The sequence below is a fragment of the Maribacter aquivivus genome, assembly GCF_900142175.1.
In the GTDB taxonomy this organism is placed as follows: domain Bacteria; phylum Bacteroidota; class Bacteroidia; order Flavobacteriales; family Flavobacteriaceae; genus Maribacter; species Maribacter aquivivus.
Genome location: NZ_FQZX01000001.1, coordinates 1672469 through 1730139 on the forward strand (window position 1 = coordinate 1672469; position 57671 = coordinate 1730139).

A 57671-nucleotide genomic window follows, 5' to 3' on the forward strand; every position below is an offset into this window, starting at 1 on the left:
TTATCTAAAACGCATTTATCTGAACTGCCGATAATCTGCGCAGCTAAAATTCCTGCATTTTTAGCTCCGTTCAGCGCAACTGTTGCTACTGGTACGCCACCTGGCATTTGAAGTATAGATAAGATAGAGTCCCAGCCATCAATAGAATTACTACTTTTTACAGGAACTCCAATTACTGGTAATGGAGACATAGACGCTACCATACCTGGTAAGTGAGCAGCGCCACCGGCACCTGCTATGATTACTGCATAGCCTTTTGTGTGTGCATTTTTACTGAAATCGAATAATTTTTCTGGTGTTCTGTGGGCAGATACAATATCAACATCTACCTCTATATCAAAACCTCTTAAAATATCTATGGCTTCCTGCATTACGGGCATGTCACTTGTACTTCCCATTACTACGGCTACTTTACTCATGTTTTTTATTTTGAAATCACTTGAATTGTTGACTTTACTTTTTCGGCAATAGCTCTTGCTTTTTCCAAATTACTATTGACTATGGTTACATGTCCCATTTTTCTGAACGGTCTTGTTTGTGCTTTGCCATAAATATGAGGCGTTACTCCTTCCATCGCTAAAATTTCTGCTATATTTTTATAAACGACATCACCTGTATGGCCTTCTGCACCTACTAAATTTACCATGACACCTGCTACTTTGCTATCGGTGTTTCCTAAAGGTAAACCTAGAATACTGCGAATGTGTTGTTCAAATTGATTGGTGTAGCTGGCTTCAATACTGTAGTGCCCACTGTTATGTGGTCTTGGTGCTACTTCGTTTACCAATATTTTATCATCTTCGGTTTGGAACATTTCAACAGCCAGCAATCCTGTAAGTCCTATTTTATCTGCAACTTTTAATGCTAATGCTCTTGCCTTTTCAGCTACTTTATCATCAATACGTGCAGGGCAAATTACATATTCCACTTGGTTGGCTTCTGGATGAAATTCCATCTCTACCACTGGATATGTTTTAATTTCTCCTTCAGAATTTCTAGAGACAATTACAGCTAATTCGTTTTTAAACGGAATCATAACCTCTGTAATACATTCACCTGTAGGTAAGCCCTTTAAATCTGCTAAACTTCTAACGACTTTTACTCCTTGTCCGTCATAACCAAACTGTGCAACCTTCCAAACAAACGGAAATTGTAATCCTCCGTTTTCAATGCTATCCTCAATTTCACTTAGGTATGCAAAACGCTGAAAATCTGCAGTAGGTATTTCATTGTCAACGTAAAACAATTTCTGTTTTGCCTTATTTTGAATAATACGCAATGCGTTAGGTTGTGGGTATACTTTTACTCCTTCATCTTCTAATTTCTCTAAAGCATCAAGATTTACGTTTTCTATCTCTATGGTTAGCACATCTACGTCTTTACCAAAATTGTATACCGTATTAAAATCTAATAGACTGCCTTGTACAAATTCATTACACGACATTCTACTTGGTGCTTCAGAAGAAGCATCTAGAACTTTGGTGTAAATATCCCATTTTCGTGTTTCGTACAACATCATTTTACCTAGTTGACCACCACCTAAAATGCCTAATTTAAAATCTGAAGAAAAATAATCCATATAATTGTTGCTTTGGGCAGTTGAAAAAACGCCTTAAGTACTACAAAAATACGGTTAAATCTTAGAAACCAATTCCTTTCTAATCAAAAACACAAGGCAATACCTTATCTTTGCAAACCTTGATAATTTATGAAAATTGATACAAATTCACGACAAGTTTTTTAAACCTTATCTCAGCGAATCTGAAATTTTGCAGGCTGTAAAAACGGTTGCAGATAAAATTGCCGAAGATTATAAAGATGAGACGCCCATTTTTGTAGGCGTGTTGAATGGATCTTTTATGTTCGTTTCAGATTTAATGAAGGCCTATGAACACCCTTGCGAAGTTTCGTTTGTAAGACTTAGTTCTTACCAAGGCTTAACATCTACGGGTATTGTAGAGACATTGTTAGATGTGCCAGAAAATATTGAAGGGCGTAGTGTTATTATTTTAGAAGATATTATTGATACAGGACGTACCTTGCAGAAACTGGTGCATTTATTTTCAAAAACTAAGGTTAAAGAATTTAAAATAGCCAGTCTTTTTTATAAGCCAGATGTATATAGGGGAGAATACGCTATCGACTATTTTGGTTTGGCAATACCTGACAATTTTATTGTTGGTTATGGTCTAGATTATAAAGAACAAGGACGAAATTTAAAAGAAGTATACCAATTAAACCAGAAACATATGATTAATCTTGTACTCTTTGGTAAGCCAGGAGCCGGCAAGGGCACACAAGCACAATTTCTAAAAGAAAAATATAATTTAAAGCATATTTCTACCGGAGATGTTTTTAGATTTAATATCAAAAACGGAACGGAGTTGGGCACTTTGGCCAAGTCATATATTGATAAAGGAGAGCTAGTGCCAGATGAGGTGACAATTAAAATGTTGCAAGAAGAAGTGGAGAAGAACGCTGATGCTGACGGATTCATTTTTGACGGTTTTCCAAGAACTGCTGCACAAGCTGAAGCTCTTGATAATTTCTTAGAATCTAAAGATATGGGCATCAATGCAACCATCGCTTTAGAGGCAAATGATGAAATTTTAATTGATCGTCTTTTAGAAAGAGGTAAGGTTAGTGGTAGAACAGATGACCAAGATGTAGCTAAAATTAGAAATCGTTTTGATGAGTACAATGCAAAAACTACTCCTGTAAAAGAATTTTACGAGGCTCAAGGTAAGTTTCATAGCGTAAACGGTATTGGCTCAATAGCTGATATTACCGAACGCCTAACGAAAGTGATCGAAGGCTTAAAATAATATAGAATCTCTTTTATCAACCATAAGGTTTGATGAAGATTTTTGAACTGAAAGAATAACAATGACCGAAGGTAATTTTGTAGACTACGTAAAAGTGGGTTTGACTTCTGGTAAAGGAGGCAAGGGATCTGTGCATTTGCACCGTGAAAAATTTATTACCAAAGGTGGTCCTGATGGTGGTGATGGTGGTCGTGGCGGACATATAATTGTCCGAGGTAACGAGAACCTTTGGACCTTAATTAATTTTAAATACACAAAACATTTTAAAGCTGGGCATGGTGCACACGGTAGTAAAAGCCGTAGTACTGGTGCAGATGGTGAAGATGTGTATTTAGATGTGCCGTTGGGTACAGTTGTAAAAGATTTTGAAACCAAAGATGTCCTTTTTGAAATCACCGAACATGGCGAAGAACGCATTCTGCTTCAAGGCGGTATGGGAGGTCGTGGTAACTGGCATTTTAGAACATCTACAAACCAAACACCTAGATATGCCCAACCGGGTATGGATGGCTTAGAAGGTGAATTTTTGTTAGAACTTAAAGTTCTTGCTGATGTAGGTCTAGTAGGTTTCCCTAATGCTGGTAAGTCTACTTTATTATCTGTAATAACTTCGGCAAAACCAAAAATTGCAGATTACGAATTTACTACCCTAAAACCTAACTTAGGTATTGTAGAATATCGCGACTTTAAGAGTTTTGTAATGGCAGATATTCCTGGTATTATAGAAGGTGCTGCAGAAGGTAAAGGTTTAGGTCATTACTTTTTAAGACATATTGAACGTAATGCGAATTTATTATTCTTGATTCCTGCCGATAGCAAAGATATCAGTAAAGAATACGAGATATTGCTTGATGAGCTACGTCGTTACAATCCTGAGTTGTTAGATAAGGAACGTCTGATCTGTATTTCTAAAAGTGATATGCTAGATGAAGAATTGATGGATGAAATGAGAGAAGAGCTCAATAAAGACTTAAGCGGTACTCCGTTTATGTTTATATCATCTGTAGCGCAAATGGGTATCGTAGAATTGAAAGATAAGCTCTGGGCAATGCTTAACTCTTAATCGAATACCTTCCCAAAAACATATATTACTCTTTTATTTTCTTTAAATTTAAGAAAATGCAATATCATGAGAATCCTTTTTTTTAGTGTTGTACTACTAGTTTTAACTTCTTGCGGGTCAGCTAGGGTTAATTATGATTATGATGATCAGACTGATTTTACATCGTATGCCACCTATAACTATTTTGGTGATATGGAAACTGGTCTAAGCGAATTGGACGAGAAAAGGTTAATGGATGCTATGGATGCTACTTTAGGCGAAAAAGGATTTATGTTCGCTGAAGAACCAGATATGTTCATTAATATTAAGAGTACTGTCTTTAAAGCACAATCTGCGAACAACGTAGGTGTTGGTCTTGGTGGTGGTAATGGTGGTATTGGCGGCGGTGTTTCAATTGGTATTCCTGTTGGCGGTTCAAAAATGACCAGAGAACTACAAATAGATTTTGTTGATTCTAATAAAGATATGTTGATTTGGCAAGCCGTTAGCGAAAGTCCTTTTCGTGAAGGAGATACGCCTCAAGAAAAATCTGAGAAATTACAAGCTGTAGTCGATAAGATATTCAGCAAGTATCCACCAGAATAGTCCTATTTTACCTTAATTACATACGTAGTAATCAACTGGTCTTCGACTGAAATATGAACGTCGTACAGCCCTTTCTTTTCAAAATTTTGGACTAAGCTAATTTCACCTTCTTTCTTTATAATATTTGGATTTCCATTTTTTTGACTCCCACCTTTGTTCAGCAATAGCTGTGTATTTCCAATAAATTCTTTAGGTACTTGTAGCGTAAAGGTTACCGATGCTCCTTTTTGAATAGTATTATGCATTGCAACTGGGGCAATAGGAATTATTGGTGCTAAAAAAGCTTCTTTGTAAATGACTGGTCCCGCAATAAAAGCATCTAGATTTCCTTTTTTTATAGGTTGATTTTCTACTTTTTGTATTGGAAAATGATTTTTTGCAAATAATTCAGCATCCGCAAGAAAATATCCATCGAAATAATCTTGCTGAAAAAACGGAGTGCCGTTAACAACAATAGTTTCTCCTGCAGACCAAGTAGCATCACACAGATACCATTTTTCATTAATCTTGATTTTGTTCCAAGAATGGTTGGGTGCACTATCTTCTTCTAATAGTAGGGTAGGTGTGCGCCCGTAACCATCAATAATATCACAATTAAATCCTGCAAGAGTTGCCATTTCTTTCACTAAGTATGCATACCCAGTACAGGCAGTTTTTTGATCTTCTAACAAACTTTTAAATACTTTAGGTGTAATGCTTGTATTCCAATCTAAAAAGGCTTGCCGGTCTTTCGCAAACCTTTTTCTCTTGGTGCTTATTTTTACATAAGAAGAATAATCATTGGCTATGTTTGTGCTGACCCAAGTGTATATAGCTCTAAATTTTTCGACATCAGTTTCTAATAATGTGGTTAAATTATGAGTAAGTACGGGTAAATTTCTTAGGCTAGCATCTTTATAATAATCAGCTATGCTATCTGCTTTTTTAAAATCGATATGATTAAAATCTGAGCGTTGGGCAAAGCTCATTAATGAAAATAAGAGCGTTGTAAGGAATATAAATTTTCTCATTATTTAAAAATATCTCCAATCTTCTGAAAAATATTTCTTTTGCTAGAATAAGCGCCGCCAATTACAACCTCGCCCATTAACTCAACATCATAGGTGTCGAACGTAACATTGATATCTATATTAGCACTACCGTTTGCTGGGACTTTGTACGTTTTGGTTTCATAACCTATAAAGCTAAGTACTAGAATGTCATTTTCTACTAGCTGTTGTGGGAATTCAAATTTACCGTCAAAATCTGTCTGTGTTCCTATTGTAGTTCCTTTCAAGACCACATTTACACCAGGTAATGGTTCATTTGCTTCATCTACTATGGTACCTGTTACGGTGTGTTTTTCCTGAACAATTTCAACATATGAAATATCACCCATAATATCTGTGGAAACCACTTCAATAGGTGGTTCTATACTGGCGGTTTCTTGACCTTTAACTTCAGTAGCGCAAAGAGCCAATAAAGAAAAACTCATCATTGCTATTCCCTTGTGTAACATAGAATTATTCATAGTTTGTAGCGAGTTGGTTTCATATGTTTTTAGTTGTGAGGCTTTGAACATTCCGCAGGTTTTCTTATTTCCATGGCTTAAATAATTTATAAGCTCATTATCTGAGAAGTTGGTAAAGTCGATAACTTCTTTTTCACAGCTTTGGCAAAAACCTCCTTTTTCGGTTTTACTAAAATTACTAAATTTTTCTTTGCATGGTTCTTTTACGTCAATTGTTAATGTGCTTTTCATAATTCGGTTTTTTATTAGTACACCTCTAAAGTATAAGGAACACTGATGTTATAAAATGTAAAATGAGTGTAATGTCACTTTCAATGAGTCACCGCGATTTTAAACTTGTTTTAAGATTTTGAATTACTTTTTCTGATGTAATTAGGTAGTCTTCAAATGTTAATGTTGGTATTTGAGAGTGTAAAAAAAACGTATTGAAAGTAAAATCCTGTTATTTTTGTAACAAAACTCAAAACGTGCGTCATATAGACTGACACGTTAAAAACTAACTCACACAAAATGAAAAAGATTTATTTTCTTGCTGCCGGTTTGGTAGCCTTAGCTTCTTGTAAAGAGGAAGCGAAACCTACTGCTGAAGTAGAAACAATACCAGGTATCGTTCTATCGAACATGGATACTACTCAAAACCCTAAGTCAGATTTTTATAACTACGTAAACGGAAACTGGATGAAGTTTACCGAGATACCAGATGATAGAACTAGCTGGGGCGGTTTCAGTGTACTTCGTAAATCTACAGATGACGACGTATTAAAAATATTGGCTACTGCGAAAGAAAGTGGAAATTATGCTGCAGATACCGATCAAGCGAAAGCTTTGGCAATTTTTGATACTAAGTTAGATTCTGCTGCTAGAAACAAGGCGGGTATTACTCCGTTAGCTTCGGCATTTGAGGCAATTGCTTCGGTAAAGAATTTAAAAGATTTACAAACCGTATTGGCAACCAATGCTGCTGTATCTTCTCCGTTCTTAAATATTGGTGCAGGTGCAGATTTAAATAACAGTAGTATGAACGCTGTGTATTTAGGTGCTAACGGATTAGGATTGCCTGATCGTGATTTCTATTTAGAAGAAGATGAGAAGTCTGTTGAAATTCGTGAAGAGTACAAGAAGCACGTATCTAAAATGTTACAGAAGTTAGGTGATTCTGAAGCTGATGCAACGAAAGCTGCCGATAAAATTTTAGCTCTAGAAACGCAATTGGCAGAACCTCGTTTAAATAAAGTAGAACGTAGAGATGCTAGAAACTACAATAACCCTAGAACTATTGCTGAGGTAGATAAAATGATGTCTACTATAGACATGAAGAAACTTATTTCTGATTTAGGTATTACTAAAAAGTTCGATACACTTTTGGTTACGCAATTAAGATATACAGAAGCTTTAGACAAGTTCTTAAAAACGACGCCAATTGAAGATATTAAAACATTGGTAAGATGGGATACTTTTAATAGTGCTGCCGGTAAATTAACAACTGATATTGAAACTGCAGATTGGGAATTTTATAGCAAATACCTTAGAGGTGCAAAAGAACAACGTGCTGCAGATGAGCGTGCATTAGCAACTGTAAACGGTACTGTTGGTGAAGCTTTAGGTCAATTGTATGTTGATGCAAAGTTTCCGCCAGAAGCAAAGGCAAATGCTGAGTTGATGATTGCAAATGTAATCGAGGCTTTTAAAGAACGTATTTCTGTTTTAGATTGGATGAGCGATTCTACAAAAACAAAAGCAATTGAGAAATTAGATAAATTCACCGTGAAGATTGCTTACCCAGATAAATGGGAAGATTATTCTACTATGGAAGTTTCTGCTGATAAGTCGTATTTCGAGAATATGACCGCTGTTAATAAATGGGGAGAGTTAAAGAACTATTCAGAAATTGGAGAGCCTGTTGATAAAACAGAATGGGGAATGTCTCCACAGACTGTAAATGCATACTTCAATCCGTTGAATAACGAGATTGTTTTTCCTGCTGCTATCTTACAACCACCTTTCTATAACTATACTGCTGATGAAGCTGTAAATTATGGTGGAATAGGTGCTGTTATTGGACATGAAATTTCTCATGCTTTTGATGATAGTGGTTCTCGTTTCGATTCTGATGGAAATTTGAAGAACTGGTGGACAGATGCTGATTTAGCTGCATTTACTGAAAGAGCTGATGCTTTAGCGGTACAGTATGATAGTGTTATGGTATTGCCAGAAGTTTATGTAAACGGTAAATTCACTTTAGGTGAGAACATAGGTGATTTAGGCGGATTGCTAGGTGCTTATGACGGACTTCAAAAATACTACGCAGAAAATGGTCGTCCTGAAGATATTGATGGCTTTACTGCAGAGCAACGTTTCTTTATGTCTTGGGCTACAGTTTGGAGAACTAAGAGTAGAGATGAGGCTTTAAGAACTCAGATCAAAACTGATCCACACTCTCCAGGTATGGTTAGAGCAACGCAACCCTTATTAAACATTCAAGAATTTTACGATGCCTTTGATATTAAAGAAGGTGATGCTATGTATTTAGCTCCTGAAAAAAGAGTTAGTATTTGGTAGATTATTTTTTATTAAAAGACGAAAAGGGCGCTACATAGTAGCGCCCTTTTTTTGTGTTTTAACTCGTCTTTGCGAGGAGCTTTTCGCGACGTGGCGATTTGTTTGTTTTCAGTGGTTGTTGAGTTTTTAGTCAGCCCATAATAAGATTACTTCACTTTGTTCGTAATGACGTTAGTTTTCAACCGAAACTCTTACTCCTTCACTATGACTACTAAATTCTGGTGCATACATACTTTGTATGGTGGTAATACCATTACTGAAATCTCCAGCATTATTTACGCGTACATCATATTCAAACACATAAACCCCTTTTGGTAAATAGTCAAAGAAGAAATTGGTACTTGCATCTTTGGTGCTTTCGTAATACCCTAAGCCGTCTTGCCACTTATATCTTGAAATTACGTTTACGGGCTCAAACCCTGCTGCACGCATATCTTTCATGTGTATGAATTCCATATCACGGTCGGATCTCAGTTCAATTCTAATCTTAACCAAGTCACCTACTTTTAACGTAGTGTTGCCGGTCACTTCAGAAATTACCTCGCCAGAATCTGTATTCTTTTTCAAGAATATTTTCTTCTTTAATTTCAACGGAGTCTCGGCGCTTGTAATTTTATCTAAGTCCTCAAAATATTGCCAGTACAAAGCTCCCCAAGCAATTCCGTTGCCTTTTTTGCTAATTTGTACTTCACCCATTTTAGGTTGAATTTCAGCAGTGTTCCAAAAAGTTTTAAAGTAGCCTGTTCCTGCTTCCACTTTTACATTTTCTAATTTAGACGGGTCAATCTCTTTACCGCCAATTAAAATTTCGACTGCATCTGTAACCGATAACCATTCACTGCCTTGTAGTAATAATGCATATACTGCTTCAGTTGTTGCTTTAGTGGTACTCCATTGATTGGTCTGCTTATTTTTAAGTAACCATATTTTAAGATTATCAACCGTTTCAATATCCGCAGGGCGAATTTCAGAAAATGCTTCAATCAGTAAAGCTTGTGTTTCTATAGGTGCCTGATACCAAAACCATGAGTTGGTATTACTTTTCCAGTACATGCCCAATTCATCATTAGTAATGCTATTTTCTTCTAATGCACGTAGAATTTTAGTAGATGTTTTTGCGTCATCTATTCTATGCAATATTAAAGCAAGCATTCCCTGTGCATATAAACCTCTTTTGGTCCAATATTTCTGCGCTTGTTTTATATAATAGGAAGTTATCTCATCTACTTTCTTAGAAGTTTTAATATCCTTAAAAAAGCTGCGCATGTATAAATAATGTACCTGATTTGCACTTAAGTGATCATCGTTAATATTAGAGGTATGTTTTTTCATTTGCTCATACTCTTTAACAAACTCAGCATCTAAATATGAAATTGCGTCTTCTATCATATTAGATTGTTTGCTGTCCACAGGCGAAGTAACCAAATGATTCAAATGACCCATACCCGAAATTATATGTTGGGTAATGTATCTGTTATCGGGACCACCATTGAACCAAGACCAAGCTCCACTTGAATTCTGATTTTGAGCAAGCTTGTTTAAAGCTGATTGTTGCTCGTTCTTCATCTTGTTTAAATTGAACAATAAACCGATTCTTTTCTTTTGTTGGGTTTCAGATTGTGCATCGCGTAACCAAGGTGTTTCTTGAATTAATAAGGATTTTAATTCCTCATTCTTTTCTAGATTGCTTAGTAAGGCATCTGAATTTGCCCATTGGTTAAACACCTCACGAATTCTTGGGTTGCTATTTGCAATATGGCTAGCCAATGAATTTGCGTAATACCTTGAGAATGTCTGCTCGTTACAATCATACGGGTATTCCATTAAATACGGCAATGCCTGTACTGCGTACCAAGCTGGGTTAGATGTCATTTCTAAAGTCAGCTTATGGTGTTTCAGCGTGGTCGATGAGGTGTTGCTTAGCTTGTCTAAAGTAAACGTCTTGGTTTGGTTACTGCGAATCCACATTGGTAATGATTCAGTTACCAATGTTCTGTTTGATAATACAGGCAACATGTTTTGTTCCCCATCAGAGAAATCAGCTGCTTTTGCAATGATTTTATATTGAACCGATTGCAACCCTACCGGAATATTCAATCTCCATGATACTTGGGTATTCCCCATAGCATCAACTTCAAAAGAGTTTGTCTCTAGTGTATTAGAAGCCGCTAACAATTGTTTTGAAATATCTGCACCTATTACCGCATCTGTCAATTCTAATTTTGCCTGACCAGAGAGTAGTTTTTCTGTTAGGTTAGAAATTTTAGTACTAATTATTATCTCATCACCCTCACGTAAAAATCGTGGTGCATTTGGCGTCACCATCAATTCTTTTTGGGTCACCGTAGTTAAGTTGGTAATAGTACTTTCCAATTCTTTGGTATGTGCCAAAAGTTGCAAATTCCAACGGGTTAATGCCTCAGGTGTGGTGAAATTGAACGAAACATTTCCTTCTTTATCTGTCTGTAATGTTGGAAAGAAAAAAGCGGTTTCTTGGAGATTTTTTCGAATGCTAACTGATCCAAAATCTTGGTTCTCTTTTTCAGGTTCTGTTGTTGATTCGGTAATTTCAACACCTGCGACTCTGCCTTCTAATTTACTTTCTTTTTCAATAGTACCATAGCCAACAACGACAGTTGCATCTAATGCAGCATCGTCTTCCATCATGCTGTTTGCAATTGGTGCGGCAGATCTTTTGTACAGGGGCCTTTGTTCATAGAAGTCTCCGTATGAATGAAAATCTAACCCGAATGAATCGAAAGAATCAAATCTTAGACTTGGGTAGCTCATGTCTTCATAATTCGAAAATGTATAGAAGCTGCTGGTCGAAAAGCTGTTATGAGCGTTCGTTCTAATTCGTGAATAGTAATTTGGTCTATGAAATGGATAAAAGCTCCAAGAATGAGCTCTAAATTGATCTAAAGAGGCATCATACATACTTGCTAATAACTCAGCACTTACTTTTTCACCTTTCGGACCTTTGATCTTAAAAGACCAAGTTTCATCAACACCCGGAGCTATTTTGTCTCTAAAGGTCGTTGTCTCTATTTGTAAATCGCTAGAAGGGTAGGGAACAAGAATATTATGAGTGTTCCATTCAAAATAATTAGCAAATGCATAACTGTAAGTGATTACAAATCCGCCTAAATCATTTTCGGTAACAGGTACAGATATTGTTTTTGAATTGTTGTTCAACGTAATTAACTTTTCGTCAACTACGGTATTACTCTTTTCGACTCTTACATAAACATTCAGATCCTTAGCACTTGAAAGAAATGTTATTTGTGCTTTGTCTCCTACTTTATATTGAGCTTTATCTGTTTTTATATGAAACAATTGGTTGTCGGCTAATGTTTGCTCGTTACCAGTAAATGTAATATTAGCGATATCTTTTACGGCTTGCCCAAATTTATCTTTTGAGTTTAATTCTAACCTGTATTTGCCAGATTCCCAATTCTTGGTTTTACCGAAATTGATTTCCTTAGAATTATGAGTGTTGAAGTTAGATTGCCAAACCATTTTACCTTTTTTCCAATTGGCAGAATTGTCTTCGTCTTCAAAAGCGTCATGCGGATAAAGTTTCAAGAATTCATCTTTTGAAAAACCTTGGTAATCTGGAGCAGCCCATTGTCTGGGTCGTATTACGTTTTCAGGTGCTTGTAATTTGTATAATTTTACTTCGCCTGTTGCAGGTACAAATTCTCCGTTTAAATTTCTGCTGGTAATAGTAAAGCCTGTGTCCTTTAGGGTCTTATCAATAGATTCTGGAAGAACTAAATTCACATTTAACGCATGATAACCAACTGCAACATTCGTAACTGTGCTTCTAGTTTCTCCATTAATATCGGTTACATCTGCTGTAATTTCATAATTAAATGTTGGCAGGTTTTCTTTCTCTATACTATTATCGGGTATCGCTTTAAACTTTATTTTATAATTACCTGCTGCATCTGTAACGGTCTCGCCTTGTTCAATTTCTTGAGAAGAGCCATTAAAATGGGGTCTGAACCAATAATACCATCTGGGTAAATTCACAACTCTTTTTACGCGGTAAACTACCTTTGCATCTGAGATGGAACTACCTGCGTATGCTGTTGCTTTACCTATTACCGTTATACTATCATTGACTTTATAAGTGTCCGTAACTGGTTCGAAATTTGTTTCAAATTTAGGTCGTTTGTACTCTTCAACTGAAATACTGGTATATCCGTTCAAACGATTTTCATTTGAGGAAACGCGAATAGAAAACTGACCTGTGAGTCCGGAATTTGGTAGTATAAATTCACCCGAAATAGAACCATAGTCATTGGTGGTCAACGCGAGAGTTTCTATTTCTTGCCCGTTAACATCTGCCAATGTAACTTTAATTTTGGCGTTTTCTAAAACTTTAGAGATTCCTTTTTCTTGGCTGATGGCTATACCCTTAAAAAATAATGGCTGACCTGGTCTGTATATACTTCTGTCCGTAAAAAGAAAGCACGAATAGTTAATTCGTTCTTCATTTTGTGCATACCCTCTGTTTACGTAGTACTCGCCAAAATATGCAGTTTCGCTGTCCTTTTTAGCGGTTATAGAAACGTCGTTCCAACTTTCTTCGTTTTTTTCGATAGTGATGTTACCATGTTTATCTGTAGTATATGTTTTACGGTTTATTGGTTCTTTATAGTTTTTTCGATACCCTAAAATAACTTCTGCACCAGCAATAGGTTTGCCATTATTGCGATCGATTACTTGGTAGAACTGATGAGTTAAGTTTTGCGTTTCTATTACTGCTAAATTGGTTACTTGAACAGTGGTGAAGCTAAATGAATTTACTTTTTCATCTCCAGATTCTGCCACTATCACATAATTTCCATTTTCTAAAGCAGGTATGGAGATTTCAGTACTATGCGTTTGATAATCGTTTTCTGTTTTTAAAGATGCCGACCAAGTTTTAGCAACAGACAGTTTTTTTATATAGTCTTGTTTCTTATTGTCTTGATATAATTCTTCAAGCTCTTTTAATTGTTTCTGGGTAATTTGGTAAGCCATTAACGACAGACGCTCCATATTTTTATAACTAACCAATAGTCTGCTTACCGTGTTGGTTGGTATGTGCTTTTCTGAAGTCAGTTGAATAGTGGTGTTTTGAATTTCAGATTTTAATACCATGCATTTTTGTGCACCTAAACTTTTAGGGAATCTTGCAATTACATCATCGCAAAGTGCAATGGCTTCTTTTAACTTCCATTGGTGTTCTTCATTCGTTTTAGGGGAATAAGTGAGTCCGGATTTTTGGTACTGAAGTGCAATTTCAAAGGTGTATAAGCTAGATAGCGGGCTGTGCTTTATGTTTTCCGCTGAATTCTGCAAAACCTCAAGAAATAGATTGTCTTTATTTTCGAAGGTGGCATTTTCATGAATAAAGCGTAATCGCTCTATATCTACCAATACCAACGGATTCATATCTGGATTGCCAAAATGGAATGATACTAGTTGTTGGTAAATTTCAAGTGCTCTAGATTGTAATGACAGGTTTTGACCATTAACAAAATTTAAAAAGCTAGCAGAGTATGCCTCGCATAAAATTGCTTCGATGTCAATTTCAAATATATCTGCAGGTTTGTTGATGCTATTTTCGCTAGTCGTGTAAAATTGTAAAGCGGTATGTGCGAGAACGTCAAATAATGTAGGTCTGTATTTTTTGCTTTCTTCATTCTTTACTAAAATCTCATTAAAATCTGAAATAGGAAGTTGCTGAGTAGTGCTAGCATTTTCTAAAGATGTAGTAAAATGATAATCTATTTCTTTAAAAATCGTATCTAAATCCCAGGTTCTAAAATCTACCGAATCAATCTTAACAGCTGTCTTGGTTCTATTATTAAATTTATATCTGTTTTGTTTGTAGTATTGCCAGTATAATTTTGCTAAATGATTATGTAGTATTTGTTTAGTAGGTTCGGCAGCAATTGCTATTTCTGATTTGAAATCATTAACGATAGTTAATTTAGCATCTTCTTCGAGTATGTTAATTAAGCCAGATTTATAAATAAGTGCCTTTATAGTCTGTACCTCATTCTTCTCGTTTTTCGCTTTTTTAAAGATAGCTTCAGTTTGTTTTAATGCCGATTTATTCAAGTTTTCCATCTTTAAATCAAGAACCTTATCCCATAGTGAATCATAAGAATTGTGCTCTTGTGCATTACCAAATTGTGTGGACATAAATACGATTAGAATTAAATATAGCTTTTTCATCATAGTAAAATTACAATACAAAACTGTGCCAAGGTAATTTTATATGCAATGAAAAATGAGTGAAACGTACTTTTCGTTTAGGTAGGTAAGCTTGCTAGAAGTTTTGGTGGTGATTGCAAAAGAATGATGCACTGTAATTTACCAAAATAGTAATTGATAGTTTATCAATTCTAATAATTACATATCCATTGACCTGTAGATGCTCTAAATTATTTATTACTACTATACTTAGTGTTAAAGAATTAATTGGCAGATTGATGCACTTGAAAACCATCAAAATAATTACCAGCTTGTAGCGATACCGTTAAGGTTCTTTCTGAACCTGTATTATTTTGCGTCATAGAGACATGTATCTCTTTCGTATTTTTTCTTTCAATGCTAAAGTCTTCCGTTTCAATTAAAAAATCTTCTTGTGTAGTATCAGTATCAGAAATATCATAATCTGAATCATCATAAAGTAGTATTCCGGCAATCCACCAAGAAGTACCTTTTGTAGTAATGAGAACTTTATTTGCTTCGGCAGAAATAGTTATGTTTTTTTCAGAAAGATGTATGTTATCATCCCATTCACCATCAATGGCGGATTTATCGCATGAAATAGCACTTAAAATTATAAAAAGTAAAAAGGCAACATGTGTAAAACGTTTCATTATAACATCGTTTCTATATCATTATCAAGGCAGATCTATAAAATACTTTTCAGTCAACGGTTCGTCTTGCCAAAAGGCAAGGTCAAAAGTCCAGTAGGGTTTGTCTTCATATAACAGATGGTAATTACCCCAAGTATATTGAAAAGCATAGGTTTCTTGTTTTTCTTTACTATACACTGTGCCAAAAAGATAAGCGCTAGATGTGCCGCTAACACTATTGGTATGTATTTCTATTTTATCTATTTGTACCGCTGTGCCAATTGGTATTTCGGCAAGTGTCTCTAGATTAGAGTTCATACCAAAGCCATTACCATCTTCTAAGTGATAGCTGTAGTCTTCATATCTAGGTAAGTCATAATTTAAAATTAGGGTAGGTCTTTTTGTAGTTAATTGCTGGCTTAAGATTTCTGAAAATGGTTTCTCAGTAGCTACATCTCTGTATTTAGGTCTAGTAAGTATATAGAATAGTAAGGTAACCGAGCCAATGACCAGGACTAAAAATATTCCGCAACCCATTGCTATTTTTTTCATATGATATTTAAATATTCAACAGCTGTTTTTTGGCTGGTTTTAATTTAAGGGGTTATATCTGATTTTATAGTATTCAATTATAAGTACTTATTTCCACTTTTATATTAATGCTAGCCCTTCTTTTTTAATCCCATTAAAGTATTCTCGATTTTTAAATTCTATGTTCCGAGAATTCGTTCTTGTTATGTTCGTTAAGAGACATAGTTTATTAAAATCGTGCGAGAAGTCCGCTTTCGTGTGCCGCTTCAACTTCTTCTGGCGTAGCTTTGTTATCTCCGTTAGTATCAACTAAGTCGAAGAATTTATCCAATCCAATTTTACGATAACTTCGTCCTTCTTCATTCGCATAAGCAACAACCTCTTCTCTAGTAACCACACAGTCTCCATTGGCATCAGTACCATTAAAACTATGATTGGGTTTAACTTTAGCGAACTCTGTATCACTCAGTTTTCCATCTTTATCCGTATCAAATAGGTTAAAGAAGTTGAGTATAGTTACTCTTCTATATTCTCCCTCCTCCATGAAAGCCTCTAGCTCTTCTCGCAAAACTGTTCCATCTCTATTTAGGTCAGCATTGTCCATTGGTCCATGCTCACTACTACCCGAAGGGCCTTCTTTTAAAGCTTCGCATGGAGTACGTTTGTCTTCACGTCTAGGAGGTCTTGGTGGTCTATTCTCACTGTCTGACATAGTTTCTTGTTCGGTAGCTTTGCTTTCAGCTTTCTTGTTGTTTTCACCACAACTCATGAACAAAGTAATACTTAAAGCGATTAAAATCTTCTTTACTATTTTCATATTTTATTTTTTATACTTCTAGTCAGGTTATATAAATTTTGTGAACTTGCTCTAGTATTAAAGCTAATGTCACGGCTATGGCAAGTAGGGCAGGCAAGGAAACTTTTTGTTTTATTTTTTCTTTTTTTGTCCCAAAGCGAAATCCTAAAGATTTCGGGACCTCATAAATATACTCAAACCTTTCGTTTAAGCCTGAAGACCGTATTGTTTATAGGTTGTGTTGTACGCAGGCTTTTTAGTCTGCTGAGTACCATTCTTTTTCCACCTTGTTATAATGATAGTCATAGCCATAATAAGATTTAAACCCTATAGAATAATTTTCATTTTCATAGAGTTCATAAATGTACTTTGTCCCAATACTTGTTCTTTCTGGCAAATCAACATTTGCTTCATTTTTAAGCTCAGTTAATGATTTAGGATAAGAACCATTTATCTCTCTATAAGCCTCAACTATTTCAACTATAGCAACTCCATTATGTTTTGAATTCTCACTTTGCCATTCTCTAATTGGATTTGAAACCAACCAAATAAAAAGTAACTGAATAAGCGATATAATAAAATAGTATTTAAATTTTGTTGATTGCTTTATGTCAATGAGAATTGATATTACAAGACCTATTAATAATACAATCAATAAAAAGATTAAATAAAAAAACAGTCCAAATCCAAATTCCCAAACAAAGGAAAAATTCCAGACATATAACACTAAAAACAGAAAGGATAAAATGCCAAAAAGTACTAGAGTAAACTTTTTTGGGTCTGAAATATTTTTCAATTGGTTTTATTTTTCAGCTTGGGTACAACGTTAAATGTAAACGTCCGTGCGTGGAAAAAGTCAGCGACTTTCGGTATAGCACAAGGCGTTACACTTTTAATATTTTTAAATTATCAGTTAAAATAATAAAATTTGTGACGCCGACTTTGCAAATACAAAACTTCCTTAGCCCAAAGCACTAAGAAGCATTGCGTTTACATAGTGTTGTAAGTAGTTTTATATTAACTTTTGATATTCTTTAATTTCATTAATCACTTCTTCAATTGATTTTCCAAATTCCGCTTCAGGAATTACGATTGGACTTCCAAATTTTTTAGTATTTGTATTCATAAGGTTTCGTATGGGATAACTCTTTGTGTTGAGAAATAAATCAATATTATTTAACTCTACAATTAAACAATTTCCTCTTGATAATTTTCCTTTAGAGAAGTCATCAATAAACTTCCATTCAACTATTCCCATTCCATTAGTTCTTATATTAATTCCACTTCTATTTATAATGATAGAATTAGAACGAAATATAGAATCATACAATCCCCATATAGAAATTATTAAAAAGAAAGCAGGAAATAAAGAATATAAAGTGTGCTTTTCAGCATTTAGGAGAATATATAACGAAATAACACCAAAAACAGAAGATAGAACAATAGACTTTATCCTTGTATTAGCATCTTTTTTATATTTAATAGAATCTTTTTTCATTATTTTGAATCAACGCTAGAATTTTGGCAATTACTTACACCTTGTTGTGCGTTCGTTTTTTTATTCGGTTAACAATTTCAAATCCCAAATATTCTTTCAGTTTTGGAAATTTGTATCTGTAATATTCATTCCAATAACTTATCATTCTACTTTATGTCTGTTGCCAATACATAGGGTTTTCATCTCTAAATTCAGCGCAAAAGTCCAGAGTGTTTTCATTTACTTTTTGTCAATAATCGGAAGTAGTTCATAGATGTATTCTCCAATTAATTGAATTAGAAAAGGAACTGTCCATTTTTCTAAATTATCCGATAATAAATTCAGCCTTTCTTCTCTTATATGTCCATTATGATGTCTCAAATAAATACAATTTAAGATGTCTTTTTGTTTGTCCGTCAGAGTCTTTTCTAATTCTGGATTTGGCTCGTCAAAGTAAAGTCTGTATGGAATTGTCAAAGTTTCATTGTCAAGTACTACATCCAACTCATTTTCGTGAATCAGATTGTCAACCTGGTGAATTGTTCCGTCAAAGGGTTTTACTTTATTATTGTCAAATGGAATGATTTTTAAAACTGCATTTAAATCCGAATACAGTTTTTTCGGGAAAGATTTGGTAAGTCTTTCCTTATATTCAGATTTTATATTTCGCTTAAATATCTTTAGCATTTCGGTTTTCTCAAATGACGCACAACACAGTACCTAAGCGTAGTGCGGTAGTAAGGAAACTTTTCGTTTCCGTCCGCGCACGAAGCTAAAGCTTATTGTTTAGTTTTATTTTTTCTTGTCTAAAGCTAAATCCTTAAGATTTAGCGACTTTATAAATATACACAGACCTTTCGGTTTTGCCCTAAAGTCCGCATTACGTTTAGGCTGTGTTAGCCATAGTTTTTATTTCCGGAATATTACTTTGTGAATCCTTAACTCAATTTTTGTCCCACCGATTCCAGTCTTTTCCATAAAGTGCATTCCCATCGGTTTTCCAATATCCACTTTCTCTATTCTCGATAAGTAATAATCTGCGTCTCTTTCAGAAAATTTTGCTAGTGATTTTAATTTTAAATCTCGAACCATTTTGGCAAAATCCCTTCCATTAATTGGCTCGATTTCTTTAACGACTCCAATTTCAGTTGGCAATTCCGTTTCTGTTCCATTAAAGAAATGCATACTTTTTCTAACTCGTTTTTTTGGTTTAAAACCATAAGGAGCAGGAATTAACAATTCTCTATCTTTTGTGTAATTGTTATGTGAATATTCAGAATCGGAGAAAAGTGCTTTAGTGTAAATTTTATTCTCAGATTGCTTATAAAGTAATGAGGTTTTAAATGGATTTTTTGAATCTAATTCTTTGTTTTCAGGTTCAATTTCTAAATCGCAATCTTCAGGTAAATTGTATGTTACTTCGCAATCACAAAATCCACCGTTCGATTCCAGAATATCAATCAAGTCATCTTTGTCAATTCCATTGTTTTCAGCCCATTCAAATGTATTTCTCAATGAGTGGTCGCATCCATTCTTTTCAATCCGTTTCTCAATGAAAACGCACAATTCTGTCACTTGTTTTTCGGTAAGAATGGTCATTTATTAAATTATGGCTAACGGTTGAGCTATGAACAGTACGGGAGCAAACTGGCGTTTGCTTTCCGCCACGCACATAGCGAAATCTTTTTGTTTTGATTATTTTTTCCTGTCCAAAGCAAAATCCCAAAGATTTTGCGGACTTTATAAAAATACACAAACCCTGCGACTAAGCCCGAAGCCCGTATTGTTTATAGGTTGTGTAGCCAGTTTTATTTATTTTTCAATAATTCAGTTTCCAAATTGTCTTTTGCTTCGGAATAACCCATTCCTTTCGTTATTGGATTTCCGTCAGAATCCAAAATCACAAAATATGGCTGAACATTGGATTTAAAATTCTCCTTTTGATAATCAGACCATTTTTTTCCAACTTTTTTATCGTCAACATATAACCAAACATTGATATAGTCATTTTGCATTGTTTGGAATAGGGTCTCATTTTTCATTATCAAGTCCGATTCTATTTTCCGTCCGTTAATTACTGCGTAACCAGTAAAATATAAGAGTATAGGCTTTTTTTCAGTTTGTGCTTTTTCAATTCCATAATCCAAGTCCTTTAAAATTCGTAGCTCAGAATTCAGATGTTCTTCTTGTTTTTTTCCTTTTTCTATTGCGTTTTGAATATCAGATTCAGTTGGGAATTCAATTTTATGATTCGGATTTTTACAGTTTAAAAAAGTAAAAATTATTAAATTAAGTAAGAATAGTTTTTTCATTTGAACAATGTATCTCAAATTGGCTACAACGGTCAGGCTATGCGCAGTGTGGGTTTTGATTTACAATTCCCAATGCGCCACTACTCGTAGCCAAATCTTTTTGTTTTGATTTATTTTTTCTGTCCAAAGCAAAATCCCAAAGATTTTGCGACCTCATAAAAATACGCAAACCCAGCGAATAATCACCTTAGCCCACATTACGTATAGGCATTGTTACCCAACGTTTTTTCCGCCCGAGTTAGCTTTTTATTAGAATGGCAAGTCCATTAACACAACAGTTGCGTTTGAGTAAGGTCCATCTGCGCAAACTTGCTTAGAAGGCTTTTTTTGGTTTATAGTTGGTAGCTAATTACACCGAGAATGATTAGAATAAAGTCTATCAAAACAGCTTTTTTTAAGTTCAGCTTAGAGGTTATGATTTTATACCCAATGATAATTCCGACAAGTGCTAAAACATTATGAAGAATCAATATCCAATCGGCTATGCGAAAAGTCGGGTAATAATCGGTAATATGATAACGATATAATAAATAAATACTAAGCCAGAACCAAAAGAGATTAATAAGAATAATGAATAGACCGATTATTTTATGCTTCTTTAAGAAGACTAGGCATGAAACGGAGGTTAAAATCAGAATCAGAATTGTACCGTAAATAACTAAGTCCATCCACAATCTAACATTCTCTATTTCTGGGACAGTTTTATTTAATATTGACCCTGCAGAGAAAAAAAGTATTAGCGACAACACAAGAAAAATAATTGAATGATTTATAATAATTTTTCTTTTGGTCATTTGTTCAAAATGTTGGGTAAATAAGAAATAAACGTACCTAGGTACGTTTATTTCTTATTTACCCGTAATTTAATCAAATCTTCTAAAGTATCAATGAATACGGTTGCTTAGTGGTGTTTGCCCGTATAATATGTGTATAATATATGTTTGTAAACGACTAAATTTTATTATTACTTGGTCATCTAAAGAGATTTTAGAAGTCCGCCATCAATAGGAATATTTGTTCCAGTTATATAAGCTGCATTATCAGATGCCAAGAAGGCTGCTAAAAAACCATATTCTTCTGGGTTACCTATACGTTTCAATGCCACTCTAGATTCCATATCTTTTCGTACTTGGCTTTGTTCTACACCTAATTGCTCTGCTTTTTTTGCATTAAGTTGCGTAATACGGTCCGTATCAAAATAACCGGTGAGTATGCTATTTACTGTAATGTTGTGTTTGCCAACATCTGTAGCCAAAGTTTTTGCCCACGTTACTACGGCAGCCCTAATAGAATTTGAGAGCGCTAAGTACGATAGTGGTTCTTTCACTGAAACTGAGGCAACATTTATAACTCTACCCCAATTCTTTTGCATCATAGACTGTAGTGCCAATTCTGTTGTATAGACCACGGTTTTAAACAAGAGATCAAAAGCTTCTTGGTAATCATCTACTTTTTTTTCCAATGCACTACCAGCAGATGGCCCTTGTGTATTATTTATCAAAATGTCTACTGTATTTTTTTCGAAAAAATTGCTAATTACGCTTTTGTAATCCTTAAAATTATTGAAATCTACTGCAAGATATTGGTGCTGCTGTCCTTGGTTTGTAGGCAATTCATTTACTATGTTATGTAACTTCTCTTCACTGTGCGACATTAGGGTTACACTAGCGCCACTTGCCGCTAATTGTTGTGCTATGGCTTTACCAATACCACCACTACTACCACCAACTAATGCTTTTTTATTTTTTAACGATATGTTCATTTCTTATTTTTTAGATTGGGTAACTGAGCGTAGTCAAAGTAAACAACCAATAACTAACGATACTCTTCTCGTGTAGGACTAAATACATCTAACAATTTACAAGCGGTCAAGGCAATACCACTATGTTTTAGATGCGGTGCAATTATTACAATATCACCTGGTCCGTACACTTTTGTGGTTCCATCTAAAGTGAATTCAAAATCACCTTCCATAACATGCATAATCTGCTCGTTCATGTGAGAATGTTCAGGTACTGTGGCACCTTTTTCTACATCCCAAAATGCCATACTCATGTTTTCAGAATGTACCAATTTGCCATGTAAACCGGGCATAATTTCTTTTGAGGGTATGGTAGATAGATTCAAGTTCATTGATTGTTTATTTTTAAACTAAAGATACTCGAATCTATCGCAATTGTAAAGTAGTTGTGCTCAAAGTGCACTTTTAAATTTAGTTTTTGGTAGGTGAATTGTCAATATAATCCCACCCAATAACTACAAATTCGCAACGTCGGTTCCACTCATGGTCTTCTTCTGAACAGGCTTCTTCTGTTGCACAAACTACAATTGGTTTTGACTCTCCGTATCCTTTTGAAACCACTCTGCCAGATTCAATTCCGTTTTTAATTAAGAAGTCTTTGGCAGAATCTGCACGTTTTTGAGATAGGTCTTTGTTATACCCTTTATTACCGCGAATATCTGTATGTGTGCCAATTTCTATAATCATACCTGGGTTCTTTTTCATGATATCGATTACGGTCTGCAATCGTTCGCGCGACTCTCTTCTTAGGTACCAAAGGCTATAGTCGAAATGTATTTCTTCGGTCTGTATAACGGTGCGATCTGCATCTTTTACAAGTGCATTTTCTGTCTGTATGGCATCTTCTATTTTCTTTGCCAATGCTTTTTCTGCCTTTGCTTTTTCAGCTATGCGCTGTTGAGTTAAACGTGCTGCTTCTTCAATACCTTGTTTTTCTGCTAACAGTGCCGCTTTTTTAGCTGCCTCTAACTTTTTAGCAGCTATCTGTTCTGTACGTAGCTTTTCGGCTTTTTGCTTTTCTTGTAATGCAAGTGCTGCTGTTTTTTGTTTTTCTAGGATGGAATATAGGTCCATAGAAGCATCATGTTCGGTATTTCTTTCTTTTGTACTGCGGATGTTCTTGGCATTACCTTCATAACCGTCTTTTTCTGCTTTTACTTCGTAGGATGCTTCACAGACAATGTCAAAATCAAACGCGCCATTTTCTTTGGTAATGCATGTTGATATTACCTCGTTTTCTGCATTTAGTAATGTCACTTTTGCAAAGGCTAATGGTAGGGTAGTGGTACGATCTGTTATAATACCGGTAATAAATTGTTCACAATCTTCAATTGATAACTCTTTGGTTACGCTAAAACTATAGATATCATCACTTCCCTTGCCAGATGGTCTGTTACTTGCAAAATAACCCGATGCATTATCAGTATTTAATACATACGAGAAATCATCATAACCACTGTTTACAGGTAACCCTAAATTATCTGGATGCTGAAAAGTGCCATTCTTATTTTTAGAAACAAAGACATCTAAAAGTCCGAAGCCTGGGTGTCCGTTCGATGAAAAATAAAGAGAATTATCCGAAGATATAAAAGGGAATTGCTCCTTCTTGTCTGTATTAATTACACTACCTAAATTAACAGGAGTGCTAAACGTATTATCAGTTTGTAAGCTTGTTTCATAAATGTCAAAAGAACCGAATCCGCCAGGTCTATCCGAAGAAAAATATAATTTTGTACCATCGGCATTTAAAGCGGGGTGCTCATTAGAATACTCATCGCTATTGAATGAGAGCTCGGTAATATTCTTCCATTCGCCATCAACTAAACTAGCGCTGTAAATTTTTAAATTAGATACCTTTTGATCATCGGTTTTACGCTTACCATGGTTATAGTTGTTACGGGTAAAGTACATGTTGTTTCCGTTGGGTGAAACCGTAAAAGAGCCTTCGTGCAGTTTTGTATTAATAGTATTCGATAAGCTAACGCTAATACTATCGCCCAGTTGTTCTTGATCTATTGGGTGTGTGTAAATATCTAGATACTGCTGATTGTTCCACCGGTATGTTTTCGAAGCTGATTTTTTATGTGCTGCAGTGTACCAAATGGCATCACCAACGTGCATTGCCCCAAATTCTGATGTAGTCGTGTTCAGGTTACTGTTAACAATTGCGAAACGATCACCAATTGCTTTTACATTTTCTAGGTATATACTTTCTTCTTTCAATTGTTGCAATAGCGCCGTATTACCTTCTTTGGTGTAATAATCAAAAAATACCTGTGCGGCTTCATCATATTCACCAATGGCTTTTAAAGACTGGTTTAGCTTAAAATAATATTGCTCATCTACCGTATCGCCATAATTAGAAATAAGGTAGCGATACCAACGTGCCGAAGCATTTAGATCAAAAGTATGGTAATAGCTATCTGCCAAGTTTTTTACGACCAGACTGCTTTTGTTGCTAGGTAATGCCGCTTCATACAAAGCAATGGCATCTGCATAATATTTCTTTTCAAATAGGTCGTTGGCACGTATTAAGTCTTGTGACCAGACAGATTGAAAAATTCCTAAAAATAGGATGATATAAATATGTAAGTTTTTCATTTTAGTAGAATCTAGGAGATTTATCATAGCCTTTTTTGAGTCCCCAAAGGTCTAGGTTGAACAGCACGAAAATTTCATGTGATCCATTATTGAATGCGCCTAAATTAGACAAGGTGTAATCATAAGCATAGCCTATTCGTACAGAAGGTATAACCGCAATATTGAACATGGCATTTACAGAATCATCTAACCTATACGATATACCACCTTCAAAACGATTATTGAATAAGGCGTTGAAAGATACATCTGCAGTAATCGGTGCACCCGATACCATTTTGGTTAATACAGATGGCTTTAGTTTCAGATTCGGATTAATGTCAAATACGTAACCTGCCATACCAAAAAGGTGAATAGCTTCTGAGCCAATACGGTTTAGACCATCTCTATTTTCTAAATGTTTAGAGGTCAATAAATTTGGAATGGACAAACCTGCGTAAAATTTATCGCGATTATAAAATGCACCAATACCCACATTTGGGAAGGTGTTATTCATATTCTCATTAAAAGCAGGGTCATCTTGAACCTCTGGTAGTCTGAATCCGTTAAAATTGGTCTCGAACGTGGTGATACCTCCTTTTAGACCTAAACTCAAATTACTTTGTTCATCTAGCTTAAGTATATAGGCGAAATCGACATAAATGTTGTTTTCTTTCAAAGAACCATCACCAATATCATCTGATATAATAGATGCCCCCATTTCAATTTTTTCTGATAATGGAGTATGGGCAAAAAAGGTCAGCGTTTTTGGTGCACCCACGGCATTTTCCCATTGGGTTCTGTATAGCGTACCAAAATTAAGCATGCCAGGTTCATTGGTCGTGTAAGCAGGGTTGACCACATTCATGTTATACATATACTGTGTATACTGCGGGTCTTGCTGTGCCTGTGTTTTTAAAAAGAACAAAAGCATAACTATGCAGATGCCCCAAGTGGTGTTTGTTATTTTCTTGTGCATGGGTTATCTGTTTAAGTATAAACGACCTTGAATAGGTTCTGAATTGCCTTTATTATAATTGATGATGTAGAAATAGACTCCGTTTGGCGCCGTAGATGATCCATTTCGACCATCCCAAGCGGGATTAGTTTTGTCACCTTTAAATAACGTTGTGCCGTATCGGTTCAAAATCTCTAAAGTGAAATTTGGGAATATGGTTTCTATATTAGGAATGAAAAATGTATCGTTTCTACCATCTGCATTTGGTGAAAATCCGTCGGGTATGAAAAAGTCATAATTTTTAGGATCACAGTTGCTGAAATCTACAGTTACAGGAACACGCGTTGCAGAAGAACATCCGGTAACGGAATTATAATTTTCAGCATAGTACGTAGTATCTGTTACTAAAGGGATATCGTCTGTAAGTGCCGTACCGCCAGTTTCTGTTATAAACCAGAATACTTCATTTTCTGTTTCGTTTTCTAAAGTCCGTAATGCTACAACCGTAGGATCATCTAAACCACAAACAGATAATACATCTGAAGAAATGGCTGTTGGTGCTACGGTTATTACGGTCGGCGTAATTTCTAATCGTTCAGTGCTTGTACAACCTCCATTGTTGGTAGCGGCAAAATAAGTTTGACCATCTACTAGAATTGTAGCATTGTCTAAAGCAGTACCGCCAGAGAGCGCACTAAACCATGAAACCGAACTGCCTGCACTTACATTTACATTAATATTCGACAACGTCGGATTCGTTTCTGCACAGAATAACGGAGTACTATTATCACTCGTAGGCGCATCAGGGTTACTAAAATTGACCGTTATTTGAACACGTGTGGTTCCCTCACAATTAGTAAGTGGGTCGCTATTGGTTACAAAATACTCTTCACCGTCTATCAGAACAGTAGAAATCGGTAGAATATTAGTGTCTGTATCAGTATCGTAAAATAAGATATCGCCTTCTGCGGTAACATTAATATCCATCAATGTTGGTGCTTCACTAAAATCACTCAAACAAAAAGTTTGGTTGGCATTGGCTACGGGAGCTTCTGGCACTCCGCCTCTTGAGAAATTTTCGCTCTCTTCAAACTCAAAATCTAATCGGCAGGGTGTAGTATCATTTTGAATGCTTCGTACACTAGCGGTATAATTACCAATAGGTAAAGCATCTACATCTATTTGATATGCAGCAGTACCACCTGTGAAATTTATAGTATTGGTAGTTAGCACGGTATTTGAACCTAATTCTGTAACATCATAAGTAATAATATAGGTGCCATCTGGCAGTATAGGTGCATCAACAAGCACATCTATCTGTGTAGCATCGCAATTGTTGTCTATAATCAAATCTAGCTGAATAGCATCTGGTAACGGGGTTACGATAAAAATATCTGCTAGAGGACAATTGGTTGGAAATGTATTTAAGATGGCAGGTCTAATTTCATATTCTCCACCTACTAAAAAATTGCTTCCGGGTACAGTAAGCGTAGCATTACCACTAATAAATTCTAGATCAAATGAATCAGATGTTTCTGTACTGCTATCTGGTCTTGTTAATACATATTGGGTAGTAAAAGTACCGTTGGCAAAATTACCGCTGGTGTCAAGTATTTCTGTTATTTGTACGGTGGCATCGTTCTGCACACAAATATCTTCAATATCTGCCTGTGAACTGGCTACCAAAAAGGTGGTTGGTGGTACAATAACTGTTGGGCAAACATCTCTTATAGGGCTAACGCTAGTAATACCCACTACTTCAAGAGTAACCGTTTCATTTAGTGGTACTAATGTTGGGTCTACAATAAAATGACCGTCTCCGTCTATTAGAGATGTACTTGCCACGCCAGAAGATCCGTTAATTGTGTATGAAATTAAAAATGCGCCATTGTGCAATAGCGTATCATCATATTCTAGTTCAACCACATAATCTTCTTCAATACAAATATCTTCAGCAGTAATGTCTCCATCTAAAACAGGTAAAATATCGATGTTGACCGTAACCTCTCTTTTTTCGCAAACAGGGTGGGTAGGGAAAACAGTATATACAAATGAAAAGGTACCGTAACCGAAAGTGTCGTACAATTCTTGAATATTAATGATCGAATCATTTAAATCACTCAACTGACCGGTAGCATCTTCTGACCATGTTCCGTTTGGATCTTCACCTAATAGTTGGTCGTTTAGGTCAAAATTAGTGTACGCTGAAAAATCATCGTTGGCACAAAACGTGACACTTGTGGGTCTACCAGGGTTTGGTGGTGGATGTACTTCTAGAACTACGGTAGCTGTTCTACCTGCACAAGTGTTTACATCAGGTACGGTATAAGTGAAAATGTATATACCTGTACCTGCAGCTTGGGCATTAAAAATATTCTCTTCTAAGAAACCGGTAATAGTACTTGGGTCTTCTTCCCAGAGACCATTGAAATCTTGAACTTTACCATCTACATTACTGCCTAGAAAGCCATGTAGATTTACACTATTGTCATCTCCACAGGCATTTGCACTACCATCTATATTATCTTCACCTGGGTAACCACCCAAGTTAATATTTACAGTCGCAGTTTCATTACAATCAGTATTGGTGTATACAAATGAATGTGTACCGTAGTTATTAATACGCCAAAGATCTACAATTCCAGTGCTTTGGTTTAATGCGTAAAAATTTTCTGGGTTTGTGGTAGACCAGGTGCCGCCTGCAGTAGGGGAGCCACCTAATCTTGGAAATAGGGCAAAATTGCGATTTGCAACATCTGAGTCTTTTTCGCAAATCTCAATACTTGCATCATTACCTGCACATTGTGCTTCGGCTAAGTTTGATAAACCGAGAAAAAAAAGCACCAAGGCAAAGAACCTAAAGTTTAATTTATTCATTAATAGGGGATTGGTTGTTGAATATATGAATATGGTTTAAAGGTATTTACGTCAACATTTGTAGGAAATTATATGTTGTGAAAACATCAATATGTAGGGTGAATACTACCAAACGTGATAAAAAGTGTTAAAAATTAACGTATTTCATCGATGAGATTGTCTCTTTTAGAAGGATTTTCTAGGCTCTAGTTTTGTGTGGATTCCATAATAATACATGCACAATACGTATCTTTGCCACCTAAAATTTAGGAATGCGAATACATTTTATTGCAATAGGAGGAAGTGCCATGCACAATTTAGCGTTGGCTCTAGAACACAAAGGATATGTTATTACAGGTAGTGACGATGTCATTTTTGAACCTTCTAAATCTAGATTAGCAGCAAAAGGATTACTACCCGAAGAGTTTGGTTGGTTTTCTGATAAAATTACTAGTGATCTAGATGCTATTGTATTAGGTATGCATGCCAAAGCTGATAATCCAGAATTGCTGAAGGCTCAAGAACTAGGGATTACAATTTATTCTTATCCTGAGTTTTTATATGAGCAATCTAAAAATAAAACCCGAGTAGTTATTGGTGGTAGCCATGGTAAAACAACCATTACTTCAATGATACTTCATGTGCTTAACTTTCATGATATAGAGGTAGATTACATGGTAGGTGCACAGTTAGATGGTTTTGATAGAATGGTGCATTTGACAGAAGATAATGATTTTATCGTGCTAGAAGGCGATGAGTATTTGTCTTCACCAATAGATCGCAGACCTAAATTTCATTTATACCAACCTAATATTGCTTTGTTAAGTGGTATAGCTTGGGATCACATCAACGTATTCCCCACTTTTGAGAATTACGTAGAGCAGTTTAAAATTTTCGTTGATAGTATTGTAAACGGTGGTTCTATAACATATAATATAGAAGACGAAACAGTAAAGGAGATTGTTGAGGCCTCAGAAAATGCCATTAGAAAATTACCGTATACAACACCTGAATATAGTGTTGAAGACGGAGAAACGCTGTTGGAAACGAATGAAGGACCAATGCCTATTGAAGTTTTTGGGAAGCATAATCTAAGCAATTTGGCAGGTGCAAAGTGGATTTGCCAAAATATGGGTGTTGATGAAGATGATTTCTATGAAGCTATTGCTACATTTAAAGGAGCGTCTAAACGATTAGAAAAAATAGCTGAAGGTAATTCAAGTATTGCGTATAAAGATTTTGCACACTCCCCTAGTAAAGTTGCTGCTACTACAAAAGCGGTGAAAGAGCAATACCCAAATAGAAAACTGATCGCTTGCTTAGAGTTACACACGTACAGTAGTTTTAATCCTGAATTTTTAAAGGAATACAAAGGAGCTTTAGATGCTGCCGACGAGGCGGTTATTTTCTTCTTGCCAGAATCTGTAGCCATTAAGAAGTTAGAAGCGGTAACCCCCGAACAAATTTCAGAAGCCTTTCAAAGAAAAGACTTAAAGATTTTTACCGATGCAAAATCTTTTCATGAGTTTATAGAAAATAAAGAGTATAAAAATGCTACATTATTATTAATGAGCTCTGGTAATTATGGAGGGCTAAATTTGGAAAAATTGAAAAACTCAATTGTAAATAATTAAAAATCAAGCAATTTAATAATCTAGTTTTCGTTTGGTCTACACTAACCAATAGTTTTAAATTGTGAAAAAATTAAACATTTTAGTATTATCCTTCATTTTTTTAGGTGCTGTTTCGTGTAGAGATACCGAAAAAGAGCAAGAACAATTAGACGCAACCCTTAATAAAATTGAGGCTGTTGAACAAGATTTAGAGAAAACTTCTGAAGAAGTAGAAAGTAAAGTAAAAGAAGTTGAATCTGCTCTAACGGAATTAGATAGCATTTAAAAAAAAGATATGAAAGTTATTATAAAAAATATAGGGTTGGTGTTATTCTTTTTTACACTAACAACTGCTGCAGGTTATTCTCAGGGAAATTCTGAAGGAAAAGCCAAGGGTAAGGAAAAAAAGGAAAAAATTCAAAAGTCTGTTGAAGATGAAGCGGAGTCCCAAAAAGGCAAAGCCAAGGAAATGAAGCAGAAGGGGCAAGATAAAATAAAGGATAAGGCCAAAGGCAAAAAGGAAGATATTAAGGAGTCTGTTGAAAATGAAGTGGAACGCCAAAAGGGCAAAGCTGAGGAAATGAAACAGAAAGGTCAGGACAAGGTCAAAAAGGCTAAAAAAGAAAAAGGTCTTGAAGATGATGATGACTACATGAAAAATGATGATGATTTTGATGTAGAAGATGAAGCAGAAAAGAAAGAAAAAAAGGTTAAAAAAGAGAAATCTAATAACGGCAAAGCTTACGGTAGAGATAAAGGCGATATGAGTGGTGAAGAGTTTGGTAAATATCGAGCTTCAATAGCCCAAGAGCAGGTAGAGGAAACCGAAAAGGAACTTACTGAGAAAGAAGAAGTTCTTAAAAAAGGTAGAGAAAAGGTGAAAAATGCTAAAGAAAAAGTAGCGAAGGAAAGAGAAGTTAAAGGTGCTGACGAGGAAGTTATTAAGCAAAAGGAAGAAAAGATTTCTAATGCAGAGAAAAAGCTAGACGAGTTAGAAGAGGTAATTAAACGCAACAAAGAAAAAGTAAAACAAAAAGCAGAAGAAATTAAAAAAATTTCTGAACCTATTCAATAACTTTTTCTGAAGAATATTAAAATAAAAGCCCCTGCATCTTTTGCAGGGGCTTTTTCTTTTGCTTTAGTTTAATATTAAGTGAAAAATACTAAGCCTTTTTGAATTTGATTTTTCCAACAACCAACAACTAAATTACACTCCAAATTGTTTTAAGTGATGGTCTAAATGTTTGTACTGCACTTGACCCCATTGCTCTTTAGTAAATGGACCAAAAGCTGGATGCGGATACCATTCTTCGCGATCACGTACCGCATAAAAATCGTCCACTAAAGTTTTTAGTATTTCATGTTCAACAGAGAAGTCTTTGGCTTCTTTAGCTTTTAGTTGAGGTGCGGTAGGTAAATTCTTTCTCCACGGTTTATCATTGTATAAAGATTTTTTAAAGAACGTTTTTACGAACCAATTCCCTTTAGAAGTATTGGGTGTATTCTTAATAGCTAATTTCAAAGGGTATTGGCAATGCCAAACCATTTGGCCAACGGTCATTTTTCCCCAACCTTTCTCAGAGGTTTCAGAAAGTTGCTCTATTCTACCTTTAATTTCTTGGTATGCCTCTTCGTTTAAAATCGATTTCATGGTTGGTTTTTTAATTGATGCATAAATTTACCATAAAATAATTTGTTCTGTATCTTTAGCCAATGCACGATAAACCAACTTCCTTATCTATTAAAAATTGGTCAGATGATGATAAGCCAAGAGAAAAGCTAGTTCACAAAGGTCGTTCTGTATTGTCTGATGCTGAATTGATTGCCATTTTAATAGGTTCGGGTAGTAGGTCAGAAAGTGCGGTTGAACTGTCTAAACGTATATTGGCATCTGTAGATAACAACCTCAATGAATTAGGTAGACTTTCTATAAAACAGCTGATGGCCTTTAAAGGTATTGGCGAAGCAAAAGCAGTAAGTATTGCAGCAGCTTTAGAAGTAGGTAGAAGAAGACGGGGAGAAGATGCCGCTAAAATTAAAAAAATAGGAAGCAGTAAAGATGTTTACGAAATTTTACAACCCCTTTTGGGCGATTTGGAACATGAAGAATTCTGGATTCTATTTCTCAATAACTCCAACAAAGTATTGCATAAAGCACAGTTAAGTAAGGGTGGTATCACTGGTACTTTAGTAGATGTGCGTATAGTCATGAAACAAGCTTTAGAGCTAGGCGCAGTGGCAATTATACTAGCTCATAATCACCCTTCAGGTACACTAAGACCTAGTGCAGCAGATAAACAGATTACCCAGAAGATAAAAGTTGCTAGTGAAACTTTAGATATTAAAGTGTTGGATCATTTGATCATTACCCAAAAAAGTTACTATAGCTTTGCAGATGAAAAAATTCTATAGATGTTATTGATTTATACACATAAAATCACACCACGTCTTACCTATATCATGAGGCATATCTTCGTGAATATATTAGGTGTTGAACTTGATTTTACTACTAAAGTAGAGGAGTTTATAAAACATACCGGACCCAAAATAACGTATACAAAACAACCACTGCAGAATGAATTTTTTGTTCGTGGTAACGAGTTGCTTTTTGAGCAGGGTATTAACGATATTGAATTAAATATTGCAGTGTGGGAAGATATACCTTGTTTTTTTCAAGCAGGGGAGCGTAGTAACCTACCGTTTGATATTTTTGCCGCTAGTTTCTTTCTACTTTCAAGATATGAAGAGTACTTACCCCATGTAAAGGATATTCACGGTAGATTTTCACCCAAAGATAGTATCGCCTTTCAAAATGGATTCCTTCAGAAACCCGTTGTAGATATTTGGGCTCTTAAATTATTAGATGCATTAAAAGAACGTTTTCCAGATTTGGAATATAAGAATAAGTCTTATGATTTTATATCTGTAATTGATGTAGCAACTTCTCACTGCTATGCGAATAGGGGTGTAATTCGTGGCTTGGCGGGAATGCTAATGGACATAGGTACATTTAAGCTTAAAAGAGTTTATGATCGTATAGCGGTAGCTTTAAATAGACAGAAAGATCCTTATGATAATTATGCAGAATTAATTGCCCTGCACAAGAAGTATAATGTAAAGTGTAATTTCTTTTTTCAGTATGCGGATTACTCAAAGTACGATAAGAACGTATCTACCAACAGTATTAAATTTAAGTCGCTAATAAAATATGTAGCTGATTATGTGCCAGTATCATTGGCAGCAAGCTATAGTTCATTTTCTGACCTAGAACTCTTAAAGAAAGAAAAAGCCAATTTAGAGGTGGTCATCAATAGACCTGTAAACAATTGTAAAATGCGATATAATAGGGTAGATGTGCCGCAAACCTATCGTAATCTCATTGCGGCAGAGTTTACCAATGATTACACTATGGGGTATACCTTTGAACTTGGTTTTAGGGCAGGTACCTGTACGCCATTTCAGTTTTACGATATTCCGTTAGAAGTAAAGCAGCCTATAAAAGTGCATCCGTTTGCTATTCATGATATATCGCTTTCAAAAATTAAGAAAGATCAAGAAGTATTACGTCAAGTGCAATTGATCACTAATGAAGTTAGTAAAGTTAATGGTACGCTAATAACTATGTTCTCTAATGAAGTCTTAGGTAACAATGAAGATAGAGATTGGATGAATGTGTACACCGAAGTAATAAAACAACAACATGTTTGAAGATAAAGTAACAGATGTATTTTTTGATTTAGATCATACCTTGTGGGATTTTGATAAAAACTCGGCGCTGACCTTTGAAAAAATATTCAACGATCATAAAGTTGGAGTAGAACTACAAGATTTTCTAGAGGTGTATGTACCAGCAAACTTGAAGTTTTGGAAATTGTTTAGAGAAGAAAAAATAACAAAAACCGAATTGCGGTATCAGCGACTTAAATCGGTTTTTGATACTATGGGGCATCCTGCTACAGATGATCTCATCCATTTATTATCCGAAGAATATATTAATCATTTATCCTCATTTAATACCCTTTTTCCTAATGCTATTGAGGTGTTAGATTATTTGCAACCCAAGTATAAACTGCACATCATTACCAACGGTTTTCAAGAAGTTCAAGGTAAGAAGCTTAGAAACTCAGGTATTCATAGCTATTTTGATCAGATTATTGATTCTGAAATGGCAGGAGCTAAGAAGCCGAATCCGGTTATCTTTAATTTGGCTTTAAATAGAGCTGGTGTAGTGCCAGAAAAGTCAATAATGATTGGTGATAGCTTAGAGGCAGATATCTTGGGTGCGAAATCTTTAGGTTTTCATACCATACACTTTAATGCCCATAAAGAGGAAACTCATGATGTGGCACCGATAATTTATGATTTGCAAGAAATAAAATCCCTTTTATAGAGTTACTATTACTATAGACAACTATCTATATGTATTAAACTTTGAAGAGGTGATGAAAGAGGTGCGTTTTCTATTATTGGCTTTGGTGGGTCTTCTACTGGTAACGTCTTGTTCAGAAGAGCAAGATTTTGATCAGATAGACGATTTAACCGTTACCCCAAGTTATGAGGCTAGCATCTTCTATGTAAAAGCTCAAGAAACCTTGATTAATAGAGTAGAGGGTCTAAACTTTTATACCCAAGAATTTAATTTTGATGCTTTTGAAGAACCTTTTTTTGCAGAAAGGGTATTGTCTGGTGTCATAACTTATGAGTTAGAGAATACTACCAGTAAGCCTATTGAAATTAGACTTGAATTTTTAGATGAAGCTGAAAATGTTTTAGATACAGAAGTTTTTAGTATGGATGCAGCACCTACGGCAATACTACTGCGTGAAGTGGCGTATGGGACTTCAGGTAAAAGCCTCGATATTATAAAAGCAACCTCAGAAATAAAGCTAACAGCTATAAACTTAGGTGACAATAGCAGCTCTTCAAGTTTGCCGGATCCTGCAATCGTGCTTCGTTCTAGCGCACAATTTACTTTAGACATACGATGAGATTATGCCATTGCTTTTTTATAGCTGGCGTATTGCTTACTTTGAGTTTAAAAGCTCAGAATAAGCAAATTCTTTATGACTTTAATGAAATACCACAATCACTATCTGTAAACCCTGGTGTAGAATCTGATTTTAAATGGTACGCAGGTGTACCATTATTATCTGGTATTTCTGCTTACGGGGGTTCTAACGCTATTTCTATACATGATATTTTCGCCAATGACGGGGTAGATATCAATATAAAATTTAGAGAGCGGGCTTTAGAAGTACTTACACCTAAAGATGAGTTAAGTACTACGATACAAATGGAATATTTGAGTGGCGGATTCAGAAGTGAGAATCCGAATATATTCTACTCCTTTGGTGGGTATCTTGAGTTTGATAATATAGGCTACTGGCCTCAAGATATTGCATATCTCTTGTACGACGGTAATGCAGATCAATTGGGTAGAAGCTACGATTTGGGCGATTTAAAAGTTCGTGGTTCTCTAGTGAATGTTTTTCATTTCGGTATCAATAAAAAAATAGACCGCAGTTTAACTATTGGTGCTAGAGGTAAATTGTATTCGGCAATTGCAGATTATAGCTCTTCAACTAACAATGGGCATTTACGTAATGTAGAGGGTCAGAATAATAGAATTGCAACGAATTTAAATGCTGATTTACTCTTGCGAACATCTGGTCTTCGTGCTTTGAGAGACGCAAATAATTCTGAAACTTTAGGTAATGAAATCATTAGCCGTGCCCTTTTTGGTGGTGATCTTGGTTTAGGTCTAGATCTTGGTTTTACCTATCATTTGTCTGAACGTACTACGGTAACTGGTAGTTTATTAGATGTAGGATTTATCTATCATTCTGGTGATACAAAAAGTTATAGTCTAAAAGGGAACACAACAGTTGAAGGTATTGAAATAGATATTTTGGATAATTTTGCGAGTCTTGATAGAGATTTTTGGCAAGATTTGGTAGATGAGGTAGAGGGTGCCGTACCGTTTGAAACAGATACCCAAAGCTATGTTTCGTTTAGACCTACAAAAATGTACGCATCAATTAGAAATGATTTTGGTGAGCCTGTAGGTAACGGTGGATCGCAAAGTTGCGATTGTACAGCCGGATCTTCTGGAGGTGGCGAATTGCGTACCAAGTACCGAAATTCTGTAGGTGGGCAACTTTATATGATCAACCGACCAAGAGGACCGCAAATGGCACTGACTGGTTTTTATACTCGTAGAATAGGTAATGTTTTAGCACTTAAAGGAACATATACCATAGATAAATTCAGTTCTACCAATGTAGGTTTGGGAATGAACCTGCAAGCCGGACCTGTCAACTTTTACGTTATGGCAGATAACTTATTATCTTATAATAATATAGCGGCTACGAACTACGCTTCATTTCAATTTGGATTGAATATTATTTCTTGGGGTCGCAACAAGTAGCATATCTTCTTCGCTGCTTTTTATTTTTTTGGCATGCTTTTTTCATATATTACCGTGAATTTAAAATTTACAACGTTTTGAAAATAGTTATCGCCTTAGTATTCACTTTTATTGGATTTTCTTCATTCGCACAAACTAATTTAGATGATTATAAATATATCATCGTACCTAAAAAGTTTGATGCTTTTAAAAATATGAACGAGCACCAAACAAGTACGTTGGTAAAACATCTTTTTACCGGTAAAGGTTTTGTTGCAGTATATGACGATCAATTGCCCGAAGATTTGAAATTTAATAGATGTTTGGGGGTTGTTGCAGATTTGCAAGATGATAGTAGTATGTTTTCAACCAAAACCATTATTAATCTAGTAGACTGTAATGATAAGATTGTATTTAGTACCATGCAGGGTATTAGTAAGGAAAAGCAATACAAAGAAGCCTACAGCGAAGCAATTAGAGAATCTATGCGCTCATTTAATGGAATGAACTACACTTACAGTGCTAAAAGCGAAAAAGATGAGCCTGTGACCGTTAATTTTAAAAATGACGTTAAAAAGTTAGACGAATCTAAGGCTGCTGCAATTTTAAAAGCAGAAAAAGTAAAGGAAGAGGAGATAACAACCAAAAATACAGAGGTAATTTCTGAGGAAACCGAGCAAACTCAATACTATAATGATCGTACTCCTGTAACATCTAATATTAAGAAAACAGCACCTGCAACACCTGTTTTAAAAAATGTAGAAGTTAACAAGACAATGAAACAAGATATTTGGTATGCTCAGGAAACCGATAATGGATATCAGTTGGTAGATAGTTCGCCTAAGGTTAGAATGAATTTATTAAAAAGCTCGACTGACAATGTTTTTATGGCAAAAACCGATACTAAAAATGGTATGGTGTACCAAAAAGATGGTAACTGGGTTTTTGAATATTATGAAAATGATAAATTGGTTCAAGAAGAACTGAATATCAAATTCTAAAAGTCATATTTTGCCTTCCATCTATTTTTTATAAAATCGCTAAGTGCTTTTTCTCTTGCATTGTTTCCTGGTTTGTAGAAGGTAGTTCCGGTAATTTCATCGGGTAGAAATTCGGCATTTACAAAGTTGTTTTGGTAATCATGGGCATATTTATATTCTTGTCCGTAACCTAAATCTTTCATCAATTTGGTAGGTGCATTTCTCAACGGTAATGGTACAGTAAGGTTTCCGGTTTGTTTTACGGCTTGTTGGGCTTTACCTATCGCCATATAACTTGCGTTGCTTTTTGCTGAGGTTGCTAAGTAAATTGCACACTGACTTAATACTATGCGCGCTTCTGGGTAACCAATAGCGGTAACTGCTTGAAAGGTGGTATTTGCCATGACCAATGCAGTTGGATTGGCCAAACCAATATCTTCAGATGCTGAAATAAGCATTCTACGTGCAATGAATTTTACATCTTCACCGCCTTCTATCATTCGAGCCAACCAATACACAGCGCCGTTAGGGTCACTTCCTCTAATAGATTTTATAAAAGCCGATATAATATCATAATGTTGCTCACCTGTTTTATCATATAGCACCGTATTCTTCTGAACTTTAGATAATACCAATTCGTTGGTGATGACGATATTGTCGCTTGCTTCAGAATTGACCACAAGCTCAAAAATATTCAGTAATTTTCTGCCATCACCTCCAGATAAACGTAACAAGGCTTCCGTTTCTTTAAGTTCAATTTTTTTAGACTTTAACAATGTGTCTTTCTCCATTGCCCTTTTTATCAGGTTTTCTAAATCATCTTTTCCGAAGGCATTTAAAACATATACCTGACAACGAGAAAGTAATGCAGGTATAACCTCAAAACTTGGGTTTTCTGTGGTAGCACCAATTAACGTAACCCATCCTTTTTCAACAGCTGCTAAAAGAGAATCTTGTTGAGATTTGCTGAACCGGTGTATTTCGTCAATAAATAGAATGGGATTTTTAGCGGTGAACAATCCGCCAGCTTGCTTCGCTTTATCGATAACTTCTCTAATATCTTTTACGCCACTATTAATAGCACTTAAAATATAGAAGGGTCTTTTACTCTGTTCTGCAATAATGTTTGCTAAGGTAGTTTTACCTGTGCCTGGAGGTCCCCAAAGTATTAATGACGGAATGATACCCTTTTTAATTTGATGTGTTAGCGAGCCCTTTTCACCCACCAAATGGTGTTGACTAATATACTCGTCTAATGTTTTGGGTCGTACGCGTTCTGCTAAAGGTTCATTCATAGTACAAAAGTATACTAAACTTAAATGAGATTAAAAAAGTTGTGTGCCAATTGATTGTTAAGTAAGGTTTGGAATGACAATATGACCAATTTGTAAACGTTGGTAGTATAATTGTTATTCTAAAACAAAATTAAGCTCATGTCTGAAATGGGACATTATAAATTTTCAAACAAAGTAATTGCTATTCCGCTATTAGCAATGATTTTGATATGGGGCGTATATTGGTTAGAATTGGCTTTAGGGGTGAATTTCAATGAATTTGGCGTGAAGCCCAGAACAATACTCGGCTTGCGTGGTGTTGTATTGAGTCCTTTTATTCATGGGTCTTTGGAGCACTTATATAACAATACTATTTCCTTAGCAATTCTACTAGCTGCTTTATGGTATTTTTATAAAGATGTGGCGTGGAAAGTAATTTTATACGGAATACTATTATCAGGATTTTTAACATGGATGATTGGGCGTACATCTTACCACATTGGTGTAAGCGGACTCATATATGTCCTAGCCAGCTTTATTTTTTTCAAGGGGATATTTAGTTCTTATTTTAGATTGGTGGCACTCTCGTTAATAGTTGTTTTTATTTACGGAAGTATGCTTTGGTACATATTCCCAGTAAAAGAAGGAATGTCTTGGGAAGGACATTTAGGAGGTTTCTTAACCGGATTGTTTCTAGCTAAAGTCGTTAAAGCCCGCATACCACCAACCAAAAAATATGAATGGGAAAAGGAAGGCTTTAAAGAGGAAGACGACCTATTCTTGCAACATTTTGATGAAAACGGAAACTTTAGAGAATTACCCATAGAAGAAGATATCGATGAAGAAAGTAGTTTTAAAATTAACTACATCTTTAAAGAAAATTCCGAAAATGAATCTAAAATATAATGTTGAATTACAAACGTTGGCGAACTGCTTCGTATAAGAATACGGCACAAGCAACAGAAACATTCAATGATTCTATTTCACCAAATAACGGTAGCTTAGCTCTATAATCTGAAGCTTTTAAAATAGAAGGTGTAATACCACGATCTTCAGCACCCATAACAATAGCGATAGAATCAGTAAAAGGAACATCATAAACAGAATCATCTGTTTTCTCTGTAGCCGATACTATTTTAATATCTGATGCCTGTAAATAGAAAACAGCATCTTTTAAATGGTCAACTTTTGCAATTGGCACTCTATAGGCAGCGCCGGCAGAAGTTTTTATGGTATCTGCAGTTACTGGAGCAGCACCTTTCTTTTGAACAATAATGCCATCCACACCTGTACATTCGGCAGTTCTAATAATAGCACCAAAATTACGTACATCAGATAGTTGGTCCAATAATAAAAATAAAGCCGGACCTTCTTTTGCATTTGCTTTCTCCACTAAATCTTCAAGGGTATGAAATGCAATAGGGGAGATGTTGGCAACAGCTCCTTGGTGGTTGCTTTTGGTAAGTCTGTTCAATTTTTCAATAGGCACATAGACCATATTGATTTCATTACGACGCAATAAACCTTCTAATTCTTTCATTAGATCTCCTTTAAGACCTTTTTGTAGAAATACCTTATCTATCTCTTCATTTGAATTGACAGCTTCTATAATGGCTCTTAAGCCATAAATTTGAGTGGTTTTTTGCATGGGGCAAAGGTAAATAAAAACCGCCCAACTATTGTTGGGCGGTTTTAAATAATAAGGTTAAATATTTTAGCTATTTAAATAGTCGAAAACTTTAATTAAATCTTGTTCAGACTTGATGTTTAAATTATTCTCTTTTAGGTATACTTTCAACTCTTCTCTTTTAGACTCATCTACTAACTTGATAAGTTTTTTGTTTTTTTGAGGAATTTGATCAATTCTATTTACGTCACTTTTTTGAAAATAGAATTCTGTAAATTTTGTAAATCTGCTAGGTACTGCTGCTACAAAAGAATTTTGAGCAGGTTGACCTTCGGTAAACTTCACAAGAGTTCTTTCGTATAGATCATATTTACTGCCTTTTTTTATAAGAGATAGATAGCCGTTGATAGTAGCATTTTTTTCGGTAACAAAAGTTTTGAAACTTAACGGTTTTGCATTTACAAGAAGACTAATTTCTTTATCTTTTACTAATGCTTGATATGCTTCATCTTCAGATGCAGTTTTTTTAATTTCAATCTCTTCGTTTAGGGCATTGTATCTATAGTATATAGAACCGACTACTTCGTCATTATATTTTAAAACTGTTGGGGCGAAAGTGTTAGAAGTGTATGGGGATCCTTGAAATTTGTCTAGATCTATTTCACGTCTTTTTTGGTAAGCCTCGTTTACTGGACCTAAGAAATTGGCGATAGCTGCTCCTGCAGCAGCATTTTGGCTTGCTCCACCTAAGTTAGTAGGTACTTGACCCGAATATTGAGCATGTAAAGCTGTACTTGCTATTACGGTTATTGCTAATAATAATATTTTTTTCATGGTGTGGTTGTTTAAGAGGTTTAATTTAAATAAAATTATTAAATCTCTTATATTCAGTATGTTTAATTTTTTGTTAATTCGAATGTTCTCAGTTTGTCATTGTTAAAACCTGCAATAAGTAAGGTGTGGTCATTAAATTTTATTGATTCCGTACTTTTTACGTTTCCTCTCAAATAAAGACCTGTTTTTTCCATAGTTGCTGGTGTATAACCATCCTTCCCATTTGAAATTAGTGCTAAGCCAGATATAGCATCTAGTCTTGGTGTTTCAACTTCTGTTTCATAAATGTTGCCAGATATTACACAATCTTCAAATCCATCTTCATTTAAATCAAAAACTGATATCGCCAAAGTTGGAAATAATTGTGCTTCGTTAGGTAATGTTACTTTCTCAAACTCGTTATTGCCTTTGTTTAAAAGTAGGATAGAGTTGAATTCTGTTACTTCATTAGAATATGAATCTTTTAACTTGTCGCCATATATATCTTCCATAGTCGCTTGTGCGAAATCATTATATGTTGTAAATTTTTCTTTAATAAATGGCATTTGTTGAGATGAACATTCTCTTCCCCTTACAGGTACATAAGTCTCGTGGTATTTTTTACTTAAGACTACATCGTTAATACCATCATTATCAAAATCATTAGAATATATTTTAAATGGTTTATCCTCACTTGCTGTGAACTTTATATTTCTGCCAACGTTCCCAATAATGTAATCTTTGTTGCCATCATTATTTACATCCGTTTCTTTTATTTTAAACCACCAGCCCTGGGTGTTTAGAGCTGTTTCTTCAGTTAAGAGGCGTTGAAATTTTCCATTTTTGTTTTCAAATATTCCTATTGGTGTCCATTCACCAACTGCAATAAAATCTTGCCAGCCATCATTATTGAAATCTGTAGTGATAATACTATTGATTAATCCGAAATTTTCTAATTCAGGGGCAATATTTTCAGTAACATTTTTTAATATACCATGGTCATTTTCATAAAGTATTGAAGCACTATATTTCGGATAACTATGAGGTATTATTCTATTTCCTACTAAAACATCATTATCACCGTCTTTATCAAAATCTATTATGGTTACCGATTTCCCGCTTTTTGGAAATGACTGTAAAACTGGCGTATCCATCTTATGAAAATTACCTTTGCCATCATTTAAGTATAATCTATCAGCATAATAAGAGGAGCTTTTTCCATACTCATTTCCACCGCTTACTACATAAAGATCTAGGTCATTGTCATTATCAAAATCAAAGAAAACCGACTCGGCATCTTCTTTTTCTTTATCTAGTTGAAATGGTTTGGGAGTTCGTTTGATAAATCCATTTTCACTTTGTATGTATAAGGTGCCAGATTGTCCTGATCCACCACCTATGTATAAATCTTCTTTTCCGTCGCCATTAATATCCCCTTTAGATGTAAATGGTCCAGTATTAGATTGTTTGTAAGGTAAAAGAATCTCTTGTGCAAAGTCATCATAGGTGGTTTCTTTATGTTTGAAATCTATATTATATTCTTCTTGATTTTTTGCGATAAAGTAAGGATTTCTGTCAATTGATATTTCTTTAGAAATTAGACTAGCATCTTTTTCTGAAAAAGTTAAAGTTGAATTTGATTCAACATCAAATTGATACGATATTTTACCGCTAGGCCATTCGATTTTTACAGTATCTATAGTTGTAGAGTTACCTATGCCAAAATGTGCTGCATTTTCTTGAGAAGACATATAGCCTCTAACTCTTTTTATCTCTTCATATTGATTCTTGCTATCATATGAGATGCTAACTTTAGCAAAAGATTCTGTTGTTGTGCTTTTGGTAATTACTTTTAGAAAGTTTCCAAGGCTTTGTTCTACTGTGTTGTTTTTATATAATAAAGCCTTTTGGTCTATATTATTGATTATTAAATCTAAGTCACCATCATTATCAAAATCTCCTTGTGCAGCACCATTACTAAATGTTAATTCTTCTAACCCCCATTCATTACTTTTTTCTATAAAGTTTAGGTCACCCTCGTTTTTATATATTAGATTGCTTAAGCTCTCTGATGGCATTTCATCATATAGCTTCTGCTTTATGTTATTAGGTATGTTGCCTTTATATTTTACTTTAGTGTTGTATACTTTGTTCTGAAAATCATTGTCTAGGGCGTATTTTCTATAGCCATTGGTGATAAAAATATCTTTTAACCCGTCATTATTATAATCAGACATTAAAACAGACCAGCTCCAATCTGAGCTTGCCATTGATGTAAGTTGAGATATGTTTGAATAATGGTTTTTGCCTAAATTCAATTGAAGTGAATTGAACATGTATTGGTATTGAAAACCGGCAGTATTAGTTAAGTAATTAAACTTATCTGTACTCATTGAAGCCATAAGTGTTTTAGCTCTGAAATGATCGCTAGATGCCATATCTAATACAAATATGTCTTGTAAATTATCGTTGTTAATATCTGCAATATCTAAGCCCATACCATAAAATGAAATATGTTGGGTAAGTTCTTTTACTGAGTTTTTAAAACTACCATTTTTAGTGTTTAGATATAGGGCGTCAGGTAAGTAGTAGTCGCTAGACATATATATGTCTAAATATCCATCGTCATTAATGTCAGAGACACATAGTCCTAACCCAAATATTGGGTTTTCTAAACCTACTTCTTTTGTTACATCAACATATTTCCCATCATTATTTTTGTAAAAGTGACTACTATTGAAATATTTGTTTTCTGAAGAGGTTTTAACTGTTTTAAGAAGAGAAATAGGGTCTAAGCCATACAGTTCATTTTCATTCATAACTATACAATCCAAATCACCATCGTTATCATAATCAAAAAATGCTGTTTGAGTGGATATTCCTGCATCATCTAGTGCATATTCTTTTGCGTTTTCTGTAAAGGTGTTGTCATGATTATTAATGTATAGAAGATTGTTTCTATTACTTCTATTATTAGGTCCGCCTTGAGAGATATAGATATCTTGCCAACCATCATTGTTAATATCTACAAAGGTTACGCCATTACTCCATTTTTTATTGAAGTTAATACCCGCTTTCGCAGAGATATCTTCAAAGACAAGATTGCCTTTGTTCAGATATAGTTTGTTTTCAACTTGATTTCCTGAAAAGAAAATATCTAAAAGCCCATCGTTGTTTATGTCTTCAACTCCAACGCCTGCACCATTATAGAAATAATCAAAATTAAAAACGTTGTCGTAAGTTTCTATGTTTTCTTTAAGGTCATTGCTAAATGTTATTTGGCTATGTTCACTGGGTATTTTTTTAAATATTTTTTGATTACTTGATTCATTGGATGCTACATTACTTATTGGTTCTTTTTTTTGATCAGAACATGATAAGACTAGCAATGTTGATATAATTAAATAGCTAGTAATCAATAGTTTTTCTGTTGTAATATGTAATAGCTTTAGCATGCGGGGGTAATTAAATGTTGTAAAAAAAAATAGCTGCCCTAAACTAATAAGGCAGCTATTGTATAAATTATAAATTACTTAGACTACCCACCACAGATATTCAATGTTTGAATACCAACAGTTGGACTTGGTCCGTCTGAAAGTGCTAGTTCTCCAGTTGGAGCTTCTATTTCATAAGTAATTTCACTATCCCAGTCACCTGATGAGAATGCTAATGTAAATTCAGCAGCTCCTTCAGGTACAGTGAATGTCTCTGTTCCAGCAGCACCACTTGCAAGTGTGTAAGATGTTTCAACACCATCTATAACTACATCAATCGATGCGCCGTTCCATCCATCACCATAGCTATCTTCCAATGTAATTGTGTAATCACCAGCAACAGGTGCAGGAGGAATACATTTTATAATTGGATTATAGAAATAAGGAGCATTAAAGAATGAACCTGTAATGGTACCTGTACTATCATCATTGGTAAAAGTTCTACCGTCTGTTAAAGTTAAGATTAAACGAAATTGAATAGCGTCACCACCATCAAAATCACCTTCAACTAAACCTAATTGAGATAAAGCATTAGCTAAAGTTGTTTCATAGCTCGCTCTTGGTAATCCAAATTCACCATCAGTAAAATCAGATGGTAAGAAAGTCTCAATTAGAATTTCATCAACTGTAGAATCACCGTTAGCTTCTGTATTATCATCAAAACTAATATATAGATCAACTTTTTCTAATAAATCACCATCTTCATAGTCTTGCTCTTCAAAAGTAAAACTAAAAGTAGTAGAAGTATCAAAACGATCTAAAATACCGCCTGATTCAATTGTTCTTAAAACAGCACCTCTAGTAGTTTCTGCAAATACTTCATCAATAACTTTACCACCATCGTCATCACATGATGTTATTAGTAGCGAGGATACACCTATAATAGCGCCTAATATTTTATTGTTTATTTTCATTTTCTTATTTTTTAGTTAGCAGATGGGAAGGCTGGTCCGGCTGGATTGGTATCCCAAAATACTTGAGTTGATAAATCAGATTTCTGAGAAACATTTGAGTTTGTAATAACCTCTGTTTGAGGATACAAAAATGATCTAGGAAAAGCACCTGGATTTAGTTCCCAGTTAGGAGCTAAAGTTGTTGGGAAGCCTGTTCTTCTGTAATAGTTGAAAGCTTCAACACCACCACCGTAAAGTGCGATCCAGTATTGCTCAGATAAGATGTTTGTTTGGTCATCTCCTGTAGCTGCTGAGTAATCGGCAACAATACCGTCAATATATGCTGTTACATCATCATCTGAAGGGGCTACAGATAAATCTGCACCAGAATCTAAAGAACCAAAACTTTGAACTTTAGCAATCGACTTTGTCATACCAGCTTCTAAAAATGTTGCTTTTGCTGCAGCTGAAGTTGCTACTTCTGCTTGCCAAAAATCTACATAAGATGCTAAGATGATTGGCTCTATACCGCCGCCTCCGCCACCAAAGCCAAGACCAACAACATCAAAACTACTATCATCGAATCTACCTCCAGCAGGATATACGCCAGCTGCGGTTTTTTGGAAACCATCTGGTGGGCCTCCTTCATTATTACCGTGAGATCTACCCCAGTATCCATTATCTACTGAACAATAAACAAAACCTTCATAATGAGCAGGTGGTATAGCAAGTGAACATGCAAGTAATTCCTCATTTGGTGCTACATCCTGCGCACCTGGGGTTTCACTTTCTTGACGATAGAAATAATATCTAATTCTAGGGTCATTTTTTACTAACATGTTATTCATTAACCAGTTGTTCTGATAAAGGTTAGCTCCACTACTAGTATAGTCGTCGTTGTAATCTGGGTGACGCGTATCTGGTTGTAATTCTCTTGTGCCATATTGCCATTGAAAATCATCTGCTGTTTCAGCTATGTAATCACCACCTGCAATAATCGAGTTAAAAGTACTTGTGTCACCTGTTGTAACAGCAGCTTTTAATCTTATGGTGTTGATTAGTTTAATCCAGTTTTCAGTGTCACCACCATAGAAAAAATCTACACCACCTTGCGTAGCAGGATCAGCAGCAAATAATGCTTCAGCTTCGGTTAGCAATGCTAATGCACCTGCGTAAACATCTTCTCCATCATCTAACAAAGGAGCAGGGAACTCAGCAGGGTTACCTGCTTGACTCAAAGTAGCTTTCCCTAAATAATCGGTAACTAATAAAAGCATATGTGCTTTTAAAGTTTGACCTACAGCGATATGAAATGAGAAATCTGTATCAGATTCAGCATCAATCGTTTTTAGGTTTTCAACGTTAGGAAAAATACCTAAGTCAACAGCGTTAGTGAAAACATCGTTATTACCATCTGTGCTACTGTAAAGACGTTCCCAAATGTCATCAAAAGTATCACCTGGGTAAGTGTTAAAGTAGTTACGACCGTTCATGTAGTCAATTCTGGTTAGTTCAGAACCTATATCGTTTATCGTATACATATTAGCAACATATGCTAATTGAATCGAATTCAATAACAGGTTTGGATCTGCTTGATCCGCAGCAAGATCGTTAGGGCTAGTCCTAAGATCTAGGTCTGTTGTTTCACAAGAGTTTAAAAGCACTCCTGCGGTAAAAACAACGGTTATATATTTAATAATTTTTTTCATAATATTTCTATTAATTAAGATTAGCAATTTTTAAAAGGTTGCTTTAAGACTAATTCCATATCTTCTAGAACTAGGACCGTTAATAAAGTCAAAACCTTGAGAGTTACCAACACCTGCACCTTGAATATTTGGATCAAAGTTTGCACCTTCTGGAGTGTTGTATGCATCAAACCATAAGTTGAAACCTTGAGCAGTAATTGTCAATGATCCAAAAGGAGTTCTTTCTAATGCCTTAGCAGGGAAAGTGTACCCTAAAGAAAGTTCTTGTAAACGAAGAACAGAAGCATCATATACTTTTAACTCAGTTGGGCCAAATAAGATATTGTTGAAGTAGTAAGTAGAGTTATTAATCTGCTTATTGTTTACTTCACCAGTACTTTGAGAAACACCAGGTAAAATATATGTGTTCTCTCTATCTAAAGTTTCAGTTATTAAACCTCTACCTAATAAAGTACCAATTGTGTTAGATACTACATCACCACCTTTAATATGACTAATTTGAAAACCTAAATTCCAATTCTTGTAAGAAAAAGAGTTAATAATGTTCATGATATAGTCAGGGTTTGGATTACCAATAATTGGCACATTTCCATTAGCATCAATTTCTGTAGTTACATAATCACCACCATCATCAATTAAGAAATTGCCATCAGCATCTCTTGCAATTGCATCACCTACAATTACACCTAATTGCTCACCTTTTATTGCTGCGTTACCACCAACAGACAATGTAGAACTACCAGCATAAATAATGATGTCTTGCTCTTGTTCTGTTACAGTAAATTTGTTTTTAGTAAAGTTTGCTCTTGTATTCCAGTTGAATCCACTTCTGTCATCACTTCTAAACCAATCTACACCTAAATCAATTTCAATACCATCGCCTTCTATTTTACCAACATTACTTTGAGTAAATGTAAAACCAGTAGAAGGAGAAAGAGGTTCTCTTACGATAAGATCTTTAGTAGTTCTATCGAAATATGTGAAATCTAAAGAAACTCTATTACTAAAGAATTTAGATTCAAAACCAACTTCAAATTCAGAAAGTATTTCTGGTTTTAAATCAGGATTCGCTTTGAAACCAGCAACCTGGTTCGTTGTAACTTCACCACCTTCACCAAATACTTGAGTATTTTGTTCTACAACACTAATTGTAGGGTAAGCAGTTGGGAATGTTGCAGACTGACCTAAACCAGCTCTAAGCTTTAAGAAATTAAGTCCTTTTTCAGATTTAATGCCAGGCCAAGCAGCAGTAGGCAAGAAAGATGCACTTACACTTGGGTATGTTTGGCTATTATTCTCTGTTGTAAGGTTAGAAACCCAGTCAGTTCTAGTAGAACCTGTTAAGAATAACATGTTGTCATAATCTAAAGTAACTTGACCTAGCAAACCAGCGATATTTCTTTTTTCAGTATACTGAATAGGAGACTGGTTAGCGTAGTTGAAGTGTCTTTGTATGTCAAATACTATCTGTCCTGTACTAGCAACACCAGACTGGTCAAAAGTAGTTGATCTTGTAGTTGCACCAACGTTGAAAGTCATACCTAATTTTTCTGATAAATCATAATTACCATTTAAAGCTAAGTAGTGATCCCAAATTGTATTATTGTTATCATAGGTATTTAGGAAACCAAAAATTGCACTTGTAAATGCAACACCACCCTTGTTAGAGTATTGTTCGTTTCTTTCATTGTAATAATCTAAACCTGCTCTATAAGTCATGTTAAGATTATCGTTAATGTCATATTGTACAGAAGCGTTCCAGAAAACACGAGTAGTTAACTGAGAGTACTTTGCATTATTAGCAGTCCAACGAGGGTTGATAATGTCATTACCATTTCTATAGTAAACACTAGAACCGTCAATTGGGTTTTGGTAAGGTAGACCTAATAAGTCAACACTTCTTGGTGTAAAGTAAATGTTACCAAAAATTGAAAGACCAGTTGTACCGTTACCTTCACTTGCTGCAATTGGAGGTGAGCTATAATCTGTTCTAGAATAGTTCATTGCTCCAGATACTGTAAATCTGTTTGATAATTTAGATCTACCACCAATAGAAACGTTAGCTCTTGATAATCCGTTACCAGGAATAAAAGACTCGTCATCTAAATAACCAAAGTTAGCGTTGAAGGTAGTATTACCATCTTCAGAAGCACCATTAATGTTAACAGATGTAGAACTTACTGAACCTGGTTTGAAGTAGTCTTCAACAGAGTCATAAGGTTTCCAATCATATCTTGCACCTTGAAATTCTGGAAAAGCTTCTCTTGTAGATGCAACTGAAGTACTACTGTATGGGTGCTCTAAAGTACCGTTCTCATCAATGGATGCTTGTCTTGCCCATCCAGAAAGTCCGCTTTCTTCAAAACTTGGACCCCAGTTACTAAAGAACCAACCGAATGCTTGATCAAATCCGTTACCATATTCATCTTGGTAATCTGGTAATGAAGCAAATTCATTAACAAAGTAAGATTGATTAACAGTAATTTCTGTTTTCTTTTTACCACCAACAGCAGAACCTGCTTTAGTAGTAATAAGGATTACACCGTTTTTACCTTGAGAACCATAAAGTGTTGCAGCCGCAAGACCTTTAAGTACTTCAATTTTTGCGATGTTGTTTGGATCTAAATCTAAAAATCTTGAAGAACCAGTGTTACCAGTTAAGAAATTAGAACCACCACCGTTTGTATCTTGTGCATTAGTATCACTACTAAAAGGCACACCATCAACAACAAAAAGAGCTTGGTTACTTCCACTAAAGGAACTTAGACCTCTAACTACAACGTTTGTTGCAGAACCAGACATACCACCAGCAGCAGTAATCTGAACACCAGATGCTTTACCTGATAATACACGTGCAACATCACCTTCAGAACGAGACTCTAAATCTTCTTCGTCTACAGATGAAACTGCAAAACCTAAAGCTTTTTTCTCACGCTTAATACCTTGAGCGGTAACAACCACTTCTTCAAGTGCTTGTGCGTCTTCTTCCATTTGTACACTTACTGTGCTACCGGCTCCTACCGATTTTCTTACGGCTTTTTGACCGATGTAAGTAAACAATAATGTTTCGCCTTGTGCGGCCATAATAGAGTAGTTACCATCAAAATCAGTTTGTGTACCAGTAGTGGTACCTTCAACTACAATGTTAACTCCGGGCAAAGGAAGCCCTCCCTGATCAGTAACCGTACCGGATACTGTTTTTTGCTGTGCAAAAGAAATATGCACAACTAACGCTAAAAGTAGCGTTAACAATCCATTTAGTTTTGTTCTCATTTTTAAATTATTTGAATTAGCTAGCGACAAACTTCACAATAATGTGTTAATAATGCAAGACAATTTTAATAAAACTTTAAGAACATGTGATAAAATCAGGAGTTACAGATTAAACACGATCGATATTTAAAGTTATATAATTCTTCAGTGTTTTTTTTATCATATTCGTAATTCTTCATAAAAACTCAGAAAAAGCTGCATTTAATTCAAATTGATTATTGTATGGTTTTTTGTGGTGGTTGTTAAAATATTAAGTGGATTTTAACAGAAGATATTTTACTTTAAAATTGTAGTATTTAAAAAAAAATGAAAATAAATCTAACTTGGTTTGAATTTTACTTAAATATTACTACATTTGCCGACCCTTAAAGTAGGGGTAATTTTTTATATATCATTATAGTATGCCAACAATATCACAATTAGTACGAATAGGAAGAGAGACGATTACTAAGAAGAGTAAATCGGCTGCTTTGGATTCGTGTCCTCAAAGAAGGGGTGTTTGTACACGTGTTTATACTACCACGCCAAAGAAACCAAATTCAGCTATGAGAAAAGTAGCAAGGGTAAGGTTAACTAACGGTAAGGAAGTGAATGCTTACATTCCAGGAGAGGGTCACAATCTTCAAGAGCACTCGATAGTATTAGTAAGAGGCGGAAGAGTTAAAGATTTACCAGGAGTAAGGTATCATATTGTACGTGGTGCATTGGACACAGCAGGTGTAGCCGGTAGAACACAACGTAGATCTAAATATGGTGCGAAACGCCCTAAAAATTAATTAAACTTGTTTAAAAGGAAGTAATGAGAAAAAAACAGGCAAAGAAAAGACCACTTTTACCAGATCCAAGATTTAATGATCAGTTGGTGACACGTTTCGTCAACATGATGATGTGGGATGGTAAAAAATCAGTATCTTTTGGTGTGTTTTATGATGCAATTGACATCGTAGATGCAAAGAAGACTGATGAGGAAAAGACGGCTTTAGAACTTTGGAAAGATGCATTAAGTAATGTTATGCCACACGTAGAAGTTAGAAGTAGAAGAGTTGGTGGTGCAACATTTCAGATTCCAATGCAAATTAGACCAGACCGTAAGATATCAACAGCTATGAAGTGGTTGATTAGTTATGCTAGAAAGCGTAATGAAAAAGGTATGGCTCAAAAATTAGCTGGAGAAATTTTAGCTGCGGCAAAAGAAGAAGGTGCTGCTGTTAAAAAAAGAGTCGATACGCACAAGATGGCTGAGGCAAACAAAGCATTTTCGCACTTTAGATTCTAGATAGACATGGCAAGAGATTTAAAATTCACAAGAAATATAGGTATTGCTGCGCATATTGATGCTGGTAAGACTACTACGACTGAGCGTATACTTTTTTATACAGGTGTAAGTCATAAGATAGGTGAGGTTCATGATGGTGCTGCTACTATGGACTGGATGGAGCAGGAGCAAGAAAGAGGTATTACTATTACTTCGGCTGCTACTACATGTGAGTGGAACTTTCCAATGAAAAATGGTGAGTTGACTGATGAAACAAAACCTTATCATTTTAATATTATTGATACTCCGGGTCACGTTGATTTTACCGTAGAGGTGAATCGTTCTTTACGTGTATTGGATGGTTTAGTCTTTTTGTTTAGTGCTGTTGATGGTGTTGAGCCACAATCAGAAACTAACTGGAGATTAGCTGATAACTATAAGGTTCCAAGAATTGGTTTCGTGAACAAAATGGACCGTCAAGGTTCTAATTTCCTTATGGTTTGTAAGCAAGTAAAGGAGATGTTAGGTTCTAATGCTGTGCCAATAGTACTTCCAATCGGTGATGAAGCTGATTTTAGAGGTATTGTTGATTTAGCTAAGAATAGAGCAATTACATGGCATGAAGAAGGTTTTGGTGCTACTTTTGATGTGATTGACATTCCTGAGGATATGAAAGCTGAGGTTAAGGAGTATAGAGCTGCCTTAATAGAAGCTGTTGCTGAGTATGATGAGGAGTTAATGGAGAAATTTTTCGAAGATGAAGACTCTATTACTGAGGAGGAAGTTCATGCTGCTTTAAGAGCTGCTGTTATGGATCGTGCGATCATTCCTATGATTTGTGGTTCTTCATTTAAAAATAAAGGTGTTCAGTTTTTATTGGATGCTGTTTGTAGGTATTTGCCTTCTCCTGTAGATAAGGAAGATATTCAAGGTACTAACCCTGATACTGGCGTTGTTGAAAAACGTAAGCCTAGTGTTAAAGAGCCGTTTTCTGCGTTAGCATTTAAGATTGCAACAGATCCTTTTGTAGGTAGATTGGCATTCTTTAGAACATATTCTGGTCGTTTAGATGCTGGTTCTTATATATTGAACAACCGTTCGGGTAAAAAGGAGCGTATTTCTCGTATTTATCAAATGCACTCTAATAAGCAAAATGCTATCGATTTTATCGAAGCAGGTGATATTGGAGCAGCTGTAGGTTTTAAGGATATTAAGACTGGTGATACCATGTCTGATGAAAAGCACCCAATTGTTTTGGAAAGTATGGATTTTCCAGAACCTGTAATTGGTATTGCTGTTGAGCCTAAAACTAAAGCGGATGTAGATAAGTTGGGTATGGCTTTGGCTAAATTAGCTGAAGAGGATCCTACTTTTCAAGTGAAAACTGACGAAGCTTCTGGTCAAACAATTATATCTGGTATGGGTGAGCTTCACTTAGATATTATTGTGGATCGTTTAAGACGTGAGTTTAAAGTAGAGGTGAACCAAGGTGAGCCTCAGGTTGAATACAAAGAGGCGTTAACAAAAACTGCTACACATAGAGAGACTTATAAGAAGCAATCTGGTGGTCGTGGTAAATTTGGTGATATATCTTTCGAAATGAGTCCTGCTGATGAGGATTTCGAAGGAGAAGGGCTTCAGTTTGTTGATCAAATTAAAGGTGGCCGTATTCCTAAGGAATTTATACCATCAGTAGAGAAAGGTTTTGCTGCAGCAATGCAAAATGGACCTTTAGCTGGATTTGAGATGGATTCTATGAAGGTTGTATTGAAAGATGGATCTTTCCACCCTGTGGATTCTGATGCACTTTCTTTTGAATTAGCTGCTAAGATGGGTTACAAAGCTGCTGGTAAAGCTGCTGGTGCCGTAATCATGGAGCCAATTATGAAGTTGGAAGTTATTACTCCGGAAGAAAACATGGGTGATATCGTTGGGGATTTAAACAGACGTAGAGGAACTATTGGTGATATGAGTGATAGAGCTGGTGCCAAAGTTGTTAAGGGTACTGTTCCATTATCTGAAATGTTTGGATACGTAACATCTCTTAGAACTTTATCTTCAGGTCGTGCAACTTCAACAATGGAATTTTCACACTATGCAGAAACTCCTTCCAATATTTCAGAAGAAGTTATCAAAGCAGCAAAAGGTATAACAGCATAAATTTAGGACATGAGTCAGAAAATTAGAATAAAACTAAAATCTTACGATCACAATTTAGTGGACAAGTCTGCTGAGAAGATTGTAAAAACGGTAAAGACAACCGGTGCTGTTGTAACAGGACCAATTCCTTTGCCAACACATAAAAAGATATTTACGGTTTTACGTTCACCTCACGTGAATAAAAAATCTAGAGAGCAGTTTCAATTAAGTTCTTACAAGAGATTGTTGGATATTTATAGCTCTTCATCTAAAACTATTGATGCACTTATGAAGTTAGAGCTTCCAAGTGGTGTTGAAGTGGAAATTAAGGTGTAAATTTGCCGTCTGACTTATGAATAGGTTAGACTACATGTCCTAAGCTGCGTGCGAGGGAAAAACGGAAAAAATAATTTAGGGTTAAATTATTTTGACCCTATTTTTTTGAGAAAAATTTAATAATAATTAATATAAATAAGTATGTCTGGGTTAATAGGAAAGAAAGTAGGCATGACCAGTATTTTTGACGAGAATGGAAAAAACATTCCATGCACCGTTATTCAAGCTGGACCATGTGTAGTTACCCAAGTCAGAACCGAAGAGGTCGACGGGTATAGTGCCCTTCAACTTGGTTTCGATGACAAGGCAGAAAGTCGTGCTATTAAGGCTGAATTAGGCCATTTTAAAAAAGCAGGTGCTTCTCCTAAGAAAAAAGTCGTTGAATTCCGAGATTTTGAAGGTGAATTTAAATTAGGTGACACTGTAGGTGTTGATGTTTTCGTTGAAGGACAATTCGTAGATGTTATTGGAACGTCTAAGGGTAAAGGTTTTCAAGGTGTAGTAAAACGTCACGGTTTCGCTGGGGTTGGTCAAGCAACTCATGGTCAGCATAACAGACTTAGAGCTCCTGGTTCTATTGGTGCTGCGTCATATCCAGCTAGAGTTTTTAAGGGTATGAAAATGGCCGGTAGAATGGGTACTGATCGTGTAACGGTTCAGAATCTAAGAGTTTTAAAAGTAGTTCCAGAAAAGAATCTTTTAGTAGTAAAAGGTTGTGTTCCGGGCCATAAGAATGCTTATGTAACCATACAAAGGTAGATGTAATGAAAATAGCAGTTTTAGATATTAAAGGAAAAGACACAGGTAGAAAGGCAAACCTTTCTGATGATGTTTTCGCTATAGAGCCTAATGATCACGCAGTATACCTAGATGTTAAGCAGTATTTGGCTCATCAGAGACAAGGTACGCACAAATCTAAGGAAAGAGCTGAGATCGCTGGTAGTACTAGAAAGATTAAGAAGCAAAAAGGTACTGGTACTGCGAGAGCAGGTAGTATTAAATCTCCGATTTTTAGAGGTGGTGGTAGAATATTCGGCCCTAGACCTAAAGATTATACTCAAAAGTTAAACAAAAATTTAAAGCGTTTGGCAAGAAAATCAGCATTGACTTTAAAGTCTAAAGAGAATGCGATTTTAGTAGTTGAAGACTTTGATTTTGATACTCCAAGAACTAAGGATTTTATTGATGTTTTAAAGACATTAGGTCTTGAGAATAAAAAATCTTTAATAGTGTTGGGTGATTCAAATAAAGGTGTATATTTGTCTTCGCGTAATTTTAAAGGCTCAGAAGTTATAACTAACTCAGAATTAAGTACTTACAAAATTCTTCATGCTAATAGCGTGGTATTGTTAGAGAGCTCTTTAGAGGGAATTGAATCGAATTTAAATAAACAATAATATCATGAGTGTGTTGATAAAACCAATTATAACGGAAAAAATGACTGCTGATAGCGAGTTGAATAACCGTTATGGATTCGTAGTTGACCCTAAGGCTAACAAATTGCAAATAAAAGATGCGGTTGAGGCTACTTATGGTGTTTCTGTGAAAAAGGTTCGTACAATGAATTACGGTCCTACAAGAAAATCCAGATATACGAAAACTGGTGTGCAACATGGAAAAACAAATGCTATTAAAAAAGCAATTGTTGATGTTGTAGAAGGTGATATTATCGATTTTTACAGTAATCTATAAAGACAAGAAATGTCAGTTAGAAAATTAAAACCAATCACTCCAGGACAGCGTTTTAGAGTAGTAAATGGATTTGACGCCATTACTGCTGATAAGCCGGAGAAGAGCTTGCTTGCTCCGTTAAAAAAGTCCGGAGGTAGAAACAGTCAAGGAAAAATGACCATACGCCAAAAAGGTGGAGGTCATAAAAGAAGGTATCGTGTAATAGATTTTAAGAGAGATAAGCAAGATGTGCTTGCTACTGTTAAAACTATTGAGTACGATCCAAATAGAACTGCATTTATTGCTCTTTTGGAATATGCAGATGGTGAGAAGCGTTATGTAATCGCTCAAAATGGTTTGCAAGTTGATCAGCAGGTTTCTGCTGGGTCTACTGTAGCGCCTGAGATCGGTAATGCATTACCATTAAGTGAAATTCCTTTAGGAACTATAATTTCATGTATTGAGTTAAGACCTGGTCAAGGAGCTGTTATGGCTCGTAGTGCTGGTACATTTGCTCAGCTTATGGCAAAAGACGGTAAGTTTGTTACTGTTAAGATGCCATCTGGTGAAACTAGATTAATTCTTTCTGGTTGTATGGCAACGATTGGGGCTATATCTAATTCAGATCATCAATTGCTGGTGTCAGGTAAAGCTGGTAGAAGTAGATGGTTGGGTAGAAGACCAAGAACTAGACCGGTAGCTATGAACCCTGTCGATCACCCAATGGGTGGTGGTGAAGGTAGAGCTTCAGGTGGTCATCCAAGATCGAGAAACGGAATACCTGCTAAAGGATTCAGAACTCGTTCTAAGACCAAGAGTACCAACAAGTATATAATAGAACGTAGAAAGAAATAAAAACTAGAAAGAAATGGCACGTTCACTAAAAAAAGGACCTTACGTTCACTATAGTTTGGAGAAGAAAATCCAACAAAGTGTTTCATCCGGTAAAAAAGCGGTAATTAAAACTTGGTCTAGAGCATCTATGATCACTCCTGATTTTGTTGGGATGACAATAGCGGTTCATAATGGAAAACAATTTGTACCTGTTTTTGTAACAGAAAACATGGTAGGACATAAACTTGGGGAATTTTCACCAACAAGATCTTTTAGAGGTCATGCAGGTGCAAAAAACAAAGGAAAAAAGTAAGCTATGGGAGTTCGTAAAAAACAGATGGCCGAAAGAATTAAGGCTGAGAAGAAGATGGTAGCTTTTGCTAAGTTGAATAACTGTCCTACTTCACCTAGAAAAATGCGATTAGTTGCAGATTTAATTCGTGGTGTAAAGGTAGAGCAAGCCTTAGCTATTTTAAGGTTTAACCCTAAAGAGGCTTCTAGAAAGTTAGAGAAATTATTACTTTCAGCTTTGGCTAATTGGCAAGCAAAAAATGAAGAGGCAAGTTTAGAGGATGCTGATTTAATTGTAGCTGAGATTAGAGTAGATAGTGGTGCAATGTTAAAAAGATTGCGTCCTGCTC

At 35.3% G+C, this 57671-nt stretch carries 50 protein-coding genes (2 of these 50 running past the window's edge); 24 read left to right on the forward strand and 26 right to left on the reverse strand.

What is annotated here, in order from left to right; translation table 11 throughout:
* Nucleotides 1-419: the 5' portion of a 5-(carboxyamino)imidazole ribonucleotide mutase gene (gene purE, locus BUC31_RS06990; protein ID WP_073242502.1), read on the reverse strand. It extends 70 nt beyond the left edge of the window; the window shows 419 of its 489 coding nt (coding positions 1-419); its start codon is at nt 417-419; its stop codon lies beyond the left edge, outside the window.
* Between the two features lie 5 nt (nt 420-424).
* On the reverse strand, nt 425-1579 hold the full coding sequence (locus tag BUC31_RS06995; RefSeq protein WP_073242504.1) for a 5-(carboxyamino)imidazole ribonucleotide synthase: 1155 nt from the start codon (nt 1577-1579) through the stop codon (nt 425-427).
* Between the two features lie 136 nt (nt 1580-1715).
* Between BUC31_RS06995 and BUC31_RS07000 the strand changes: the two genes are divergently transcribed.
* The 3 genes from BUC31_RS07000 to BUC31_RS07010 all read left to right on the forward strand — a co-directional run bounded on the left by BUC31_RS07000 (nt 1716) and on the right by BUC31_RS07010 (nt 4473).
* On the forward strand, nt 1716-2825 hold the full coding sequence (locus BUC31_RS07000) for an adenylate kinase (protein ID WP_073242506.1): 1110 nt from the start codon (nt 1716-1718) through the stop codon (nt 2823-2825).
* Nucleotides 2826-2886: 61 nt separating this feature from the next.
* Complete coding sequence (obgE, locus tag BUC31_RS07005; protein WP_073242508.1) at nt 2887-3888, forward strand: GTPase ObgE; 1002 nt, start codon at nt 2887-2889, stop codon at nt 3886-3888.
* Between the two features lie 66 nt (nt 3889-3954).
* Nucleotides 3955-4473 (forward strand): DUF4136 domain-containing protein, encoded by a 519-nt coding sequence (locus BUC31_RS07010; protein WP_073242510.1) that lies wholly within the window; start codon nt 3955-3957, stop codon nt 4471-4473.
* 2 nt (nt 4474-4475) lie between these two features.
* Here the strand turns inward: BUC31_RS07010 and BUC31_RS07015 are convergent, their stop codons facing one another.
* Together BUC31_RS07015 and BUC31_RS20495 are read right to left on the reverse strand one after the other, a co-directional pair.
* Complete coding sequence (locus tag BUC31_RS07015) at nt 4476-5483, reverse strand: transglutaminase domain-containing protein (protein WP_073242512.1); 1008 nt, start codon at nt 5481-5483, stop codon at nt 4476-4478.
* Nucleotides 5483-6214, reverse strand: coding sequence for a carboxypeptidase-like regulatory domain-containing protein (locus BUC31_RS20495; protein WP_073242514.1), 732 nt, complete (start codon nt 6212-6214; stop codon nt 5483-5485). The genes BUC31_RS07015 and BUC31_RS20495 overlap by 1 nt, the downstream gene beginning before the upstream one ends.
* 279 nt (nt 6215-6493) lie before the next feature.
* On the opposite strand from BUC31_RS20495, the gene BUC31_RS07025 reads away from it, so the two are divergent.
* Entirely contained in the window at nt 6494-8542 is a 2049-nt protein-coding gene (locus BUC31_RS07025) for a M13 family metallopeptidase (protein ID WP_073242516.1), read from the forward strand.
* Between the two features lie 171 nt (nt 8543-8713).
* Here BUC31_RS07025 and BUC31_RS07030 read toward each other — a convergent pair whose 3' ends face one another.
* From BUC31_RS07030 to BUC31_RS07100, 14 genes are all read right to left on the reverse strand, one after another.
* A complete protein-coding gene (locus BUC31_RS07030) occupies nt 8714-14776 on the reverse strand; it encodes an alpha-2-macroglobulin family protein (protein WP_073242518.1) in 6063 nt (2020 codons plus the stop codon).
* Between the two features lie 242 nt (nt 14777-15018).
* Entirely contained in the window at nt 15019-15426 is a 408-nt protein-coding gene (locus BUC31_RS07035; protein ID WP_073242520.1) for a hypothetical protein, read from the reverse strand.
* 24 nt (nt 15427-15450) lie between these two features.
* On the reverse strand, nt 15451-15957 hold the full coding sequence (locus BUC31_RS07040) for a hypothetical protein (protein WP_073242522.1): 507 nt from the start codon (nt 15955-15957) through the stop codon (nt 15451-15453).
* A 208-nt stretch (nt 15958-16165) separates the two neighbouring features.
* Nucleotides 16166-16753 (reverse strand): EF-hand domain-containing protein, encoded by a 588-nt coding sequence (locus BUC31_RS07045; protein ID WP_073242524.1) that lies wholly within the window; start codon nt 16751-16753, stop codon nt 16166-16168.
* A gap of 235 nt (nt 16754-16988) precedes the next feature.
* Entirely contained in the window at nt 16989-17528 is a 540-nt protein-coding gene (locus tag BUC31_RS07050; RefSeq protein WP_073242526.1) for a hypothetical protein, read from the reverse strand.
* 216 nt (nt 17529-17744) lie between these two features.
* Nucleotides 17745-18230: an STM3941 family protein gene (locus BUC31_RS07055; RefSeq protein ID WP_073242528.1), complete on the reverse strand. Its 486-nt coding sequence runs from the start codon at nt 18228-18230 to the stop codon at nt 17745-17747.
* A gap of 219 nt (nt 18231-18449) precedes the next feature.
* A complete protein-coding gene (locus tag BUC31_RS07060) occupies nt 18450-18896 on the reverse strand; it encodes a hypothetical protein (RefSeq protein ID WP_073242529.1) in 447 nt (148 codons plus the stop codon).
* A 222-nt stretch (nt 18897-19118) separates the two neighbouring features.
* Nucleotides 19119-19808 carry a DUF2695 domain-containing protein gene (locus BUC31_RS07065; RefSeq protein ID WP_073242531.1) on the reverse strand — a complete coding sequence of 230 codons (690 nt, stop codon included), beginning with the start codon at nt 19806-19808 and terminating at the stop codon, nt 19119-19121.
* A 209-nt stretch (nt 19809-20017) separates the two neighbouring features.
* Complete coding sequence (locus BUC31_RS07070; protein WP_073242533.1) at nt 20018-20521, reverse strand: hypothetical protein; 504 nt, start codon at nt 20519-20521, stop codon at nt 20018-20020.
* A gap of 976 nt (nt 20522-21497) precedes the next feature.
* A complete protein-coding gene (locus BUC31_RS07080) occupies nt 21498-22283 on the reverse strand; it encodes an SDR family oxidoreductase (protein WP_073242537.1) in 786 nt (261 codons plus the stop codon).
* A 53-nt stretch (nt 22284-22336) separates the two neighbouring features.
* The gene (locus BUC31_RS07085; protein WP_073242539.1) at nt 22337-22654 is read right to left on the reverse strand and encodes a cupin domain-containing protein; all 318 of its coding nucleotides are present in this window, start codon (nt 22652-22654) and stop codon (nt 22337-22339) included.
* 79 nt (nt 22655-22733) lie between these two features.
* A complete protein-coding gene (locus BUC31_RS07090) occupies nt 22734-24923 on the reverse strand; it encodes an OmpA family protein (protein WP_170861933.1) in 2190 nt (729 codons plus the stop codon).
* A 1-nt stretch (nt 24924) separates the two neighbouring features.
* Nucleotides 24925-25878 carry a PorP/SprF family type IX secretion system membrane protein gene (locus BUC31_RS07095; protein ID WP_073242542.1) on the reverse strand — a complete coding sequence of 318 codons (954 nt, stop codon included), beginning with the start codon at nt 25876-25878 and terminating at the stop codon, nt 24925-24927.
* Between the two features lie 3 nt (nt 25879-25881).
* A complete protein-coding gene (locus BUC31_RS07100; RefSeq protein WP_073242544.1) occupies nt 25882-28734 on the reverse strand; it encodes a T9SS type B sorting domain-containing protein in 2853 nt (950 codons plus the stop codon).
* A 251-nt stretch (nt 28735-28985) separates the two neighbouring features.
* Between BUC31_RS07100 and BUC31_RS07105 the strand changes: the two genes are divergently transcribed.
* From BUC31_RS07105 to BUC31_RS07115, 3 genes are all read left to right on the forward strand, one after another.
* Nucleotides 28986-30347, forward strand: coding sequence for a UDP-N-acetylmuramate--L-alanine ligase (locus BUC31_RS07105; RefSeq protein ID WP_073242546.1), 1362 nt, complete (start codon nt 28986-28988; stop codon nt 30345-30347).
* A 61-nt stretch (nt 30348-30408) separates the two neighbouring features.
* A complete protein-coding gene (locus BUC31_RS07110; protein WP_073242548.1) occupies nt 30409-30612 on the forward strand; it encodes a hypothetical protein in 204 nt (67 codons plus the stop codon).
* A 9-nt stretch (nt 30613-30621) separates the two neighbouring features.
* The gene (locus BUC31_RS07115; protein WP_073242550.1) at nt 30622-31401 is read left to right on the forward strand and encodes a hypothetical protein; all 780 of its coding nucleotides are present in this window, start codon (nt 30622-30624) and stop codon (nt 31399-31401) included.
* 132 nt (nt 31402-31533) lie between these two features.
* On the opposite strand, the gene BUC31_RS07120 is transcribed toward BUC31_RS07115, so the two are convergent.
* The gene (locus BUC31_RS07120; RefSeq protein ID WP_073242552.1) at nt 31534-31977 is read right to left on the reverse strand and encodes a DUF1569 domain-containing protein; all 444 of its coding nucleotides are present in this window, start codon (nt 31975-31977) and stop codon (nt 31534-31536) included.
* Nucleotides 31978-32039: 62 nt separating this feature from the next.
* Here BUC31_RS07120 and radC point away from each other — a divergent pair, with 62 nt between their 5' ends.
* The 6 genes from radC to BUC31_RS07150 all read left to right on the forward strand — a co-directional run bounded on the left by radC (nt 32040) and on the right by BUC31_RS07150 (nt 37733).
* A complete protein-coding gene (gene radC / locus BUC31_RS07125) occupies nt 32040-32738 on the forward strand; it encodes a RadC family protein (protein WP_073242554.1) in 699 nt (232 codons plus the stop codon).
* A 48-nt stretch (nt 32739-32786) separates the two neighbouring features.
* The gene (locus BUC31_RS07130) at nt 32787-34034 is read left to right on the forward strand and encodes a polysaccharide deacetylase family protein (RefSeq protein ID WP_244534012.1); all 1248 of its coding nucleotides are present in this window, start codon (nt 32787-32789) and stop codon (nt 34032-34034) included.
* The gene (locus tag BUC31_RS07135; RefSeq protein ID WP_073242558.1) at nt 34027-34716 is read left to right on the forward strand and encodes a YjjG family noncanonical pyrimidine nucleotidase; all 690 of its coding nucleotides are present in this window, start codon (nt 34027-34029) and stop codon (nt 34714-34716) included. The genes BUC31_RS07130 and BUC31_RS07135 overlap by 8 nt, the downstream gene beginning before the upstream one ends.
* 52 nt (nt 34717-34768) lie before the next feature.
* Nucleotides 34769-35314, forward strand: a complete 546-nt coding sequence (locus tag BUC31_RS07140) for a hypothetical protein (protein ID WP_073242560.1) — start codon at nt 34769-34771, stop codon at nt 35312-35314.
* Nucleotides 35311-36753 (forward strand): DUF5723 family protein, encoded by a 1443-nt coding sequence (locus BUC31_RS07145; protein WP_073242562.1) that lies wholly within the window; start codon nt 35311-35313, stop codon nt 36751-36753. Before BUC31_RS07140 ends, BUC31_RS07145 begins: the two co-directional genes overlap by 4 nt.
* Before the next feature lie 77 nt (nt 36754-36830).
* Nucleotides 36831-37733 carry a hypothetical protein gene (locus BUC31_RS07150; RefSeq protein WP_073242564.1) on the forward strand — a complete coding sequence of 301 codons (903 nt, stop codon included), beginning with the start codon at nt 36831-36833 and terminating at the stop codon, nt 37731-37733.
* On the opposite strand, the gene BUC31_RS07155 is transcribed toward BUC31_RS07150, so the two are convergent.
* Complete coding sequence (locus BUC31_RS07155; RefSeq protein WP_073242566.1) at nt 37730-39007, reverse strand: replication-associated recombination protein A; 1278 nt, start codon at nt 39005-39007, stop codon at nt 37730-37732. The genes BUC31_RS07150 and BUC31_RS07155 overlap by 4 nt on opposite strands.
* Before the next feature lie 138 nt (nt 39008-39145).
* Between BUC31_RS07155 and BUC31_RS07160 the strand changes: the two genes are divergently transcribed.
* A complete protein-coding gene (locus BUC31_RS07160) occupies nt 39146-39892 on the forward strand; it encodes a rhomboid family intramembrane serine protease (RefSeq protein WP_073242568.1) in 747 nt (248 codons plus the stop codon).
* Nucleotides 39893-39899: 7 nt separating this feature from the next.
* On the opposite strand, the gene rlmB is transcribed toward BUC31_RS07160, so the two are convergent.
* The 6 genes from rlmB to BUC31_RS07190 all read right to left on the reverse strand — a co-directional run bounded on the left by rlmB (nt 39900) and on the right by BUC31_RS07190 (nt 50795).
* Entirely contained in the window at nt 39900-40634 is a 735-nt protein-coding gene (rlmB, locus tag BUC31_RS07165; protein WP_073242570.1) for a 23S rRNA (guanosine(2251)-2'-O)-methyltransferase RlmB, read from the reverse strand.
* Nucleotides 40635-40700: 66 nt separating this feature from the next.
* Nucleotides 40701-41447: a hypothetical protein gene (locus BUC31_RS07170; protein ID WP_073242572.1), complete on the reverse strand. Its 747-nt coding sequence runs from the start codon at nt 41445-41447 to the stop codon at nt 40701-40703.
* Nucleotides 41448-41509: 62 nt separating this feature from the next.
* Nucleotides 41510-44881 carry a VCBS repeat-containing protein gene (locus tag BUC31_RS07175; RefSeq protein WP_073242574.1) on the reverse strand — a complete coding sequence of 1124 codons (3372 nt, stop codon included), beginning with the start codon at nt 44879-44881 and terminating at the stop codon, nt 41510-41512.
* A gap of 83 nt (nt 44882-44964) precedes the next feature.
* Nucleotides 44965-45834 (reverse strand): hypothetical protein, encoded by an 870-nt coding sequence (locus BUC31_RS07180; RefSeq protein WP_073242576.1) that lies wholly within the window; start codon nt 45832-45834, stop codon nt 44965-44967.
* Nucleotides 45835-45845: 11 nt separating this feature from the next.
* Nucleotides 45846-47522: a SusD/RagB family nutrient-binding outer membrane lipoprotein gene (locus BUC31_RS07185; RefSeq protein ID WP_073242578.1), complete on the reverse strand. Its 1677-nt coding sequence runs from the start codon at nt 47520-47522 to the stop codon at nt 45846-45848.
* Between the two features lie 30 nt (nt 47523-47552).
* On the reverse strand, nt 47553-50795 hold the full coding sequence (locus BUC31_RS07190; protein WP_073242580.1) for a SusC/RagA family TonB-linked outer membrane protein: 3243 nt from the start codon (nt 50793-50795) through the stop codon (nt 47553-47555).
* 401 nt (nt 50796-51196) lie between these two features.
* On the opposite strand from BUC31_RS07190, the gene rpsL reads away from it, so the two are divergent.
* From rpsL to rplV, 10 genes are all read left to right on the forward strand, one after another.
* Nucleotides 51197-51571 carry a 30S ribosomal protein S12 gene (rpsL, locus tag BUC31_RS07195; RefSeq protein ID WP_027064832.1) on the forward strand — a complete coding sequence of 125 codons (375 nt, stop codon included), beginning with the start codon at nt 51197-51199 and terminating at the stop codon, nt 51569-51571.
* 23 nt (nt 51572-51594) lie between these two features.
* Nucleotides 51595-52071: a 30S ribosomal protein S7 gene (gene rpsG / locus BUC31_RS07200; RefSeq protein WP_073242582.1), complete on the forward strand. Its 477-nt coding sequence runs from the start codon at nt 51595-51597 to the stop codon at nt 52069-52071.
* A gap of 6 nt (nt 52072-52077) precedes the next feature.
* The gene (gene fusA, locus BUC31_RS07205; RefSeq protein ID WP_073242584.1) at nt 52078-54210 is read left to right on the forward strand and encodes an elongation factor G; all 2133 of its coding nucleotides are present in this window, start codon (nt 52078-52080) and stop codon (nt 54208-54210) included.
* A 9-nt stretch (nt 54211-54219) separates the two neighbouring features.
* Complete coding sequence (gene rpsJ / locus BUC31_RS07210) at nt 54220-54525, forward strand: 30S ribosomal protein S10 (protein ID WP_007094989.1); 306 nt, start codon at nt 54220-54222, stop codon at nt 54523-54525.
* Between the two features lie 141 nt (nt 54526-54666).
* The gene (rplC, locus tag BUC31_RS07215) at nt 54667-55284 is read left to right on the forward strand and encodes a 50S ribosomal protein L3 (protein WP_073242586.1); all 618 of its coding nucleotides are present in this window, start codon (nt 54667-54669) and stop codon (nt 55282-55284) included.
* A gap of 5 nt (nt 55285-55289) precedes the next feature.
* Nucleotides 55290-55922: a 50S ribosomal protein L4 gene (gene rplD / locus BUC31_RS07220; protein WP_073242594.1), complete on the forward strand. Its 633-nt coding sequence runs from the start codon at nt 55290-55292 to the stop codon at nt 55920-55922.
* Between the two features lie 4 nt (nt 55923-55926).
* On the forward strand, nt 55927-56217 hold the full coding sequence (rplW, locus tag BUC31_RS07225) for a 50S ribosomal protein L23 (protein ID WP_073242596.1): 291 nt from the start codon (nt 55927-55929) through the stop codon (nt 56215-56217).
* 9 nt (nt 56218-56226) lie between these two features.
* Entirely contained in the window at nt 56227-57051 is an 825-nt protein-coding gene (gene rplB / locus BUC31_RS07230) for a 50S ribosomal protein L2 (protein WP_073242598.1), read from the forward strand.
* A 13-nt stretch (nt 57052-57064) separates the two neighbouring features.
* Nucleotides 57065-57343 carry a 30S ribosomal protein S19 gene (gene rpsS, locus BUC31_RS07235; RefSeq protein ID WP_027064825.1) on the forward strand — a complete coding sequence of 93 codons (279 nt, stop codon included), beginning with the start codon at nt 57065-57067 and terminating at the stop codon, nt 57341-57343.
* 3 nt (nt 57344-57346) lie between these two features.
* On the forward strand, nt 57347-57671 hold the 5' portion of the coding sequence (rplV, locus tag BUC31_RS07240; protein WP_073242600.1) for a 50S ribosomal protein L22. 83 nt of this gene lie beyond the right edge of the window; only the first 325 of its 408 coding nucleotides appear in the window; the start codon lies at nt 57347-57349; its stop codon lies off the right edge, out of view.

Excerpts from the sequence above, each read along its gene's own strand:
- BUC31_RS06995 (WP_073242504.1), bottom strand. The coding sequence starts at position 1,579 with ATGGATTATTTTTCTTCAGATTTTAAATTAGGCATTTTAGGTGGTGGT.
- obgE (WP_073242508.1), top strand. The coding sequence starts at position 2,887 with ATGACCGAAGGTAATTTTGTAGACTACGTAAAAGTGGGTTTGACTTCT.
- BUC31_RS07010 (WP_073242510.1), top strand. The coding sequence starts at position 3,955 with ATGAGAATCCTTTTTTTTAGTGTTGTACTACTAGTTTTAACTTCTTGC.
- BUC31_RS07015 (WP_073242512.1), bottom strand. The coding sequence starts at position 5,483 with ATGAGAAAATTTATATTCCTTACAACGCTCTTATTTTCATTAATGAGC.
- BUC31_RS20495 (WP_073242514.1), bottom strand. The coding sequence starts at position 6,214 with ATGAAAAGCACATTAACAATTGACGTAAAAGAACCATGCAAAGAAAAA.
- BUC31_RS07025 (WP_073242516.1), top strand. The coding sequence starts at position 6,494 with ATGAAAAAGATTTATTTTCTTGCTGCCGGTTTGGTAGCCTTAGCTTCT.
- BUC31_RS07030 (WP_073242518.1), bottom strand. The coding sequence starts at position 14,776 with ATGAAAAAGCTATATTTAATTCTAATCGTATTTATGTCCACACAATTT.
- BUC31_RS07035 (WP_073242520.1), bottom strand. The coding sequence starts at position 15,426 with ATGAAACGTTTTACACATGTTGCCTTTTTACTTTTTATAATTTTAAGT.
- BUC31_RS07040 (WP_073242522.1), bottom strand. The coding sequence starts at position 15,957 with ATGAAAAAAATAGCAATGGGTTGCGGAATATTTTTAGTCCTGGTCATT.
- BUC31_RS07045 (WP_073242524.1), bottom strand. The coding sequence starts at position 16,753 with ATGAAAATAGTAAAGAAGATTTTAATCGCTTTAAGTATTACTTTGTTC.
- BUC31_RS07055 (WP_073242528.1), bottom strand. The coding sequence starts at position 18,230 with ATGAAAAAAGATTCTATTAAATATAAAAAAGATGCTAATACAAGGATA.
- BUC31_RS07060 (WP_073242529.1), bottom strand. The coding sequence starts at position 18,896 with ATGCTAAAGATATTTAAGCGAAATATAAAATCTGAATATAAGGAAAGA.
- BUC31_RS07065 (WP_073242531.1), bottom strand. The coding sequence starts at position 19,808 with ATGACCATTCTTACCGAAAAACAAGTGACAGAATTGTGCGTTTTCATT.
- BUC31_RS07070 (WP_073242533.1), bottom strand. The coding sequence starts at position 20,521 with ATGAAAAAACTATTCTTACTTAATTTAATAATTTTTACTTTTTTAAAC.
- BUC31_RS07080 (WP_073242537.1), bottom strand. The coding sequence starts at position 22,283 with ATGAACATATCGTTAAAAAATAAAAAAGCATTAGTTGGTGGTAGTAGT.
- BUC31_RS07085 (WP_073242539.1), bottom strand. The coding sequence starts at position 22,654 with ATGAACTTGAATCTATCTACCATACCCTCAAAAGAAATTATGCCCGGT.
- BUC31_RS07090 (WP_170861933.1), bottom strand. The coding sequence starts at position 24,923 with ATGAAAAACTTACATATTTATATCATCCTATTTTTAGGAATTTTTCAA.
- BUC31_RS07095 (WP_073242542.1), bottom strand. The coding sequence starts at position 25,878 with ATGCACAAGAAAATAACAAACACCACTTGGGGCATCTGCATAGTTATG.
- BUC31_RS07100 (WP_073242544.1), bottom strand. The coding sequence starts at position 28,734 with ATGAATAAATTAAACTTTAGGTTCTTTGCCTTGGTGCTTTTTTTTCTC.
- BUC31_RS07105 (WP_073242546.1), top strand. The coding sequence starts at position 28,986 with ATGCGAATACATTTTATTGCAATAGGAGGAAGTGCCATGCACAATTTA.
- BUC31_RS07115 (WP_073242550.1), top strand. The coding sequence starts at position 30,622 with ATGAAAGTTATTATAAAAAATATAGGGTTGGTGTTATTCTTTTTTACA.
- BUC31_RS07120 (WP_073242552.1), bottom strand. The coding sequence starts at position 31,977 with ATGAAATCGATTTTAAACGAAGAGGCATACCAAGAAATTAAAGGTAGA.
- radC (WP_073242554.1), top strand. The coding sequence starts at position 32,040 with ATGCACGATAAACCAACTTCCTTATCTATTAAAAATTGGTCAGATGAT.
- BUC31_RS07130 (WP_244534012.1), top strand. The coding sequence starts at position 32,787 with ATGAGGCATATCTTCGTGAATATATTAGGTGTTGAACTTGATTTTACT.
- BUC31_RS07135 (WP_073242558.1), top strand. The coding sequence starts at position 34,027 with ATGTTTGAAGATAAAGTAACAGATGTATTTTTTGATTTAGATCATACC.
- BUC31_RS07140 (WP_073242560.1), top strand. The coding sequence starts at position 34,769 with ATGAAAGAGGTGCGTTTTCTATTATTGGCTTTGGTGGGTCTTCTACTG.
- BUC31_RS07145 (WP_073242562.1), top strand. The coding sequence starts at position 35,311 with ATGAGATTATGCCATTGCTTTTTTATAGCTGGCGTATTGCTTACTTTG.
- BUC31_RS07155 (WP_073242566.1), bottom strand. The coding sequence starts at position 39,007 with ATGAATGAACCTTTAGCAGAACGCGTACGACCCAAAACATTAGACGAG.
- BUC31_RS07160 (WP_073242568.1), top strand. The coding sequence starts at position 39,146 with ATGTCTGAAATGGGACATTATAAATTTTCAAACAAAGTAATTGCTATT.
- rlmB (WP_073242570.1), bottom strand. The coding sequence starts at position 40,634 with ATGCAAAAAACCACTCAAATTTATGGCTTAAGAGCCATTATAGAAGCT.
- BUC31_RS07170 (WP_073242572.1), bottom strand. The coding sequence starts at position 41,447 with ATGAAAAAAATATTATTATTAGCAATAACCGTAATAGCAAGTACAGCT.
- BUC31_RS07175 (WP_073242574.1), bottom strand. The coding sequence starts at position 44,881 with ATGCTAAAGCTATTACATATTACAACAGAAAAACTATTGATTACTAGC.
- BUC31_RS07180 (WP_073242576.1), bottom strand. The coding sequence starts at position 45,834 with ATGAAAATAAACAATAAAATATTAGGCGCTATTATAGGTGTATCCTCG.
- BUC31_RS07185 (WP_073242578.1), bottom strand. The coding sequence starts at position 47,522 with ATGAAAAAAATTATTAAATATATAACCGTTGTTTTTACCGCAGGAGTG.
- BUC31_RS07190 (WP_073242580.1), bottom strand. The coding sequence starts at position 50,795 with ATGAGAACAAAACTAAATGGATTGTTAACGCTACTTTTAGCGTTAGTT.
- rpsL (WP_027064832.1), top strand. The coding sequence starts at position 51,197 with ATGCCAACAATATCACAATTAGTACGAATAGGAAGAGAGACGATTACT.
- rpsG (WP_073242582.1), top strand. The coding sequence starts at position 51,595 with ATGAGAAAAAAACAGGCAAAGAAAAGACCACTTTTACCAGATCCAAGA.
- fusA (WP_073242584.1), top strand. The coding sequence starts at position 52,078 with ATGGCAAGAGATTTAAAATTCACAAGAAATATAGGTATTGCTGCGCAT.
- rpsJ (WP_007094989.1), top strand. The coding sequence starts at position 54,220 with ATGAGTCAGAAAATTAGAATAAAACTAAAATCTTACGATCACAATTTA.
- rplC (WP_073242586.1), top strand. The coding sequence starts at position 54,667 with ATGTCTGGGTTAATAGGAAAGAAAGTAGGCATGACCAGTATTTTTGAC.
- rplD (WP_073242594.1), top strand. The coding sequence starts at position 55,290 with ATGAAAATAGCAGTTTTAGATATTAAAGGAAAAGACACAGGTAGAAAG.
- rplW (WP_073242596.1), top strand. The coding sequence starts at position 55,927 with ATGAGTGTGTTGATAAAACCAATTATAACGGAAAAAATGACTGCTGAT.
- rplB (WP_073242598.1), top strand. The coding sequence starts at position 56,227 with ATGTCAGTTAGAAAATTAAAACCAATCACTCCAGGACAGCGTTTTAGA.
- rpsS (WP_027064825.1), top strand. The coding sequence starts at position 57,065 with ATGGCACGTTCACTAAAAAAAGGACCTTACGTTCACTATAGTTTGGAG.